Genomic DNA, 44,411 nt, shown 5'->3' on the forward strand with positions numbered 1-44,411 from the left:
CGGTGGAGGCCGCCAGCCGCATGGGTGGCGTCCAGGGCTCGGGCCAGCCGGGCAAGAAGCTCAAGCACCTGTCGCGAAGACGGGCGCTGTGCCTGGGCCCACTCATACAGCGGCAGGCCCTCCAGCCAGTCCATGACGAGCCAGGCGTAGGACACGCCCTCCCGGGGCTGCCAGTGGCCATGGTCCACCAGTCGGGGAACGGCGGGGTGGCGGATGCGCGAGAGCAGCTCGGCCTCACGCGCGAAGCGCGCATCCCCCGGGCTCACGGCCAGCTTGAGGGCCACGGCGTCGGCAGTCTGCTGCTCGTCGCGCACCGCGCGGTAGACGACGCCGTAGGTGCCCCGGCCGCGCTGCTCCAGCAGTCGCCACGGGCCCAGTCGCGTCCCGGGGGGCAGTCTTGCCGGATTGAGGTCGTCAAACTCCATGAGTTACCTCGTGAGGCGGTCCGCACCGCGCACGAGGAGACTACTCGCGAGGTAGGTGAACTCCAACGTCATCCGGCAGGTGGACGACAGCCCTCCACACCGGACTGACGTGGGGAGCCCGGACAGCCACAGGTGAAAGCGCATGCTTCACCGCCGCTGCAGGTAGCGCAGCAGCAGGGGGCTGCGCGGCCTCTCCACCGGCGGGGCGCACCACTCAGGCGGCCTCCGTCAGCGGTCCTCCTCGGCCCCTCGACACCTGCCCACCTCCCTCAACAGTGCCTCTATCCGTCTTATGCTCCAATCGAGGCACCTGAAAATGGAACGGGTGCTCCAGTCACTGAACCGGGCTCTGGGGCAGCGCCGACCCAATGCGTCGTGCACCAGGATTCAGGTGAGTGTCGGTGTCTCGACAAACGTAGCGAACCCGTGTGCTGTACCTCTGCTCGTGGCTTCCGTCTAAACAGGCGGCACGCTGGGTTGAAAGCCAATGCGAGGAGTGAGCTCATTCCTCACGCACCACAAAGCCCGCTGTGTCCTGGCTTCCGCTGAGGAAGAGTTTTCGCCAGAGAGGATGGGGTGCGATTTGGGGACCTGGAAGACCATCACCGCCGTGAAAAGGCTTTGCGTTGCCACCTCACTCGCCGGTCTGGCGACCATCAGCCACGCTGCGGCGATCTTCGGTCTGCAGACCGTACCGGCGTGGAATGAGCGGAGCGATCTCACTGTCGAGGTGACGAACTGGTCGAAGCTCGAATTTCAGGTCGACAGCCTCGCGGTGACACTGTCGGGCGGCGGCGGTCGCCCCTGCCAATGGGCGGTGACTCCTGCCTTCGCGCTCGGTCCCACCGACAAGCGCGCAGTGCTCGTCGCGGACCGCAGTGCAGTGCAGGCCTGCCTGCGTGGCCGAAACCCGGCCGTGGCGCTCGACACAAAGAGCCTCCACTTCGTGGCCGTGGTGCCGGACAAGGAGGGGGGGCCGGACAAGGAGGCGGCGCACCGACCCACGGAGCTCGTGCTGCGAGTCGAAGTGCACGTGAGCCGCAGCGGTCGCACGCTGGAGACCTCGTCGGCCTGGTTGCTCGAACAAGGCCAGCGATAGTGGGGACGCCATGAAGCTGCGCCTATGGGTCGCTGGAGTGACGGTGGCAGTCGCCTGCTTCCCGCTGACCCTCGTCCATTCCGCACCCTCGTCACGCGTTGACTATGCCCAGAAGTGTGCGCTCGAAATGGGGGGCATCCCCAAGTTCAACTGCATGACCGGTGCCGTCATTCCCATCACCAAGAACGGCCAACCCGTCACACAGGCACAGCCTGGCGAGAGCTGCGACAATCCCATCCAGCTCGGGCTCGGGGGCAGTCAGTGCGTGCCCTACTCACGCTTCCTCCGCATCCCCAGCACGATACCGACAGTCGAGACGGTGGTCATCTGCCGGAAGTACCAACAAAACGACAAGGGGCCGTTCGACTCGGCCTTCACGGACATCGCAGTCATCCAGCACAACCGGGCCACCGGCAATACGTGCTTCTTTCAGAGCCACCTGGATGCCAACCTCGACGGCAGCCAGGTCCCCAGCCCACAAGACGCCACCACAGAGGCGGCCCAGTATTGGCTTGATCCTCCCGGTGTGGCCGGCATCCATTGCACCGGTTGCCACGACGCCGATCCCTTCATCTGGTCGAAGTACATCATCCAGGTCGCGAATCCGACCCACTGGAACCCGGTGGGGCTCTGGAACTCCAATTATCAGGACATGTTCGGCTCCACCGTCAGGACCTTCCGCCCACCGAACAACTCCTGCACCAGCTGCCATCGCATCGGCGACAAGACCTGCGAGCAAAATGATACGGGGGAAGGCCGCATGACCGTGCGGGAGGTCGCCGACAAGCTGTGGATGCCTCCCGGGTTTGCCAGCACCCACCAGCAGTGGGACGCCGATTTCAAGGCGGCCGTCCTGGAGCTCTACGCATGTTGTAAAGACTCGACAACGGCGAACTGCAACACCCGGGAAGCCACGGCCGAGCCCGACGGCGACAACGACTTCGTTGCCGACAGCATCGACAACTGTCCCTCCGTGGCCAACAGGAACCAACTCAACACCGATGGCGACCCGCGCGGCGACGCCTGCGACAACTGCCCGTATCATCCAAGCCCAGCTCAGACCGACCTGGATCAGGACGGCTGGGGCGACCTCTGCGACAACTGCCCGAGCGTTCCCAATGCGGATCAGCTCAACACGGATGGTGACAAAGAGGGAGACAGCTGCGACGCGGATGACGACAACGACTTGTGCCTGGATGCAGCCGATGACAAGCCGAAGGAAGACTCAACCCGGATCGGGTGGCGCATCGCCGCGAATTGTCCCGACACTGCGCGGGAGGTGTTCGGATGGGACGGTGCGGACTCGGACGGAGACGGAGTACGCAATTGTGCCGACGCCGACGATGACCAGGATGGAATAGCGGACGGTGAGGATGTTTGCCCCGTCAACCCGGGTAGCGAGTTGGCCTGCCAATTTCCATCCGTCAGCTGCCCGGTGCAGACCTTCTGGAAGGTCTGCCAGTTTGGCGGCTGCAACCGATTCGAGATCCGGATCTCGTCAAGGGTCAATCCTAGCTGGACGGTCGTGAACTTCGTCATCTCCGAAGAAGCGGTCGTGATGTTGCCGAGCGGCGCGGAGACCGTCGAGGCAATCGAAGCCGCGGTCCTCGGCCAGGTTCAGGCCTCCGCGGTCGTGGGCCAGCGAGGCCTGCCAACGGTTGGCGGCGCGCAGCGACACCAGGCCCCGGCAGCCACCTCGCAGCGAGGCACTTCGCGGATGGTCAGATTGGAGATCTGGTCCAAGGGAACGCCACGACGACCGGGCCGGTTCGTGGCGAGGATCGCAGAATACGATCCGCTGGAGGTGCGTCAGGGCAAGAGCACGGGTGGAACCGCGCTCATCGTAAAGGTCGCCGACAATGGGACTGGGATCTCCGTGGAGAAGGCTTCGGCCCCCCGAGCCGAGTCCGTGCGGTAGAAGGCGCGCAGGTTGACCCCAAGGGGCGGCGCGGCCTCTCCACCGGCGGGGTGCACAACTCAGGCGGCCCCCGACAGCGCTCCTCCTCCCCTCGGCACCTGCCCACCTCCCTCAACAGTGCCTCTATCCGTCTCATGCTCGGTGGAGGACTCGGGGGCGCGCCCCACTGGGCCTCCATCCTTCATTGCTCTTGCGGCCTCCGCCAAGCCCGCGTTTTCACTGGGGCCGGGGAGGAATCATCGGTCGACCGATGAATCCGGACCCTTGACGTCGTTCTGGTGTGCATGACAGAGCCCACTCCCTTCCCGCCCCCGATGACCGCCTTCGACGCGCTCGTGCGGCCGCACCGCCGCGCGTTGCATCTCCACTGCTACCGCATGGTCGGCTCGTTCGCTGAGGCCGACGACCTCGTGCAGGAAACGCTGCTGCGCGCGTGGAATGCGCGCGACGCGTTCGACACGAGCGGCGGTGAGGCCGGGATGCGGCGCTGGCTGTACCGCATCGCCACGAACGCCTGCCTCGACCACCTGCGGAGCTCCTCGCGGCAGGCGACCTCCGCGCGCTCGTTCGCCGAGACTCCCTGGCTGCAGCCCTACCCGGACGTCCTGCTCGAGGAGGAGGCCGTCACGCGCGAGTCCATCGCCCTGGGCTATCTGGCCCTCATCCAGCGGCTGCCTCCGCGGCAGCGGGCGGCCTTCATGCTGTGCGAGCTCCTCGACTGGTCGGCGGCCGAGACAGCCTCACTGCTGGAGACCTCGGTCGCGGCGGTCAACAGCAGCCTCCAGCGTGCACGCGCCACGCTCTCGCGCCACGAGGCGCCCCCGCGCGGCGACGCAGTGACGGCCGACGAGCGCGCGCTGCTGGGGGCGTTCATCTCGGCGCACCAGAGCGGCGACTGCAAGGCGTCCATCGCTCTGCTCACGCGCGACGTGCGCGTGACCATGCCGCCGCTGCCCGCGTGCATCGAGGGCGTGGACCAGGTGCTCCCGCTCATGGAGCGTGCGAACGCCATGGGCGAGTGGCGGCTGGTGCCGGCGTGGGCCAACCGCATGCCCGCGGCCGTGAGCTACCTGCGGCGACCGGGCGACCACGAGCTGCGCGCCTTCAAGCTCGACGTTCTGCACGTGCGCGACGGCCGCATCCACGAGATCACCACGTTCCAACCCACGCTGCTGGCCGCCTTCGGCCTGCCAGAGGTGCTCGCGTGAGGGCGCTCCTTGCCGCCCTGTCCCTCCTCGCCGTCTCCTGCACCTCCATTCCCTCCTCCCGAGGCTCCTCTCCCATGACCTCCCCCACCGCCCCGACGAAGACCGGCTACGCCCACGTGAACGGCCTGCACCTCTATTACGAAGTGCGCGGCCCTCTCGCCGACGGAGGCATGCCGCTCGTGCTGCTGCACGGCGGACTCCACAACACCACGCTGGACGCTCCGGTCGCGACGCGCCTCGCGCAGGGTCGCCAGGTCATCTCGGTCGACCTCCAGGGCCACGGCAGGACCGCCGACGTCGACCGACCGCTGCGCTACGAGCAGCTGGCGGACGACCTCGCGGCCCTGCTCGACGAGCTGCGCGTGCCGCAGGCGGACGTGCTGGGCTACTCGCTGGGCGGTGGTGTCGGCCTGCGCCTCGCCATTCAGCATCCGTCGCGCGTGCGCAAGCTCGTCGTGGTGAGCGCGCCGTTCAGCAATACCGGCTGGTACCCGGAGGTAGCCGCGGCGTTCCAGCACCTGACCGGCGCGCTCGCCGACATGATGAAGCCCGCGCCGGTGTACCAGACCTACGCCGCCATCGCGCCCGATTCGGCGGGCTTCGCGCGCCTCATCGACAAGACCGGCGAGCTCCAGCGCCGCCCCTACGACTGGTCCGCGGAGGTGTCGAAGCTCTCCATGCCCGTGCTCCTCGTGTTCGCCGACGCGGACAGCATGCCGCCCTCGTACATCGCGCAGTTCTACGGGCTGCTCGGCGGAGGCCAGCGCGACGGCGGCCTCGACGGCAGCGGCCGCCCCAAGTCGAGCCTCGCCATCCTGCCCGGCCGCACGCACTACGACCTGTTCGAGTCCCCGGCGATGGTCACAGCCGTCGAGCCCTTCCTCGGGCCCTGACCCATTGCGAATCAGTTGCCCGCCACGTGCCCATTCAGCCAGGGCACGATGCGGCCCAGCACATCGGGGCGCGGGTTCTCCAGGGTGATGGGGCCCTCGCTCTTCGTGGGAATGGGGACCGGCACGGGGGACGTGTCGATCCGGCCCTCTACCTTCAGCGTGGAGGGCAGCGTGAGGCAGTACGTCTGCGGCGTGAACGAGCCGAAGGTCTTGTACACGAGGACGTACTGGCGCCCCGCTTCGATTGGGTAGTCGATGATCGCCGTCCCGGTCTCGAGCGCGTCCTCGAGGTAGCTGCCTCCGTAGGCGGTGAAGGTGACGCCGTCCTCGACGGACGCCATGCTGAGCGGATATCCGTAGCCATATCGATAGCCATTGGGGTTGGCCGAAATCACATCGCCCTGGATGACCACCGTTCCGGTCTCTTGGGCGGTGAGGACGAAGGCGTCGTAGCGGAAGTCCAGGATGCCCAGCGCGGAGTCGGTGGTGAGCAACCCACTGAGTGCGCAGCCCTCGGGTACCGGCGTGCGGGTGTCGGGGGCCCGGGCCGAGGACGTGAGGGAAAAGGGAGAGGTCTGGGTCTGCGGAGTGCCCGTAGATGAATCCGGGGTGGTGTCATCCGGCGCAGGCCCGGGAGCGGGAATGGGCTCCGACTCGGGTTGGCAGGCGGTCACCTGGGCCAGGAGCACGAGCAGAACGGGGACACACCGGTACGAACGCTTCATGGAAATCTCTCCCATCAGGCCGGCCCCGTGCGCATGCTCCGGAAAGCCTGCTGCGACGTCAAGGAGGCCTCGCTCGAGGCTCCCCACCAGGGTGCGCGCTGTCGTCTGGATGATGCTCGGCCCTCGCCCGCGTGTGCCGCCTCCGGACACCCGCCGTCCCACAGCCGTACAGCGCCCGAGGCTCCTGGCGACGGCACGTGTCGTCACTTCGCCCACTTGAGTCCCGGGCCGCGTTGGCACGCCTCTGGCTAAAGAAGTCCGGCCATGCCCTCCTTCCTCCAGGACCTGCGCTACGGCGCCCGCTCGCTGCGACGCAGCCCCGGCTTCACGCTGGCGACCGTGCTCGCGCTGGGCCTCGGCATCGGAGCCAACACCATGCTCTTCAGCGTGGTGAGCGCACTGATGCTGCGCCCGCTGCCCCTCCCCCAGCCGGAACAGCTCGTGTCCGTGTGGGGGATGAACCGGGACGAGGGCGACGCCAATTCGGGCCTGGCTCGCCCGGACGTCGAGGACCTGCGCCAGGAGGTGAAGTCCTTCGCCGGGCTGGCTGCGTTCAATACCGCGGGCATCACCCTCACCGGCCCGGGCGTGGAGCCCGAGCGCGTGGAGGGCGCGATGGTGAGCGAGGACTTCTTCCGCGTCGTCGGCGTGGCGCCCCTGCTGGGTCGCTGGCTGTCCGCCGAGGAGCAGTTGCTCAACGGCCCACGCGCGGTGGTGCTGTCCCACGGGCTCTGGGTGCGCCGCTTCGGGGGCGACGCCCAGGTGCTGGGGCGCACGCTGGAGCTGGATGGCCAGTCCTACTCCGTGGTGGGAGTGATGCCCCCGGGCTTCGACTTCCCCCGAGAGGGCGCCAGGGACGCGGTGCTGCTCTGGGCCCCGCTGCACGCCAATGCCTTCCTCCGCGCCAACTGGGACAACCGGGGCGCGCACAGCCTGAACGCGGTGGCGCGGCTGACTCCCGGTGCTCGCCTCACGCAGGCCCAGGCCGAGACCGATGCCATCACCACCGCGCTCGCCCGGGAGCACCCGGAAAGCAACAGCCACCGCTCCGTGAGCCTCCTGGGCCTGCAGGCGCGGCTGTCCGCCGGGACGCGCCGCCCCGCCCTGCTGCTGCTGGGCGCGGTGACGCTGCTGCTGCTCATCGCCTGCGTCAACGTGGCGCAGCTCCTGCTGGCCCGCGCGCTGGCGCGGCAGCAGGAGTTCGCGGTGCGCACCGCCCTGGGCGCGGGGCGGGGCGCGCTGGTGGGACAGCTCCTCTCCGAGGGCTCGCTGCTCGCCTTCGCGGGAGGGGCGCTGGGGCTGCTGCTGGGTGTGTGGGGCGTGGACGCGCTGAACGCGCTGCTGCCCGCGGCGGCGCACCAGGTGCAGTCGGTGCGGGTGGACGGGCTGGCGCTGGCGTACACGGCGGGGCTGTCGGTGGCGGTGGCGCTGCTGTGTGGCCTGGCGCCGCTGCACACCGCCGCGAGCGCCAGCCTGGGCGGGCTGCTCCAGAGCACGCGCGGCACCAGCGCGGGACGCGGGGCGCTGCGCTGGCGCGCGGTGCTGGTGTCCACGCAGGTGGCGCTCGCGCTGGTGCTGCTGGCCGGCGCGGGGCTGTTGGTGCGCAGCGCGCAGCGGCTGGCGGCGGTGGACCCGGGCTACCGGCCGGAGAACATCACCCTGCTTCGGGTCAGCCTGCCCGACGTCCGTTATGCCGACGACGCCATGGCCCCATTCTTCAACCGGCTGCTGGAGCGCACGCGCTCGCTACCCGGGGTGGAGTCGGCGGCCCTGGTGACGCCGGGGATGGTGTCGGGCGGCGCCGTCTCGCTCAGCCTGGACATCCCCAGCCGACCCACCTCGCCGGGCGAGCGTCAGTCCGTGGCCTACCGCGCGATGAGCGACGGCGTCTTCACCACGCTGGGAATTCCCCTGCGGCGCGGGCGCGACTTCACGTCCCGGGACGATGCCAGCGCTCCAGCGGTGGTGGTGGTGAACGAGGCCTTCGCGCGCCGCTTCTTCCCCGGGGAGGAGGTGCTCGGCAGGAGCATCGTCATTGGCTATGGAGACCCGCTGCCGCGCGAGGTGGTGGGCGTGGTGGGCGACGTGCGCGCCCGCTCGCTGGACGTGGCCGCCCAGCCGGAGGTGTATGCGCCGCAGCAACAGACGCCCTGGCCCTTCTCCACGCTGGTGGTGCGCAGCCGCCTTTCTCCGGCCCAGGTGGCGGCCACGGTGAAGGCGGAGCTGCACCAACTGGACTCTCAGTTGCCCCTTCCGCCCCCCACCACGCTGGAGCAGAGCCTGGAGCGCTCCGTGGCGGACCGTCGCTTCCAGCGCGTGCTGTTGCTGGCCTTCGCGCTGACGGCGCTGGCGCTCGCCTCGCTGGGCATCTATGGGCTGATGGCCTACAGCGTCGCGCAGCGGCGGCGGGAGCTGGGCATCCGCCTGGCATTGGGGGCGATGCCGTCCGACGTGGTACGGCTGGTGATGCGTCACGCGCTGCGGATGTGCGCTGTGGGCCTGGGTGTGGGGCTGGTGCTGGCGCTCGCGCTGTCGCGGGTGCTGGAGGGGCTGCTGTACGACGTGAGCGCCACGGACCCGCTGACCTTCGCCGTCGTGCCGCTGCTGCTGCTCGGCGTGGTGGCGCTGGCGAGCTGGCTGCCTGCGCGGCACGCCTCGCGTGTGTCTCCGGGTGAAGCGATGTCGGCCGACTGAGCCGGCTGTCGCCCAGGAGCACGCCGCAGTGTGAGCTGAACAAGGGCATGCGCCAGGACGGGCTGACGACGGACGAGGCGGTTGAACCTGAACCTGATGTGGCGCTGGAGTCCGAAGAGCGCTGGCCTCGCTGCCGGCGCCCTTTGTCTTTTGTGCAACCCAGCTCTGCACTTCCGTCTATGGCTCGATTTGCTAGCTCTGGCGCAATGTCCGGGATTATGCCGGTCATCATCCGCGCAGGTGGGCGAGTCCGATTCGAGAAGTCGGATCCTGGAGACGGGCCAAAGCCTCTGAAGAGGCCACCCTGCGAGTACTGCGGGAGGCCCGAGCACCCCTTTGCGGCAGCGTGGGGCTGGCATGCCGGCAGCTCTTCGGTGCTGCGCGACAACATCCTCAATGGAGCCGAGGCGGACGCTCACCCCTGGTATACCGGGCGCTGGTCCATCGCTGCGCATCACCTCATCTGCTCGGAGGCAATGGCCGATGACGAAACGTGGGCGGTGTACTGCCGGCTGTTCGGCTACGACATCAATCGTCGGGAGAATGGCGTCCTCCTCCCCATGGTGCTGGCCGTAGCGTGTGAACTCCATGTGCCTGTTCACGTTGGGCCCCATGCTGGTGGCTGGGCTTTCGACATGGACGTTTCCTACCCCGAGGCCGTGAAAGCCCTTCTGGAGGCGGTAGCCGAGGCGATTGAAGGAGGCAGATTCTGCCAGGACCCGGCAGCGCTAACCCGCGAACTGGACAGCATGAGCGCGTCCATTCTCCGCAAAGTGGCCAAGGGGCGCTGGACGCTCACCACCGACGGGCAGGACTACCAGCCGGGCGGCGTGGGCTGCGCTGGTGCGTCGAGCCTCCAGGACAAGCCCCGGCACGCATGCCCCCGTGGCCGGCGGCATGGTGCTCGACACGGGCGCACTGGCGAACCTCTGGCGCGGCGGCAACTGCAGGTGGGGGCGTAGTCGTGCAGGACGAGTACTTTGTGCTCATGCGCGGCCGCTCCCTGGAACACCCGCTCCTGGCATGGGACGAGTCCGCGTCCCCATTTCGAAAAGGGCGTCCCGTGCAGCACTCGGAGCCCGTGCGGTTGAAGCTGGGGGAGCCTGTGCCTCCCAAGCCCCGAATGGTGGACCACCACAGCCTTCCCGCGCCTGTGGTCTCCTCGCGCCTCAAAGAGTGCATGGAACCGCTAGCTCTTCAGGGGGTGCAGTGGCTCCCCGCGGACGTCCGCGTCGGAGACTCGGTCCTCCGCTACTGGCTCTTGCACATGTGGCAGCGCTTGGCCTGCGTGGACCGAGAGCGCTCCGTCATCGAGAGTTCCGACAGCGGGCTGATGGTGCTGGGCATCGACAGACTTGTCCTCGATGAGAAGCTGCTGCGCGAGGTACCCCTCCAAGAGCGGCTTGCTTTCCGATTGGAGGAGGCGACGGTGCACCTCTTCCACCGCTCCGTGGTGGACCGGATGATGAGCCTCACGCCTCCACCGGAGGGCCTGCGCTTCATTCCGGTGCCGGACTGGAACGACTCGGCAGGGTTCCGCTGAGTCACGCGCTTTCAGTAGGCATCAACAGAACTCACCCCGATCAATCATCGCGACGAGGTTGGCGAGCACGCGGCGCAGCAGGGCGTGGAGCGTCTCGATTTCGGCGCGGGAGAGCCCGCGCTGCTCGACTCCTCCCTGGCACTCGTTTGACCGTTACGCGCGCGTCAGTCGCGCAGGAGCGGCTGGCCCGCCAGCACGTGCTCGCACAGGGTCAGTGCCGGGAGGTAGATGGCACCACGTTGGCCTGGCCGCAGCCATGCGCCGACCTGCGCCTCGCCGTGGACGACCAGGTGGATCGCGTCCGTGCCGTCCGTGACGAGTTTGCCGGTCAGCTTGAGGTCTCCCTCGCTGCACGCGCTGGCCAGTGCGCTTCTGCTTCGGCGCCGTCACGCGGCGCCCGCGGAACCTGTATCCACGTTGCATATGCATCTCATCGTATTCAGGCCAACCGCTCTTGACGGCCGGCATGTCAGACGCCCCGTGAAAATGCCCTGCAATCCCCACCGGGCTGGAAGGTCCCAGGAAAGAAGACATGCATACAGGCAGTCGCAGAGCCCTTGTCGTTGGACTGTTGTGGATGTTGGCCGTGGGTTGCAGTCCCGCGAATGGGACAGGCGAACCACCGGCACTCGAAACCCAGGCGGCAGGCGCCGTCACGCTACCGGGAACAGCGCTCCAGGATGGCGTTCCCGTCACTGTGTCCGGGGCCGCGGGCTCGGTGACGTACTTCTACGTCAACCTTCCCGCCGGTCTCCAGGAAGTGTCCTTCGCGCTGACGGGAGGAGCCGGCAACGCGAACATGTCCGTCAAGCGCGGCGAGGTTCCCACCACCACCGTCTACGACTGCAACCCACGGGCCTCCAGCAACGAGGAGAAGTGCAACGTGCAGGCACCGCTCGCCGACACCTGGAGCGTGAAGCTCGACGGGGTGGCGGCGTACGCCAACGCGAAGCTGGTCGTCTATTTCAACCAGCCCCTGCCGCTCTTTCCAAACACCAACTACTTCCACTACTCCAACCAGCCGACGATGTTCTTCGTCGACGTCCCGGCGGGAAAAGGCCGGCTCGAAATCGACTCCTCGGGCAGCAGCACGGTGAAGGCGAGGTTGGGTTCCCGCCCCACCGACACCCTCTACGATTGCAGCGGCACCTGCGACATCTTCAAGCCCGGGGCGGGCCGGTACTACATCCTGATGTCGAACAACACGTCGGGGAACCAGATCCTCCCCTGGGTGACCGGGAGCGTGAAGCCCACCGTGGCACTCACGAATGGGCAGACGGTGACGGGCATCAGCGCGGCGCAGGATGACCTGGCCTACTACACCCTCACCGTCCCCACGGGGCAGGCCCGGCTCACGGTGGAGAGCTCGGCTACGATTCGCTCACTCTACGTCCAGCGCGGGGACCCGTTCCCCAGCGGCAGCAGCAGCGCGGTGGACTGCCTCGCCAGTGTTTCGAGCGGTCCCGCTTCGTGCACGTTCGACAATCCGCAAGCGGGGACGTGGTACCTGGTGCTCCGGGCGGACAATGCCTTCTCGAACCTGAGCCTGACGGCTCGCGTGGTCGCCAGCACTGGCACCGGAACGGCGACGCCCCTGCAGAACTCCCAGCAGGTGACCGGGCTGTCCGGCAGCCCGGCAGAGGACCGCTACTACTCCCTCACTGTTCCCGAGGGCATGCCGGTCCTGAACGTCCGGACGACGCAGGGAACGGGCATTGCCGAGATGTTCGTCCAGCATGGAACCCCGCCGACGCGGGGTCAGGGCACGGCCTGCGGAACGGGCTGCAAGTTCCCGAATCCGGCCGCGGGCACCTGGTACATCCTGGTTCGCGGCTTCACGACATTCTCGGGCCTGAGCTTCTCCGCGGGGTATCCCAGCGTGCTGACGCTGGTGCCAGGACAACCGGTGCTCTACGGCAGCAACGCGCCCTACTACACCTTCGATATTCCCGAGGGGCAGACGGAAGCCAACATCACGCTGACGACCGATTACAACAACTGGGTCATGGTGAAGCAGGGCTCCTGGTCGACCGACTTCAGCGACGGCTGCCGGTCTCCGTGTCGGCTCTTCCGGCCCCAGGCCGGGCGCTATTACGTCACGGTGTATTACACGAGCGGCATCGTCTACGGGACCCTGGCCGGGTGGTACGGGGGCGGTCCGGTCGCCTCGCTGACGGACGGCGTTCCCCAGGTCTTCACGGCCGGTGCGCAGCGTGAGTTCCGGTACTGGCGCATCGACGTCCCGGCGGGACAGTCGCAGCTGCGCGTGGACCACGCCTTCCAGCGCGGCCCCCAGACGCGCCTGTATGTCCGGTACGGGGACGTGCCCGCGACGTTCCAGTACACGTGCCAGGCAGCGTCCTGGACGTACAACAACGTCCCTGCGGGGCAGACCTGCGTCATCGACAATCCGCAGGAGGGGGCGTGGTACGTCCTGGTGGCCAGCGAGTCCGCGCTCGATGGAACCGTCCGGGCGACGACCTCCTCCGGCATCCCTCTCATGGCTCCGGGGTACGAGGAGCAGCCATTCTCTGGGGCACCCGGCCAGGAGCGCGTGTGGAAGGTCGAGGTTCCGGCCGGGCTCAGCGACTTCCGGGTGATGCTCAGCGGCGGAGTTGGGAACGCGGACCTGTACGTGAAGTACGGCGAGGCTCCGGGCACGACGTACGACTGCGCGTCCACCCTGCCCAACAACGAGGAGAACTGCGAGTTCGCGCACCCGCAGCCGGGCACCTGGTACGTGGCCGTTCGCGGCACCGAGACCTTCACCCAGGCTCGTCTGCTCACGACCTTCGCGAGCACCCCCGGTGAAGGCGTGAGGGCGCTGGCCAGCGGGGAGAACGTGGTGGCGTTCTCTGGCAGCCAGGGCTCCGTCCAGTACTTCAAGGTGGAGGTGCCGGAGGGGAGGAACCGGCTGGTGGTGGGCATGTCAGGCGGCCGCGGCAACGCGGACCTCGCGGTCAGCCGGGGCGTGCGCCCGACGCTGACGGCGGCGGACTGCCGGAGCCAGGACCTCACCAGCCTGGAGGTCTGTGTCTTCGAGAACCCGGCGCCGGGAACGTGGCTCATTCGCGTCGACGGAAAGACGGACTTCAAGGACGTGGTGCTGACCGCCCGGTACAGCCTCACCAACGAAGCCATTCCGATGACGATTGGCACCCCGGTTCCGAACCTCTACATCGGCCCCAACGAAGCCCTGCTCTTCTCCGTCAGCATCCCCTCGGCCTCCGACTTCGTGCGGGTCGATGTCCAGTCGGGGGTGAATCCGCCCACCGACGTGCGCTTCGCGGACATGGCCTACAACAACGTCTTCACGTGCAACACGTCGGGTCGCTTCACGCAGTGCAGGGACAACTTCCTCTCCAGCTCCCCGGGGCAGCGACGCATTTCGGTCAAGTCCAAGACGCCGGCGACGGCGTCGTGGGGAAACATGGTCACCATCAGCGATGGCATCGATGGCTGGAACGATGACACGACCTTCGCGGCCCTGATGAATGGCGTGGCCGTGACGGAGCTGACCGGCAACGGCCAGTTCAAGATCAAGGTGCCCGCCGGCGCTACGAAGCTGACCATCACCACCCGGGGGCCCACCGGGACGTCGAGCGACCCGGGGCAGCTCTCCCTGTACGTCAAGGGTCTCAAGCCCGCCTCGAACTCGCAGTACAACTGTGCTTCGACGGTGACGGGCATCTCGCAGGGGTGCAGCTGGACCAACCCGACGGCAGGGACCTGGTACCTCGCGACCTACTGGACCAGCGGGAGCTACGACGTGAAGGCCACGTTCGAATAGGCGGCCACCGCGCGTACGCAGCCGGCCGCCCCACGCAGCTCGGGTGGGGCGGCCGGCTTCCTCTTCGAGCACTGTCAGAGCGAGTGGCTCAACATCCACGTGTAGATGTCATGGCCCGCTGAGCCGCTGTAGGTCCGGGACCAGGAGTCATGCCCCACGCCCTGATACAGCGTGAGCTGGGCCGGCGGGTTCGCAGCGGGATTGCAGACGTTGTTGAGCTTGTTGACGGGTTCGATGGACCCCCACTGGGACACGGTTCCATCCGCTGTGCCATGGAAGGCCCACACCGGCACGTTCCACATGTTGCAGATGGCAATCCCGTTGCCATTCCCCGCGATGGGGACGATGGCCGCAAGCTTCTGGGGAAAGGCCACCGCGTAGGACCAGGTGACGACGGCCCCCGCCGAGAGCCCCGTCAGATAGACGCGGTTCGGGTCGACGCGATAGCGGCGCTTGGCGAACTCGATGATGCCGTCGATCTCACTGTTCCCCCACCAGGCATTGAACCGCTGGGGCGAGATGAGGATGAACGGGAAGTGGCGTCCATTCCGGATGAGGAGAGGCGGCGCGGTGACCCCCATGAGCTTCTCGAGACCGGCGGCCGTGGCCGTCCCATCACCCTCCTGCCCCAGGCCTCCCAGGAAGATCACCAGCGGATGGGTCGCCTCGGGATTGTCGTCATAGCCCTGCGGCAGGTACTCCCAGTAACCGTAGTTGATGCCCGGTACGGTGGTCCTGGGACGCGCCAGGATCTGCCCCTGCGCGGCCAACGAGCCCTGCGCGAAGAGCAGGACCCAACCCAACAAGATGCGCTGCGATGTCGACATGGCGACTCCTCTCCAACTACGGGGGGGGAGTAGATACTTTAGTTACCAAGTTGCATTTCCGCCATGGATACGCTCACTGCGCGGCGCGGGCGCGCCAGATGAGCTCGCCGCCCGGGCGGACCGGGCCGCCGTCGAACGACCCCTGGAGCGCCTCCACCGTGAAGCCGGACCGATGCAGCAGGTGCTCGAACTCCGAGCGGAAGATGAAGCGGCTGGTGATTCTCCGATACATCCGCCCCACCACCCGCCCGGAGGGCTCCAGCTCGTCGTACACGAGACAGCGGGTGAAGCACTGGCTCACGGGGTCCCCCGTCACGCTGGCCCACTCGACGAGCGGGTTGCCCGTCACCGGATGCGAGACGACGCCCCCCGTCTGCTTCAGCAGCCCCCGGGACGGGCCGTCATTGCCGAGCAGCTCGGCTACCAGCCGCGACGGCTCGAAGAAGTTGAGCACGAGCCGCCCGCCCGGCAGCAGGTGCCGGCGGATGTTGGTGAGCGCCGCGAGCTGCTCCTCCACGGTCAGCAGGTGGAGGAAGGTGCGGAAGGGCACGGTGATGAGCGCGAAGCGCGCGTCGAGCGAGAACGACACCATGTCGCCCTCGCGCAGGTCGACCCGCTCCCGGAGCGGCGGGGGCAGGGCCTGGACCCGGTCGCGGGCCCGGGCGAGCATCGCCGCCGAGCGGTCCAGGCCCGTGACGCGCGCGCCGGCCTCCACCGCCGGAATGAGGAGCCGCCCGGTGCCGCAGCCCAGCTCCAGGCAAGGACCCCTCGCTCGCCTGGCTTCCTCCACGTAGAAGGCGACGTCTTCCCGGTAGCTCTCGCAGACGACGTCATAGAGGGCTGCATCGTCGGTGTAGTCGAAGCTCACGGGACACCTGGCGCGCTCACGCGCCGAACGCGACGGGAATGAGGTGCGGGCACCGCTGGGTGGCCTGGGGCTTGTGGACGACGTCACCGCTCAGGCGCAGGTGCGGTGCGTGCTCGATGAGGCTGGACAGGGCCAGCCGCACCACCGCCTTGGCCAGCAGACCGCCCACGCAGGCATGAATGCCCCAGCCGAAGGCCAGGTGGGGGTTGGGCTGACGATCCAGGACGAGCATCTCCGGCCGGGAGAACGCCTCCGGGTCCCGGTTGGCGGAGCCGAGCAGCAGCACCAGTCCCTGCCCCCGGGCGATGCGGACCCCGCCGAGCTCCACGTCCTCGGTGCACACGCGGCCGGTGGCCTGCACTGGACCGTCATACCGGAACAGCTCCTCCACCGCCGTCTCCAGGAGCGCCGGGTCGCCCAGCCGGGACAGCTCCACGCCGTGGCGCAGCAGGGAGAGGATGGAGCTCCCCACCGCGCTGTACACGGAGGTGTAGCCGGCATGGAACACGACGCGCATGCTGTTCATCAGCACGCCGTGAGGCATCCCGGCGGCCGACTCGGAGCGCGCCAGGAACCCGAGCATTCCACCTGCCGGAGGAGGCTCGAACCAGCTCGCAATCAGCGCGCTCAGGCCCGCCCTGGCGGCGGCGCCGGGGGCCGCTCGCTCCGGCGCGAGGCCCGCGTCCATGCCGCGGATGATGGCGTCCGACATCTCTCCGAAGGTGGCGGGGTCCGGCGCGGGGACGCCGAGGAAATCACAGACGGCATGGAGTGCGAGCGGCGCCGCGAAGCGGGTCATCAGCTCTCCCCCACCCTCCGCGCGAAGCCCGGCGAGCAGGCGATTCGCGTGCAGGTAGGCCCTGCGCTCCACCGCCGCCAGGTCCTGGGCGCGGTAGGCACTCACGAGCAGCCCGCGCAGCTCGCCGTGCTCTGGCGGGTCCATGGATTGGATGCTCACGCTGTGCTCGGGCACCGCCGCGCCAACCCGGCGCCAGTCGGCGGCGAAGCGGCGCGAATCCTTCAGGACCTGGAGACACTCCGCGTGCCGGGTGAGCAGCCAGGAGTTGAGCCGCTCATGCCACATCACCGGCGCCAACGCCCGCACTCGGGCATAGACGGGGTACGGGTCTCGCAGCGTCTCGGGGTGCAGGGGCTCGAACTCGGCGGCAATGGGCACGGGGGCTCCTCGCGGGGGCGTCCAGGCGGAACGTCAGGCATTGACCGGAGGGACCCAGACCCAGCGACAGCGCCGGGTCCAAGTCTTTGCAATGCTTCAATATCAGTGGAGGTAGTTCATTGTCGTTTCTCCTTTCCTTGCACTCGCTTTCGGAGCGCCATGGAAAGGAAACAAAAGACAAGCAAAGTGTCAACGAGCAATTCAGGCATTTCGCGCAAAGCCATTTATTTGGGCTTGCTGCACGTCAATCTCTGGCGCCGCGCCAAAATTCCACCGCCGTTGATGCAATCTGATTGCACCTGCCGGCGAGTGTCTTGAACCGGGCAGTCGTGGGGAGCAGGCAGCGCGGATGGCGGATTCACATCTTGTCCAAGACACGGTAACCAGGACGCGGCACTATCGCGCGCTCTTCTCATCCGGGGGTTTCATGGGACAACCTGCTTCACTGACGGTCAGGCCTCAGACGTTGATTGCGGTGCGGGACGTGAAGGCCAGCAGCGCCTGGTACCAGACCTTGCTGGGAGTCCGCTCGGGGGGCGATCCGGACCATCCCCATCGTCTCGTCTACAACCGGCTCCTGAGTGGGGACACCCTGGTCCTCCAGCTGCACCGCTGGGATGCCGAGGAGCACCCCAACCTGGTGGGGCCCGACCGGGCACCCCATGGCCATGGCGTCCTTCTCTGGTTCGAAGTCGACGACTTTGATGCGGCCGTGGACCGCGCCAGACGTCTGGGCGCTCGGGTCCTCGAAGAGCCGCACGTCAACCCAGCGCCGCAGCACCGGGAGATGTGGCTCCAGGACCCGGATGGCTATGTCGTCGTCCTCGCCAGTCCAGACGGAGAGGCAGAAAGCGGGTCGCCGAGGTGATGCCCGCCGGCTCCTCGTGACGGCAGGGCCGCGCGTCATCGTTCCACCGTCAGAAGTACTCGGGATGCTCGGTGGCCAGCATCTCCTCCAACGCGCTTACGTCCTTCAGCAGGTGGTGGCCTGGCGCGATGTTCCTCGCCGCGTCCCAGCACAGCCAGGCCGCGCCCATGTCCCAGTCCGAGACGCAGATGTATCCCAGGTCCTTGTAGGCCCCCGTGAAGTATGGATTGGCCTCGATGACCTTGAGCAGCAGCGCTCGCGCCTCCTGGGACTCCCCGAGGGCACGGCGGGCCCCGGCCTCGAGGCTCATGAGGACGTGCGCGTGGCGTCCCGCCACCGCACGGAGCGCGACGAGCGCCGGGGCCATCGCGCTGGCCTCCTCCTTGTTGCTGGGAGGCCGCGACATGACCTCCCGAAAGCGGCGCACGTCCGCGTCCGGGATGTGCTGAATGGCGTCTCCCAGCCCCGGCACCGCCTCACCGGTTTGCAACGTCAGCTCGAAGAACGCGAGCACGCTTTCGAGCATGCGGCCCGCGTCCACGGACTCCTTCGCTTCCGTCTGTCGCCGCTCCCGCACCTGGGTGCTGTCCGGGGCGTCGCCGAACGTCACGCGCTCCAGCGTGGCGTCGTCCGGCAGCCCCGGTCTTCCCCGCACTACGCGGCGGTAACCTTCGAGTGGTATCCCGGTGTCGGGCACGTCGGCGGCGGACAGGAGCCGCAACTTGACGATGTCCCGGGGAAAGCCGCGCATCTCCTTGGCGCCGTATTGGATTTCGCGCGGCACACGGCCCTCCGAGGCAAGCCGCTCGAGGATGAGCGGATGGCCGCCGTAGCGGTAGCGGAGGAACTGAACGAACCGCCTGCCCAGGTCGGGCTCGACGCGGGGGCCGTCATCCGAGTACGCGAGCAGCCGGCGTCCCTCCGCGGTGGCATACACCGTGTACCCCGCTTCGGATTGCACGGAGATGTCGCTCGGCTTCTTCGGCCCGGAGAAGGCGGACCGCAGGAGTCCGCCGAGCCCGGTGCGCCTCGGAGCCGGCGCCTCCGCGAGCGTCCGTACCCGCGCCTTGTCGAGCACGGAGAGTTGGTGCTCCATGACGACGGGCTCGAAGTCCGAGGCGTCGCCCTGGCCGGCCGCGATGACGGCGCGGACATGCTCGCGGTTGGATAGCTCGAAGTGCCGGAAGCAGATGCCCGAGTAGAGCGACCCCTCGACGTACGTCCGAGCGCTCTCGTCGAGATCGATGCGCCGCCGACGAGCGAAGTCCAGGAACACCTCCTGCTTCTCGGGCTCGCGGTCGCCATTCCAGCCACGTCGCAGCCGCACCTGAACCTCAAAGGTCCGCTCAGGAACAGGGGGCGCATCAGGACTGTTCCTTCCGCCGGACTCTGTGACTTGCAAGCTCAGGTCGAGACCCATGCGCTCCCTCGTGAGTGATTCGCGGAGGCGACTCCAAGGATGGCCTCCACGCTCACGCCATCATACTCACGGCCCACCGAAGGCGGTCGGCGTCTCACGCAGATCTTCCGGTCCGCATGGGCCACCATCCAATTCGTCGCAGAAGAGCAATGCCTGGCGTTGCCTTGGAATGGGGACACGGCCTCTACACCGGCCGGGAGCACAAGTCGGGCGCTGGAGCAGCTGGCTATGGATTGTCGTCCCGAGCCCCGGGGCCCGAGGTGGCAGGCCGTTGCGGAGTCATGACGGGTTGATAGCACTCGCTCCTGTATTCAACGCCGCCCCAATCATCACAGTCCTTCAGGTCCACGGGCAGCTTCGTCCAACAAGCGCCGTTGATGGCGACCTGCACCTTGCCGGGACAGCGCCCCTTGCCGTCCGGGCGCCGCTGTCCTGGGAAGGGCTTCGGTGGCACGTCTACCGCGATGGATGCCCACACGAAGGGGGCTCGCTCGGGCTCCACCGGTGCCGTCAGTGCAGTGTCCCCGACGGCCACGGTGCCGGCATCACTTTCCTCTTCCTGCTCCGCGACGTGAGCCGTCTCGGGCTCCTCGGAGCGACTCACGCTCAGCAGCCCCCCGGCGCTCAGCGCCAGTGCGCCTCCGAGGCCGGCGGCCGCCAACCAGGGCCACCTCCGCATGCGAGGAGGGCGCCGCACCGTGACGCGCTGGGGGCTGGGAAAGAGGCCCGCTGGCCTCGGCTCTTCTCCAGTGAAGAGCGGCACATCCGCTCCGCGTCCCGCGCGGCGCGCGGCCTTCTCGAGCGCTTCCGCCACCTGCCGCGCGCTCCCTCGCGCCTCCGGACGGGGCGAGAGCATCCGCGACACCAGTGCACTCAGCTCCGGAATGCATCGGGGGTTGCTGACTCGCGCCGTCCAGGACTCCATCTCCTCGGGGTCCCAGAGCCAGACATCCTCCTCCCACGGGTGCGCCGACGGTGGGTACTTCCCAGTGACGAGTCGATAGGCCGTGACTCCCAGCGCGAAGAGGTCATCCGCGGGCCCCGGCGGATACGGGACAGCCGGGGGCTTGCGGGCCGGGGGCTTGCTGGAGCCCAGGACGAAACTCCACGCCTCGGGCGCGCGGTAGGCCGGAGTGCCGGGAGGAAACAGGTCCCAGGTCAGCGTGGGGGCCCCCAGGTGGTGTCCGGAGCCGAAGTCCATGAGGAAGGCCAGGCCATCTGCCCGCCGGATGCGGATGTTCTCACCCTTCACATCGCGGTGGAGGCCGCCAGCCGCATGGGTGGCGTCCAGGGCTCGGGCCAGCCGGGCAAGAAGCTCAAGCACCTGTCGCGAAGACGGGCGCTGTGCCTGGGCCCACTCATACAGCGGCAGGCCCTCCAGCCAGTCCATGACGAGCCAGGCGTAGGACACGCCCTCCCGGGGCTGCCAGTGGCCATGGTCCACCAGTCGGGGAACGGCGGGGTGGCGGATGCGCGAGAGCAGCTCGGCCTCACGCGCGAAGCGCGCATCCCCCGGGCTCACGGCCAGCTTGAGGGCCACGGCGTCGGCAGTCTGCTGCTCGTCGCGCACCGCGCGGTAGACGACGCCGTAGGTGCCCCGGCCGCGCTGCTCCAGCAGTCGCCACGGGCCCAGTCGCGTCCCGGGGGGCAGTCTTGCCGGATTGAGGTCGTCAAACTCCATGAGTTACCTCGTGAGGCGGTCCGCACCGCGCACGAGCAGACTACTCGCGAGGTAGGTGAACTCCAACGTCATCCGGTAGGTGGACGAACGAGGGCATCAAGCGCGTCATCGCGCGCTTCCTCATTTCGGCTTGAAGCGGCGGTGCCTCGCGGTGGCGACGCCCGCCGGCCGTCCGCGCCCTGCGACGTTTGGCGCCGGATTTCGACCGCTGGCCTCAATCGGCCCGCCGCCCTCGCGCGGGGGTGCCACCTTGTCTCTGCTTCATAGGGGGCCCGACACCACCGAGGGTCGGCCCTGATTCACACCGTGACCCTTTCCCTCATCGACAACGGAGACACGCCCATGCGAACCGCGACCCCCAGCACCGCGTACCGGGCCGCCCTTGGCCTCGCTCTCTTCGCCTCGCTCAGCCTCATCTGGCTGAGCCTCGGCGTCGGCATCATCGGCGCGGACGGCGACCGCACCAACCTGCTCTACGGCGGGGTGCTGCTCGTGGGCCTCGCCGGTGCCTTCATCGTGCGCCTGCGCGCGGCCGGCATGGCACGCACGCTGGTCGCGATGGCCTTCACGCAAGCCGCGATCGCCGTGCTCGCGGTGCTCGCCGGCTGGGGGCTGCCGTGGAGCCCGCCGGTCGAGCTCCTGTCGCTCAACGCTGGTTTCGTCGCACTGTTTCTCGGAGCCGCCTGGCTGTTCCAGCGCGGTGCGCACGGGCGACCCTACCCGAGCCCCGGGAGTCGCCAGGCTGACGGCGTGAGGGGCCCAGGTGGCCAAGGATCTGGACCTGGCCCGCGGTAAGCCGCGCGAACCGTCCGGCTCACTTCGTCGGATCGCCGAGCGTCGCGTTGAGCGCGACGGCTTTGCGCACGAGTCGACGCGCCAGGGCAGCGTCGATCGAGTTGCCATCGCCCAATTCCAGCGTCGCCATCTCGTATTTGCCGCCGGGCTTGAGGCGCGGCTCGATGTCGCGCAATCGCTGCCCGCGCCAGAAACCAAACAACACGCGCCGTTCCTCCGCGCGGATCAACAACACGGGCCCGTTCGACAGATAGACCAGGTGTCCCCATTTCACGACTTCATCGAGTCCGCGCACCGCATGCACGGCGGCCCGCAGATGCTCGACGCAGTCGCGTTGCCAACCAGCGAGTGCGACGACGTAGGCCTCCGGGTTGGCGGCGGGCTTCGACTTCTGCATGGCGGCTCCCTCGACGCGCGGTCGACCGAGCGTACCACTCCCCTACCTCGGCGATCCGGAGTATCAGGGACAGAGCCGCTCGACCGACTTGATCCGCACCGCTCCGTCGACGTTCGGGTCGTTTGTCTGGTCGCCGATGGCGATGGTGCCGTTCATCGTGAAGTTGTTCCGCGTGAGCTTCGCGACGCCGTCGATGCTCACCGTCGCCACCTTCGCCGCATCCACCGCGAGCTCGTAGACATGATACGCGCCGTCGGTCACCGAGAACGCCGCGGACTGCGTGTCGTCCGCCCAGCCAATCGCCGCGCTGTCGAGGTAGATCATCTGCGAACGATCCGTGCTGTTGCCGAACGGCGACGTGAAGCTCCCCATGATGGCCGCGCCGCTGTCGAGCGAGTTGTGGGTGCTCGCCGACTCGACCTGCATCGTCACGTGGATCTTGAACGGCTTCGTTCCGTCGAACGAGTTCGCCCGCGTGATGAGTAGCTGCCCGCTCGTCCGCCCGCCGCTGTTCGTCGACGTCGCGAGGCGAACGTAGTCCGCGCCGTACGTGAGCGTGTTCGGCGTCTGCGCGACCGTCGTCCAGCCTTGCGCCGTGATGTCGTCGCCGCCGACCAGCAGCGGAACGCTCGCGCGCGCCGTCCACTTCGTCGTCGACGTCGCAGGCACGCACGTCTCGCAGGCGTTCGCCGGATTCGGCGCACCTGCGGCGTAGACCGCGCCGTCGATGAAGCACTTCGGGCTACACACGCCGGCCGAGCAGACCTGTCCCGGGTTGCACTGCGTCCCGTCCGCGCGTTGCGTCCACGTGGTCGCTGACGTCGCCGGCGTGCACTGTTCGCAGGAATTCGCCGCGTTCACCGCCCCGGCGGCGACCTGCTTGTCGTCGATCTGACAGAGCGCGACGCAGACGCCGCCCTCACAGGCCTCGCCGGTCGCGCAGGCCATGTCGCAACCACCGCAGTGAGCCGGGTCGCTCTCGGTGCTCACGCAGGAGCCGCCGCACAGCGCGACGCCGACGCTGTTGCACATCACCGGCACAGACGCATCGGGTGTAGGGACGGGGCGGGAGGTGGAATCTTCGCCGCAAGCAGCTACGAAGCCGAGCACGACGATGCAGGAGAGAGCGGCAGAGCGAATGGAGACCATGGAGCCTGCCACCTTACGCGCCCCCACGCCCGCGCGACATGTGATTTCCCGACGGCAGCGCGGCCCACTGCCGAGCTCACCGGTCGGGCAGGTCCTGACCCCGGTCAATCATCGCGACGAGGTTGGCGAGCACGCGGCGCAGCAGGGCGTGGAGCGTCTCGATTTCGGCGCGGGAGAGGCCGGCCGTGGCCTCGCCATTGGAGAGCTTGAGGAGGTCGAGTGCCTCCGGCAGCAGCTTCCTGGCGCGGGCGCTGAGGCTGATGCGGGTCGCCCGCCGGTCGCGCGGGTCGGGGGACCGCTCGAGCAGACCGGCCTTGTCCATCCGCTGCAGCAACGCGGCCGCCGTGGGCTGCTCGACGTGCGTGCGCTGCGCAATCTCCGCCTGGGTCAACGCCCCCTCTTCGCCCAGGCAGACCAGGACCGGTATGTGGGCCACCCCGAGCCCCAACGGACGCAGCTGCGCTTCGGCCACGCGCATGAATGCCCTGGCCGTCCGGGTGACGAAGTAGCCGGTGTCGCGATCGATGTTCATTCACTTGCCATCCTGACACATAGCCTGCTATCCATTTAAATAGCAGGCTATGCATCTGCCTCTACCAAGGGAGAAGCGCTGATGATGCTCATCACCGGAGCCACCGGGCAGCTCGGGTCCGCCGTCGTTCGCCGTGTGCTGGAGCGCACCGCCGGCGCTGACGTCGCCGCGTTGGTCAGAGACCCGAGCAAGGCCGTCGACCTGGCGGCACGTGGCGTCTCTGTCCGGGTCGGCGACTACGACGACACCGCCGCCCTCGACCGCGCCATGGCCGGCGTCGACCGCGTCCTGCTCATCGCGGGCAACGACCCCCAGCGCCGGGTGCAGCAGCACCAGCACGTCATCGACGCGGCCCGGCGCGCTGGCGTGGGGCTGTTCGGATTCGCCAGCCGGTCGCTGAGGGACATCCACACCTCGAAGAACACGCTGATGGGCGACTACTTCGAGACCGAGGAGCGCATCCGGCGCAGCGGGCTCCCCCACCTGTTCTTCCGCAACGCCCTGTACCTCGACACCGTCCCGCTCTACGTCGGTGGCGCGCGTGTCTTGGACACCGGCGTCCGCCTGCCGGCCGGAAGCGGCAAGGTCGCCTACGCCCTGCGCCGCGAGATGGGCGAGGCCCTCGCCAACGCCATGCTGGACCACGGTGGCGCGGACCGTACGTACGTCGTCTCCGGGCCGCGGGCCTACACCTTCGACGACGTGGCGTCCGCCCTCACCGAGGTGTCAGGCAGGAGCGTCCGCTACACGCGGATTTCCGACGACGAGTACGTCGCGAACGCCGTGCGTGCCGGCGTGCCAGAGCACCTCGCCCGCCGGTTCCTCGGCTTCTACTCCGACATCCGCGACGACCAGCTGGACGAGACGAGCTCCGACCTCGCGACACTGCTCGGCCGCGAGCCCGCCACCCTCCCGGAGGGGCTGCGCGAGGTCTTCAAGCTCTAGCAGGCGGTGAAGCCTGGCCCTAGGACTACTTGAGCAGATCCGCGACGGTCCGAGAGGAGGAGCGCGGGAGTGGTGGGCTGGGCGATGGGCGAGGGAATCGACCGGGGCCTCGTCCTGTGCGCACTCGACATGGCATTGCTCGGCCGCCCTGCGCCCGCGCCGCCGACCAGGCCGCGTACCTGGGCGTGGCGGTGGAAGGTCCGTACAAGCCGGAGCACTACCGCTACGGATCGCTACCGCGACGGCAGCAACGAGAACGGGCGCCTCGGCGCCCGTTTCTTTGTCCACTGGATGGCTGTCAAAGCGCCAGGTGCTCCCGCAACTCCCGCGCCTGCCGCCGCGACACTTCCACTTCGCTGCCATCCTTGAGTTTCAGCACGTAGCCATCGCCCACCGACAGTTCCACGCCGCGCACCGCTTCCACCTGCAGGTCCTGGAACGTCTGCGGCGTGGCGGCATGCGCGGAGTGCCAGAGTGCGAACGATAGGGCGAAGCCGGCGGCGAAGAGGCGGAAAGCGAGGCGGAAGGCGGACTGAAAGACCCGTTGCATGGCGGGCTCCTTGCGTTGGGGTGTTGCCAAAGAGTGGCCGCCCATGAGCGCCTGCGCAGGAAATAGATGACGAGTGGCCGCAGTCGATGGCGGACGGCTGCGCACCGGGATGAACGGCCCAGCTCCCGGCCGGTCAATTCTTGTCTCCTATGATTGGACTGCCGTACTTCCCGTCGTGCGGCAGGAGACGTCGTGCAAGCTTCTGGGGGCATTGGCGGGGCTTCCTTCCAGGCCTATGTCTCCGCGCCAGTCCACCTGCATTTCCGGACGGAGGAAGCCTGATGCCACGAGCATCCACGTATCTGTCTCTGGCTCTTGCCCTGGCGCTGTTGGCGGGCTGCTCCGCTACTTCGCCTGACACCGGCTCGGCGCGGTTCGCTGTCGCCGCGCCTCAGGCTCTCGCCTCTGGCATCACCCGCGTCGCCGTGACCTCCCGCGGTCCGGATATCCCTTCCGTGACAGTGGACCTGACCCTCACGAATGGCGTCTGGGGAGGAATCATCGGCAACATCCCCGTGGGCGACGACCGGTCCTTCCAGGCTCAGGCCTTCGATGCCGCGGGCACGCTGCGCTTCGAGGGCTTCTCCCCCAGCGTCACCATCTTCAGGAACCAGACCCTCCTCGTCGCCATCACCCTCCAGCAGCTCAATCCTCCGCCGCCCTTTGACAATGAGGCCCCGGTCATCGACTCCCTGGTGGCCTCGCTCACGACCTTGCCCGCGGGCGGCAACATCCGCCTGGTGGCCACGACGCATGACCCCAACCCGGACGACACCCTCTCCTTCACCTGGACCGCCACCGCGGGCGAATTCTCCGACCCCTCGGAAGCGACTACACGGTGGGATGCACCTCAGTTCACCGGCATTCAAACCCTCACCTTCACCGCGACGGACTCGCGAGGCCTGTCCTCCAGCGTCGCCCTGGAGGTGAATGTCATTCACGGAGTCGGGGAGGGCGAGGCGCAGTTGCTCATCTCCTTCAACAGCTCACCGGCGGTGGCCTCCATCAGTGCCACCCCCACGCAACTGGCCGTCGGGCAGACGGTGGCTGTCTCCGTCTCCGCTTCCGACCTGGATGGTGACAGCCTCCTCTACAACTGGAGCGCCACCTGCGAAGGCTCCTGGATTCAGGACGCCTCCAGCCCTTCTGCCTCGTTCACCCCGTCGAGCCTGCCCGCTGGCGCCTGCAACAACTGCGTCCTGACGGTCTCTGTTTCGGATGCGCGCGGAGGGCAGACCACGGGCACTGTCGCCCTGTGTGTTCGTGACACGCCCACTCCCCCTCCCTTCCCTCCTGTCATCATCCGCTCCTACCGCTCCTCGAACACGGCCACGCCGGGCCAGGTGCTCACCTACGAGGTGGTGGCCAGTGATCCGCGGGGCTTCGCGCTCACCTTCTCCTGGGAGGCCAGCATCGGCACGTTGGGCACACCCGACACCGGCGACTCCCGCAGCCGCATCACCTGGGCCGCCCCCTCCTGTGTCAATGCCGGCACGCTTCCGGTCATCACTGCCACCGTCACCAACGCCTCCAACCTCACGGACACCCATACCTTCACGGTGAGGGGGCTGCCGTCCTGCGTCGGCCCGAGTTGGGTCCTGACGGGCACCCTGGCTGAAGCCCGCAGCCGTCACACGGCGACGCTGCTGATCGACGGCAGGGTGCTCGTCGCCGGGGGCTCTGGCCCTGATGTCCCGTTCCTCGCGACGGCGGAGGTGTATGACCCGGCTTCGGGGACCTGGGGCCCTGCCGGCTCCATGAGCCAGGCACGTGCCGACCACACGGCGACGTTGCTGCCCGACGGCAAGGTCCTCGTCGCCGGGGGCTTTGGCCCTGATGTCCCGTTCCTCGCGACGGCGGAGGTGTATGACCCGGCCACCAATACCTGGAGCCCTGCCGGCTCCATGGCAGAACCTCGCGTCAGGCCCACTGCGACGCTGCTGCCCACCGGCAGGGTGCTCGTCGCGGGGGGATTCGGCTCATTCGACGCCGTCGCGACGGCGGACTTGTATGACCCGGCCTCGGGCACCTGGAGTCCCGCCAGCTCCATGGCAGGCGCCCGCTACGACCACACGGCGACACGGCTCCTCGACGGCAGGGTGCTCGTCACGGGGGGAAGCACCAATCCTCTCGGTGGTATCGGGACGGGTGAGCTGTACGATGCGGCCTCGAACACTTGGAGCCCTGCCGGCCCGGTTGCGGCACCCACCCGTCACACCGCGACGCTGCTGCTCGACGGCAGGGTGCTCCTTGCCGGGGGCGCCGATGACGCCTTCGGGATCGTCTTGAGCGCGGCGAAGCTGTACGACCCGCTCACGAACACCGCGAGTCCTACCGGCTCCCTGGTCGAGGCCCGCCAGAGTCACACGGCAACGCTACTGCTCAACGGGCAGGTGCTGGTCGTGGGGGGGACACTCGTGGGGGGCACAGCGGAGTTGTACGAGCCGGCCTCGGGCACCTGGAGTGTTACTGCGTCCTTGACCGAAGCTCGCTCGTTCTCCACGGCGACGCGGTTGCTCGATGGCAGGGTGCTCGTCGCGGGAGGAATCGCCGCGGGCCAGGTGCTTGGAACGGCGGAGCTGTACCCGTCCGGGCCCTGACGCGCTCCGCGGTGCAAGTGCTCACGGGCCAGCAGTCCTACAAACCCACGGCGCGTGCGTTCTGGTGGCGGGCGACAGACGTGCGGCCGCCACGCCCATCACTCGTGGGCACCACCCCTGGGCTCGGGGGTGAGCGCGCGGCGGATGACCGGGAGCAGGTCGGTCGCACCGAGCGCGTCCAGGGCCAAATCCCATCGCCCCTCGGCGCACAGGCCACTCAGGCCTCCCTCCTCGTACGCTTGCCGGGCCGCGGCCTTCAGCGCGTCGCGCACCGCCTCGGCGACCGCGCGCCCTGCCTCGTCACAGCGTTTGCAGTCGAGCTCGACTCCCAGCCGGCTGCGCCTCCCTTCCTCCGTGAGGACCCAGGGGCGCACCATCCAGGGCGGGTCATGGCGCACGTGCTGCCGGTGGCCACATTCGAGGTCGGCAACCCAGTGGTCTTCCCGGTCGAGATGGAAGCCTGTGATTTTCTGATTCATCGGTTCGTTGCCTGGCTCCGTGGCGTCGGCACGTCCGCGGGCAGGATTCCTCCTGCTTCAATTCCACCCAGAGAGCGGGAGGGATGGGCTCCGCCATCAGCCGGGCATTCTCGCGCACCTTCTGGGCGAGTCCCAGGCAAAGGGCCAACCAGGAAAGCTCATATTCCAAGACTTGCTGTGCTATCTGCCTGGCCATGCGAAGGCTGACTTGCACGCTGCTGCTGGCGTTGATGGTTGGGAGCGCCGGCTGTGGCTCGGCCACGGTGAGCAGCAGCGGAAAGCCCGCCACGGCGAGGTGGGTGGGCCCGGCCATGCCGGGCCCCGGAGGCGGCACCGTCAAGACGGTCATCTACTACGGGCCCTGGCAGTGCAATGCCGAGTACATGAATCGGTGCCAACGGCGCTGCGCTTCCGAAGGGCACACGTTGAAGGGGTGTATCTGGCTGGCCGACGTGAAGGGTGACTGCAGGGACGCTTCGCATTCCTGCCGGCGGAGGCGGGCGGGCGCGTAGCCCTCACCCACTGCTGTTGTGACTACCCCACGATTACTGACGTCCAGGCACAGCGAACCCTCTGGAAGAACGCCCGAGAAGGATTCCGCAACCAGTGGGGCCGCGAGTTCGGAGAATGGCCGAAAAGCGGCGGGGACCACTGGCCGGGTCACCACATCTTCGACCTGTGGCACGGAGGCGACCCGACTGCTCCAGGCAACGTGCTTCCGGTTCCTCTCGAGGTGCACAAGGGCATCAACGACGCCTACCCCGCGTGCTACGCGGGGGGCGCCCAGTGGTCAACCGTCGGATTCGACAGGCCCTACGTGGATTGAGCATGACGATGGAGAGCCTGCTCGCTGAAATCACGCGGTCTCACTTCCCCAATGCGCCCGCGAAGCCCGCGCAGGTCGCGGCATTTGAGGCGCGCGTGGGGTGGCGACTCGACCCCGACCTTCGCGCATTCTACCTGCATTGCGATGGGGCCACCCTGTTCCGCCCGCGGCCGGACGCGGACTACCGCATCCTGTCGCTCGCCGAAATCCAACGCGCCCGCGTTGAGCTGCGAGGACAGGACGACGACTCAAAGGGCTCCGCGTCCTGGTACACGCTGCTGTACCTCCAAGACTCGGACTACGTGCTCGTCGACGTGTCTCGGCAGAAGGACGGGCGGTACCCGCTGCTGGACGCCTACCATGAGACGTACCCGCTCGAAGTCCGGCAGATTGCGGCATCCTTTGGCGAGTTCCTGGAGCGGGCGCTCAGCAGCGGCAACCAGTTCTTCTGGCTGAAGGAGTAGAGCGCCAGCGCGGAGCTGGCGCCCTCCCCTCCACGCATCAAGCCGCGCGGCTCAGTGCGCCGGAGGCGGGGCGGCCGGCTCCAGGCCTCCGGGGCTCTCCCATGGGGGGCCTTCCACTGGCAGCTCGATGATGAAGGTCGCCCCGGCGCCCTGCTGGCTCTCCACGCGGATGTGCCCCCCGTGGCTGAGGACGATGCTCTGCGCGATGTAGAGCCCCAGCCCCAGGCCACCGTAGTGGCGCACCGACACCGCGCGCTCGAACCGGTCGAAGATGCGCGCCTGGTCCTCCTCCGCGATGCCCACCCCATGGTCCCTGACGCTCAACCACGCGGTGCCCTGCCGCTGGCCCACCTCCACTTCGATGGGCCTGCCAGCCCCGTACTTGAGGGCATTGCCCAGCAGGTTGCTCAACACCTGGTCCAACCGCGCCGGGTCCCACCGCCCCACCACCGGCTGCTCCACCTCCAGGGAGATGACGGTGCCGGCGGCCCGGCACTCCTCGGAGAGCCGTTGGACAGCCTCCCGGAGGAGGGCCACGAGGTCCACCTCCTCCAGGTCCAGTTGGAGCTTGCCGCTGGTGATGCGGGAGACATCCAGGAGGTTGTAGATGAGCGTCTCCAACCGCCGGAGCTGCTTGCTGATGAGACCGAGGTCCCGCTGGAGCAGCCCCGTCCCCTGGTCCGACAAGGTGCCTCGCGCGGCGGCCCGCGTGAGCGACTGGACCTCCAGCTTGAGTGGGGTGAGCGGAGTGCGCAGCTCGTGTGAGGCGACGGAGAGGAACTCCTCCCGCACCCGGATGGCCTCCTGTGCCTCCCGCTGCCGGCGCTCCACCTCCACCAGCATGGTGTTGAAGGTGTCGGCCAGAAAGCCAAGCTCGTCGTCGCTCGTCTTCCGGACCCTGACGGAGTAGTCGCCCTTCTCGGCGACCACCCGCGCCACCTCCGCCAGCGCGAGGATGCGCCAGGTGATGAGGCGCTGCAGCAGGAACGCCAGCCCCAGCGAGAGCCCGGCCACCCCCACCGCCACCAGCAGGATTCCCAGGAGATAGGCGTTGATGCGGGCCTGGAGCGCAACGGTCGACGCCTGCAGGCGCAGGCTGCCGTAGCGCACGCCCCCGTGGATGACGGGTTGGACGACGTTGAGGTGGTCGGCGTCCAGCCGCACCCACCGCCCCTCCGCGGGAAGGGCGGGCAGCGGGATGGCTCCAGGGACACCCGGACGTTGGTAGGACGCGAGTGGGCGGCTCCGCGCGTCCTGAAGCTCGGCGAACTCCAGCTCCGGGAGCGAGGCCAGCCGCGCGAGGGTCTGCAGCGCGGCCACCTCGTCCTGGAAGGCGAGCGCCGCGGCGCTGTACTCACCGGCGACGGCCGCGGCCAGCGACGTCGTGGAGATGAGGTCCTCGCGGAAGGCACGGATGTCCCTCGCGGCGACGATTCCGAGCCCTGTTCCCATCGGGACGAGCAGTCCGATGAAGAGCAGCACCGTCAGCTTGCTCCGCAGCGAGAGCGCCTCCCAGGACCTCACGGGGGCACCTCCCCGCCCACCACGTGCCCCAGCTGCAGCAACTGGGAGCTGAAGCGCAGTCCGCTGCGCTTCGCCTGCGCCACGTTGATGTCGAAGGTCAGCCGGGTTCCCTCCCGCTTCATGCTGATGTGCGCTCCGCGCTCGGCCAGGCCCGCGGTGTCTCCGACCGTGAGGATGGCCTTGCCCGCGGTGCGCTCCAGGACCTGCGCCAGCGAGTCGGAGGCCTCGGGAGGAATCCAGACCATCGCGCAGCCCTCCACCTCGCCCGGCCCTTGCAGCATCCGGACCTGGATGGAGCGGTCCTTGATGCGGCGGGTCCGGGCCATCCTCGTCAGGTACGGCTCCAGCGGCGTCTGTCCCAGCAGGCAGAGGGCGAAGGGTGACTCCGGACTCTTGAACCCACCCTCCGGCCAGTCGATGAACCGCGTGAAGCGCTCCAGGAACTCGGCCTTCAGCTCCGCCTCGGCGGGAGCCGAAGCCTGCGCCCATGCCACGCCCTGAAGGAGGCCGAAGGCGGCGAGGGCCGGTATGAAGCGGCGCATGGACTGAGACCTCATCGGCGTCCTCCGGCCCCCCGCGACGGCCCCCGAGCACGTCGTGGTGCGCATCATCGGGAAGGATTCAAAGCCTCACCAGGGACTGACCACCCCGGTTGTCCATGGCCAACGGGAGCGCCCTCCCCTTCCGCTGCGCAATGGCGGCTTTCCACCGCTGCCCGGCCCCGCACGTCGCCACGGTTCCAGGTACAGGGCTCCGCCCTGTACGGCGCGCCAGCTTGACTGCGCGGTGAGCAGTCCCATCTTCCGAGCCGAGCCGGGGCGCATCCCGTGAGACGGATGCATGGAGCGCACCATGAAGGCAGTGGCCAGGACTGTGGTCTGCTCCGGCATGGCCCTCCTTGCCCTCATGGGCAGCCCCTCCGTCGCCCGGGAACAGGAGACTCCCACCTCCGAGCAGGAGGAGACGCCGGGGTCGCTCTCCGAGCTGCCCCTCGAAGAGCTCATGCAGGTGGAGATCGTCACGCCCACCAAGCAGCCGCAGCCGCTCGAACAGGCACCCGCCATCGTCTCGGTCATCACGCGAGAGGAAATCGTGACGTGGGGCTACCGGAGCGTCGCCGAGGCGCTCGAGCACGTCCCCGGCTTCTACATCATTCGTGACTTCGTGACACCCAACCTCGGGGTGCGCGGGCTGAGCGCGGGACACCGCTCCTACAACCGCGTCATCAAGGTCCTGGTCAATGGCCAGTCCACCACCTTCCGGGCGGATGGCACCAACTTCCTCGGGCTCGAGTTCATCCCCATGCGAGTCATCGAGCGGATCGAGGTCGTCCGCGGGCCTGCCTCCGCGCTCTATGGGGCAAACGCCTACCTGGCCGTGGTGAACGTCATCACGCGCCAGCCTTCCGCGGACGGTCTCGGCGAGCTCACGGCCCGGGTGGGCTACGGTCCGCCCACCGGCGCGGGGGCAGAGGTCCTGCTCCAGCACGCCCGGAAGTCATGGGGCGCGCTGGGCGCCTTCAGATACGGCTACGTCGACCGCTCGGGCTACGAGCTGCCGGCGGTGTCGCCGAACTTCGACACGTTCGCCACCCACGAGAGCGAGGGAGACATCTCGCGCCCCATGTCGGCGTTCGGAGCCTTCGACGTCGAGCCCTCGGACAAGGCGGCGCTTCACTTCCAGGCCCTCTACAACCGCCTGGATGCGTTCGCCGAGTTCCTCGACTTCGGAACGCTGAGCCATGACAACCGCATCGTCGTGGACAACTTCGCCGGCCGGGCGAAGCTCGACCTCGCTCCGACCGAGTGGCTGGAGGCCAGCGCCGCCGTGGGACTCTCCGCGGGCGGCCCGTCGAGCCAAGAGCACCTGAACGCCGGCTCGACGGTGACACGGCCGCGCCGCGACTTCGGCTATCGGGCCATCGACCTCGTGCTCGAGTCGAGCGCACGGACGCGCGGGTACTCCCTGCTCGTGGGCCTCGACGTCATCCGCGACCTGGAGAAGCCGCTCACCGTCTTCACCGTGACGAACGCCGACGGCTCGGAGACCGCGCCGCTCGGCATCCAGGAGGAGGTGCTGTTCCAGAACGTCGGGGTGTACGGCCAGGGCACCGCCCACCCCTTCGAGTCGCTCCCGGGCTTCGGCCTGACGGCGAACGTGCGGTACGACCGGCACAACATCTACGGCGGCGACATGAACTACCACGTCGGCCTCGCGCACGCGTTCACCCCGGAGCTGAGCGTGAAGCTGCGAATCGGCACGTCGTTCCTCGCGCCGAACCCGCTGTACCTCTATGCCCAGCCGCTCTACGCGGGGGACGTCGTCGGCAACCCCGCGCTGCTCCCCGAGACGGCCACGACGAGCGAGGCCCAGGTCCTCGTGACGCCGCACCCCAAGCTCCTCCTGTCGGCGAACGCGTACCTGACGGACACGAACGACACCATCGTGCTGCTTCCGCAGGGCGCGCAGACCGTGCTGCCGGTGAATGTCGGCACGTCGAGGACCCTGGGCGTCGAGACAGAGGCCCGCTGGTCCACTGGGGGACACCACGTCGTCGCGATGCTCCAGGCACAGGATACGGAGGAGGAGCGGGAGGACCCGTTCCTGGGAACCCTCTCGGAGCCGGCCGCCGCCTACCCGCGCTTCCTCGCCGAGCTGGCCTGGACCTGGCGCAGCGGAATCGTGGGAACCGTGGGGCTGCGCGGCCGGTATGTGGGCGCGCGCCGGGCGTCGAGGGGAAACGTCCTGCTCGCCAACGAGCCCTACCTCTTCGACCCCTACGCGCTCCTCGGCGCCATGTGGATGTACGAGTGGAAGCACGCGCGCCTGCACCTCCAGGTCAACAACCTGCTGGACTCCCGCTATGCCGAGCCCGGCTACAACGGCGTCGACCTGCCCGGCCTCGGGCGCGAAGCCACACTGAGCTTCACATGGACACCGTGAGCACGCTCGGACGCGCCGCGCTCCTCGCGCTCGTCCTCGTGGGAGGCTGGGGCTGTGAGCCGCTCGACGCGCGGGAGTACACGCCCGCCGAGGACTCCATCACGCTGGGCGTCATCGAGACACGCATTCCCCGCCGCACGGGGTTCGCGGCGCGCCTGGCCGCCCAGGAAATCAACCTCGCGGGGGGCGTGCTCGGCAGGCGCGTCGAGGTCATCGTGGCGCAGGACAGGCTGTGTGACGAGAACCACGCCCCGGAGGTCGTCCGCGGGCTCCTGGAGCGGGGCGTCGTGGCCGTCGTCGCCGCGACCTGCAGCGCGGCGACGCAGACGGACCTCGACGTTGTCGCACCCGAAGCGGCGAACCTGGTCATCGTCTCGCCCACCTCCTCGTCATCCACCCTCACGGGGCGTCCCAACTTCTATCGCACCATCGCCAATGACAACCGCCAGGGGCCGCTCCTGGCCGACGAGGTCCGCCGCCAGGGCCTGGACTCCGCCGCCATCGTCCACGTCGACGACATCTATGGCACCGGCCTCGCGGACGGCTTCGAGCAGCGCTTCACCGCGCTCGGCGGCAGCATCATCGCCAGGGTGGCCCATCCGACGGGCAAGACGACCGGGTTCACGGACGAGGTCCAGCGCCTCTACGCCGCCGGAAAGCCCCAGGCCATCGTCATCATGGGGTTCTCCGTGGGCGCCGCCGGCCTGTCGCGCGACCTCGTGGCGTCCGCCGACATCAGCGGGGTGAGGTTCTTCGCCTCGGAGGCGGTGTTCGGCCCGGGGTTCCTCACGAGCGCGGACGCCACGGTTGCGCAGGGCATGCAGGGCCTGGTGCCCACGGCGGACCTGGACGACCCGAACAGACAGCGGTTCGTGGAGGCCTACGAGGCCGCCACCGGAGAGAGCTTCGACATCGAAGACTCCGGCCGGCTCCAGCGGACCTACGACGCCATCTACCTCCTGGCGCTCGCCATGACGAAGGGAGGTGGCGCGACCACCCAGGTGATTCGCGACAACCTCATCGCCGTCTCGGGCACGAAGGACGCGCTGGGGATTCCCGTCAACGTCGGCGAGTTCGCGCAGGCGCTGGAGTTGTTGAGCGCGGGGCAGGAGGTCAACTACGAGGGCGCCTCCGGGCCGCTGGACCTGGACGAGAACGGTGAGCCCTTCCGCGGCAGCTATCTGCTCTGGCGTATCGACGGCGGTCAGTTCGTGTTCGACAAGGCCCTGCACTTCCCCTGAGGAGCAGCGGCAGCCTGGAGCAGCTGGCGTCGCACCTTGCCTGACACGCCTGCTTGAATATTCTCCGGGGAAGGGGCGTCCCTGTCCTCATCATCCCGGAGGTTGTCTGTGCGCCTTGCCCCCGCGCTGCTCCTGTCGACGCTGATTCCTTGGATCGCGCTCGGCGAAGGCGTCGAGTCAAAGCGCCCGAAGGCCGACACCGCGGACCGGGTGTACGCGGTCACGACAATGATGAACGCGCCCGACGGCGCGCTCATCACGGTCGGCTTCAATGCACTGCGCCGGATGGCGCCCGGGGCGAAAAAGTTCGAGGCGCTCCACGCGATCAAGGGCGACCGTCTGTACCGGATCGCGATGAACGACCGCGGAGAGCTGCTCGCGACGTGGGAGAAAGATCCCTCGATCCACTACTTCACCCGTGACCGGCAGCACGTCCGGATCCCGAAGCCCACCTCGCCGCGCGAGAACATCTACAACCTGCACGTCGAAGAACTCCACTTCCTGCCGAACGGCCGGGACGCGCTGGTGCACCTGCAGGGACGCGAGACGAACCTGACCATCGACTACGACGTGACCTTCCGGGTCGCGCTGGATGGCCGCACGCCGCCGATGCCGGTGGCGCAGATGATCGGCGCGCGGCAGATCGACATGACGGTGGACCGGGCGATCTACGTCCTGCCGAAGAAGCCCGGTCAGATGTGCGAGCACCTCACCTGCAAACCCGTGGAAGCGGTCGTCGCCGACTTCTTCGACGCGGACGGCAACGCGCAGCGCAAGACCCTGCTCGACGGCAAGGCGATGGAGATTGGCAACGCGAACGTCGTGTGGGGCCAGAAGGGTCCGTCGATCCTGCTTCGGGTCGATCTCCCCAAGAACCAGGACGTGTTCGCTCGTTTCCGGCCGGGCGCCGAGAAGCCCGACCTGTGGCCGCTGAAGGGGTTCAGCTCCTACGACGACAGGCTGCTGTACGCGCTCGCCACGGGCGAGGTGCTCCAGGTGAAGACCGACGAGAAGGGCCTCACCCTCACCCGCCACCTCCTCGATGGAAGCCAGCAGGTGAGCACCGTCCCGGCGCTCATCGAGCGTGAGGACTGGGATCGCGAGGTGCACGGGTTCGGCGTGCGTCGCGACGGACGCCTCTGGGTGCACTGGGGTCGTCATTTGCTGCTGTTCGGGAAGGAGCCCGCGGAGGCACCGCGCAGCCATGACCTGGAGCCGCTGCTCGCCCGTTTCACCGCGTGGGCCGACGTCGACATCTATGTCCCCGGCCAGGATGCGCTGTGGGTGGGGCTCGACCGGACGCGCTCGCGCGACTACGCGCGGGTGAACCTCGCCGACATCGAGAAGCGTGCCAGGCCGTGGGCGCCGCGAACCGTCGCGGCGTCGGCTCAGTAGTCTCGCCCCCAGCGTCCGGCGCCAGGCTTCAGCGCGCTTGAATCCCCTCCTCGAGCGCTGCGTCCGTCCTCGCATCTTCCATGAGGTCCTCCGTGCGAAACGTCGCCGTTCTCCTCTCGATGACCCTGGTGGCGTCGGTCGCGCATGCGGAGGGCGTCGAGCCCAGGAACCCGAAGGCGAACACCGCGTCGCGCGTCTACGCCGCGACGACGCTCCTGAATGCGGCGGACGGCGGCCTGATCAGCGTCGGCTTCAGCACGCTCGCGCGGATGGCGCCCGGCGCTCGCAAGTTCGAGACGCTGCACTCGATCAAGGGCGACAGCCTCTATCGCGTTGCCACCAGCGAAAGAGGCGAGGTGCTGGCGACATGGGAGAAGGATCCGTCGATCCACTACTTCACGCGCGACGGTCGGCACGTGGTGCTCCCACAGCCTGGCTCGCCACGCGAAGGGAGCAATCGGTTCGGGGTGGAGTTCCTGGGCTTCTTGCCGAACGGGCGCGAGGCGCTCGTGCACATGGACGGCAACGACAAATCGACGCAGTACGACGTCACGTTCCGGCTCACGCTGGACGGCAGCAAGCCGCCCGAACCCGTCGTGCAGCTGGTGTCGGCGCGGCGGCTCGACATGAGCACGCAGCGTGCGGTGTACGCCCTGCCGAAGAAGGCCCGCCAGGGCTGCGACCATCGCAGCTGCGCTCCCGTCGAGGAGGTCGTGGCCTTCGTCTTCGACGAGAACGGGAACGCACAGCGGAAGACGATTCTCAACGGCGCCGAGCTGTCGGTGACCCACGCTCACATGGTGTGGGGTCAGAAGGACGCGCCGCTCATCCTGCAGGTGGAGCTCCAGCAGAACGAGCGCGTCCTCGCGCGCTGGCGCCCGGGGGATGCGAAGGCGGAGGTCCGCCCGATCACGCGCTCCACCCACGGGGAACCCCGCTTCTACGCGCTGGCCTCGGGGGATGTGGTCGAGACGAACGTCGATTACGACGAGGGCCTCACCATCACGCGCCATGGCATCGACGGCAGCCGGCACGTCACTGCCGTGCCGGTGCTCGCCGATCCGGACAACTACGATCATCACGTCCACGGCATCGGCGTCCGCAAGGACGGGCGGCTCTGGATGCAGTGGGGAGATCACCTGCTGTTCTTCGGCCGCAATGCCGACGCCGCGCCGCGCATCCACAACATCGAGCCCCTGCTCACGCGCCACGCGGAATGGGCCGGGGCCGACGTCTACGTCCCCAGCCAGGACGTCCTCTGGGTGGGGATTGACTCCGCTCGCTCACGCGACTTCGTGAGGTTGGACCTCGCCGACGTCGACAAGCGTGCGAAGCCGTTTGCGCAGCAGAAGGTCGCGAGAGAGTGACGCGGTGAGCCCATCGACGTGGACGACCAGGCTCCAGTGCTACGTGCAGGCGTCGCCGATGCCGTCCAGGTCCGTGTCGAGCTGGTCGGCGTTGGGCACGGTCGGGCAGTTGTCGGTGTCGTCGGGAACGCCGTCCTCGTCCGTGTCGACCATGGCGGGCAGGTCCACGCCGTCACAGTCCTGGTCGATGCCGTCGCCCGGGACCTCGGTCGCTCCGGGATGGATGCTCGAGTCGCCGTCGTTGCAGTCATTCCCACCGTAGGTCACCGCGACGTAGCCATCAGCGTCCGAGTCGCCCGTCTGCGTCGCGCACTGCCGGACGTTGCTGTACGTCACGGCGTCATACCGGTCATAGAGTCCGACCCGGTACTGGTACGTGGTCCCCGGCACGCGTCCCGGGTCGGAGTTGGAGCTCGCACCCCAGTAGGGGAACGTCTTGATGACGCTCCAGACACTGGAACCCGCCGCCGCCCGCTCCAGCTCGATGCGGTCGTAGTCCGTCGGACGCGAGGGCAGCGACCAGGCGGTGTAGAGCATCGTCGTCGGATCCGGATAGTCCGCGTAGCAGTAGGTGAGGTTCGCCGCCGGCGGGGCCAGATTGGCGATGGGCAGGCCATAGCTCGCACCCGGGTTGTAGGACGTCACGCCGAGCGTGGAGACGTACCAGTTCCCCGTGCCCGTGAACTTCAGCCCGGAGATGAGCGTGGTCGTGGTGGACGTGGTGTCCGGGTAGCGGACCTCGATGCGGTAGATGCCCTGGAAGCCGCTCCAGACATAGAGCCCGCTGAGCTGGACCGTGAAGGACTGCCCGGGGCCGACCAGGGTGGTCGGACCATAGACAGTCTTGTCATACGAGTTGAAGTCGGCATCCGCGAAGACATACACCTGATCGCTCGGGCCGAACTTTCCCACGCCCGTGTTCTTGAACAAGATCGTCACGGTGCCCGTGGTCGCTGCCTGCGCCCGGGTCGAAATGACCAACAGGGCAAACACGGTGGCAAAGGACAAAAGAAACCGCAGTCGGCTACGAACCATCTCGGGAACTCCTGAACGGGATTGCGCCGCGGAACTCGGCGGCGCCTGTCTATCATGGAACGGTCCGCGTCATTCCTGACGCTGATTGTCATTCCGCTGCCGTCAGAAATTGGCACCTGCCCAGGCTGTGAGCCGCGCTGCTCCCGGGTGCGCGACGAATTCTCCTGGGACGACGCTGTCGTGGGGGCCTCCCCTGGGTGAAGTCGAAGCCCTCTCCTGGGAGATTTTCATGAAGCCTGGACGCATCGGTCGCACGACTACGAAAGCAACGGAATTTCACGCATGGTCCCGCCGGCTTTTGCTCTGCGGCGTGGTGCTCTCGTCCACGGCGGCGTGGGCGGCGGACTTCTACGTCGACCCCGTGAATGGCAGTCCCGATGGCGACGGCAGCGCCACGAATCCGTGGCGGACGCTGCGGGAAGTCCTCAACGACGGGCTTGTGGAGAGCCGGAGCTGGGAGTGGCTGCCCTATGAGGAAGGGCGGCCGCTGGTGCCTCGGAACCCGGGTGCGCCCGTGAAGGCGGGAGACACCCTCTGGCTTCGTGACGGCTACCACGGAGAGGTGGAGGTCACGAGCTACTACAACACGGGCTTCATCACGGTGGCGGCCGCTCCGGGCCACCAGCCACGGCTGGGCCGTCTGCTGGTGCGCTCCAGCTCGCACTGGGTCTTCCGGGGGCTGCACATCAGCACGGAGTTCCTCCCCGTCTATGACAAGTGGACCCTGGTGGACATCGACTGGCACAGCTACCGAGGGCCGGTCCACGACATCACCCTGGAGGGGAATGTCATCCAGGCCGTGTCGGACGTCTCGGGCTTCACGGAGGAGGACTGGAAGACCAAGGTCGGCCACGGAATCGTGGGTGACGGCTGGAACCTGGTCATCCGAGGCAACCACCTGAAGAACGTCGACTACGGCATCCAGCTCGGTGCACCCGATTCGGTGGTGGAGTGCAACACCGTGGAGAACTTCGCCGGGGACGGGCTGCGCGGGCTGGGTGACAACTCCGTGTTCCAATACAACACAGTCAAGAATTGCTACGAGGTGTATCCGGACCACCGGGACGGCTTCCAGTCGTGGACCGTCGGGCCCGGGGGCGTGGGGCGAGGCGAGCTCCGCAACGTCGTCCTCCGGGGGAACTACATCCTCAACTTCGAGGACCCCGCCCAGCCGTTCCGCTGCGCGCTCCAGGGCATCGGCAACTTCGACGGGACGTTCGTCGACTGGGTCGTCGAGAACAACGTCATCGTCACGGACCACTACCACGGCATCACCTTCATGGGCGCTCGCAACGTGCGGGTGACGAACAACACGCTGCTGGAGCCGAACGGTGCCGTGGGCCAGCCCGGGCCGCCGTGGATTCGCGTGGCGGAGCACAAGAATGGCACCCCGCCCGAGGCCTGCGTGGTGCGCAACAACCTGGCGCCCGCGTATGCCAGCTCCGACGTGGGCGTGACGGAGGACCACAACCTCCAGGTGACGGACCCGGCGGCGTTCTATGTGAATCCCGCCACGTACGACCTGCGCCTCAAGCCCGGCTCACCCGCGATTGACGTGGGGAGCGCCGGCCTGACGCCGCTCATCGACACGGTGGGCACCGCTCGGCCCCAGGGCTCGGGCGTGGACCTGGGGGCGTACGAGTGGGCTCCGTCAGGTCCGCCGGGCGCGGGCTCCGGCGTTCCCCAGTGCGCCGCGTTCCGGGCGTCTACGTTGCGCTGAAGCGAGGCCAGCGCGGCCAGCCAATGGAGCGTCACGGTTCGAGGGGACTTCGGTTGAATACAGATTTCGCTGGCTCGTCACGAGCCTCACCTGAAGGCCCCGAGGTGGTGCCATCAGGACTCAACTGGTTCCAACTCCAGAGGCCCCCCCATGCCATCGCTCCGTTTGCTATTGCCCGCTTGTGTCTTCGTCATCTTGTCCGGCTGTGCGGCATTGACCCAGCAGTGGCGAGAGACCTATTGCAGCCGCGAGGGCGGCTACCGGCTCGGAGTGGAGCATGCGAGCACGGGGTTCCCCCTGCAGTCCCAGGCGGCCTACAACTGCGACGAGTCGGTTCGGTCCGCGATGACCGAGGGTTACCGCGAGGGTTATGCCTCTGTCGCGCAGACCGCGCCACCTCCCACGCAGAGCGCGCAGACCGCGTCAGCTCCCACCCAGAGCGTGCAGGCCGAGCCACCTCCAGCGGAGCCGGCGAGCGTGAGCACTCCTCAGGCCTCGTCTTCCGCCGCACCGGCCGAGGAGATCAGGTGCTGCGTGAACGGCGTCTACTACGGGTGCCCCGATACCGCGACGCTCGACCGCTGCGGAGGGGCTTTCTCGCGGTGCATGATGGGCTGCATGTCCTCCTCCGACATGAAGTGCCCCGACCGCTGCTTCGAGTCGCATCCGCCTGATCCGTCCGCCTGCCGGCGGGACTCGGACCGCGACTCGCTCTGTCGCTGAAGAGCACTCGCTCCGAGTCTGGAGAAGGTCCGGTGCGCATCGGGCGCCCGTGCGCACATGTACACTCACGTCAGGAAGTCTCACCCAGGGCCGCGATGCTGCTCACAGCGGAAGAGGGGTCGTTCACTGAAACGTGACACGAACACGGTAAATCAGGAGTGAAACAGGCGGGGTGAGTCAGACGGTTCTGATGTATTGAGCCGCGTCACATCGCTGTTTCCCCCTCCAGGAGTTCCTGATGCGTCGTGTTGGCTCAGCCCTTCTTGCCGTGAGCATGTTCGCCGGTTGCGGTGGTCTCGAAACCGAACCGTCCACCGAGCCGCTCGCGTCTCCGTCCCTCCAGTCGCAGCAGTCGCCGATCCTCACCACCACGGACGTGGACGTCGCCCCGGAGTGCGAGGGCATCCTCACCTTCGTGAACACGGCGTCCTACCAGACGCTGGACGTGTACCTGCCCAGCAACGTCGTCACCAACCTCGTCAACCGGCGCGCGATGGCGCCCTTCACGTCGCTGGCGGACGTGTCCTCGGTGCCGCTGGTCGGTGAGGCCCGCCTCAAGCAGATCGAGGGCGGCGCCCGCACGCTGGACTACATCGACGCGGACTGCACCGGCATCTTCGACGGGCTGGCCATCTCCCATGACGACGCGGCCGCCATCGTGTCGCTGGTGAACACCATCGACGACTCGGAGCTGCACGACGTCCTGCCGGACGCGTGGAACGGCGCCGCGAACCTCCTCGGCCTGCGCCCGTTCACGTCGGCCCAGGCCATCTCCAACGTGGCGGGCATCGGCGAGGTGAGCTTCCGGAACATCCGGAACTCGGCCACGCTGAGCCGGCCGTTCGAGGCGCTCGCCGCCGCGCTGAACGCGCTCCCCAGCAACGGGTCCTACGGCGCGCAGCTGCAGCGGCACTTCGACTGGTGGAATGAGGTGACGGCCAACCACCCCTACTCCCGGGGCGGTCCGACCTGCTTCGGGCTTGAGCCCAGCAGCGTCCCGTCTGGCGCGAGCATCCGGCCGAATCTGGCCAACGCCGCCGAGGTGCGGGCCGCGGTCGACAACACGCTGAGCTACGTCAACGCGAACACCCGGATCTCGGCCAGCGTGCGCACCGCGGGCCTGGCGAACCTCGACGCGCGTATCGCGGGACGTTCGTTCAAGGGCTGCATCTTCACCTACGCGGATGACCCGTGGAGCAGCCACACCGTCTCCATCTTCGTCGACACCGTGAACGGCTTCAGCGTGCTGACCGAGACCTGGTGGGCGGAGTAGTCCGAAGCTGACGGTCCGGGAGCAAGAAGCCCCAGGTTCCGCAAGGAGCCTGGGGCTTTGTCCTGCCTGGAGAGGCGGCCTCCACGGAGGTGCTGGAGAACCGGAGACGAGCACCTGGTCGGAGCCGCTCACCTCCCACCCGATCCAGATTCGCTTCCCTGTCGCCTACGATTCGCGGCGAAACCAGCTCTTCTCCTTGATGTGGGCCGACGGGCAGGGCTACGGCAACCCGGGGTTCAATTCCTCGCGCATCCCGGTGGGTGGGAACACCCAGTGCGAAGCCACCCTGGCTCCAGGTCCGGCACTCACCCAGCTGCAGAGTCTCGTCCCGGTGTACGCGGCGATGGTCTACGACCCCGGCCACGACCGGTTCCTGTTCTATGACGGGCGCGCGGCCCCCGGAGAAGTCTTTGTGGTGCCCCCCGGGCGCCACGGACGACGCCCCGTACTCGGTGAGCATTCTCGACCTTGGCCCCGCATCGGCCACCCCGCCTGCGACCGTGAGCGCCGGAATCAACAGCCGCTTCCGCTACGTGCCGGCGCTGCGTTGCATCGTGGCCATGCCCGACGCCCGGCAGCCGCTCTGCTTCATCCGGCTCGAGTAGCCCCTCCTCGATGAGCTTGCTTTGTGTGGGGCGTGTCATGGAGCCGCGCTCCACACGAAGTGCCGGAGAACTGCCAGGCCGGAGTAAACCCCGTCACGCGTTCCCCTCCAGCCAAGACAAGCGAAGAGGTATGTGGTGCTCGCGGACGAGACGCTCGTAATCTTCTCGGATGATGTCCGGGGTCACTCCAAGCCGTTTGGCAGACATCGTGACCCTGGCGGAAGCAATCACCACGTGAGGATCGAGGCCGGGATCAAGGCCGTCGAGATCCTGTGAGAGAAGGGTTCGAAGCCGCGGAAGCTTCAGTTCACGCGTCAACCCGATAGTTGCGCTCCGGCGTACGTATTCGCTGTCGTCCGCCCCGGCCCGCGCCCGCAGGAGCTCGAATGTCTCGGGCCGGTCGGCGAAGCGCTCCACCAGCCAAATCACGGCAGTCGCGCGCACGCTCTCGCTGTCGTCCGCCCCGGCCCGCGCCCGCAGGAGCTCGAATGTCTCGGGCCGGTCGGCGAAGCCTTTCGCCAGCCCGCGCACGGCAGTCGCGCGCACGCTCTCGCTGTCGTCCGCTCCGGCCCGCGCCCGCAGGAGCTCGAATGTCTCGGGCCGGTCGGCGAAGCGCTCCGCCAGCACGCGCACGGCAGTCTCGCGCACGCTCTCGCTGTCGTCCGCCCCGGCCCGCGCCCGCAGGAGCTCGAATGTCTCGGGCCGGTCGACG

The 44,411-nt window shown here is 68.1% G+C and carries 38 protein-coding genes; 22 read left to right on the forward strand and 16 right to left on the reverse strand.

All coding sequences use genetic code 11. The features are described 5' to 3' along the window. A partial coding sequence (locus tag G4D86_RS00070) for a protein kinase domain-containing protein (protein ID WP_163989332.1) occupies positions 1-425 on the reverse strand: 425 nt, incomplete at its 3' end. Between the two features lie 583 nt (positions 426-1,008). Between G4D86_RS00070 and G4D86_RS00075 the strand changes: the two genes are divergently transcribed. The 4 genes from G4D86_RS00075 (at position 1,009) to G4D86_RS00090 (ending at position 5,543) form a co-directional block, all read left to right on the forward strand. Beyond that, a complete protein-coding gene (locus tag G4D86_RS00075; protein WP_163988002.1) occupies positions 1,009-1,524 on the forward strand; it encodes a hypothetical protein in 516 nt (171 codons plus the stop codon). Between the two features lie 10 nt (positions 1,525-1,534). Further along, positions 1,535-3,442, forward strand: a complete 1,908-nt coding sequence (locus tag G4D86_RS00080; protein WP_163988004.1) for a thrombospondin type 3 repeat-containing protein — start codon at positions 1,535-1,537, stop codon at positions 3,440-3,442. A gap of 284 nt (positions 3,443-3,726) precedes the next feature. Further along, the gene (locus G4D86_RS00085; RefSeq protein WP_205519410.1) at positions 3,727-4,650 is read left to right on the forward strand and encodes an RNA polymerase subunit sigma-70; all 924 of its coding nucleotides are present in this window, start codon (positions 3,727-3,729) and stop codon (positions 4,648-4,650) included. Between the two features lie 74 nt (positions 4,651-4,724). Then, on the forward strand, positions 4,725-5,543 hold the full coding sequence (locus G4D86_RS00090; protein ID WP_163988006.1) for an alpha/beta fold hydrolase: 819 nt from the start codon (positions 4,725-4,727) through the stop codon (positions 5,541-5,543). Positions 5,544-5,554: 11 nt separating this feature from the next. Here the strand turns inward: G4D86_RS00090 and G4D86_RS00095 are convergent, their stop codons facing one another. Continuing rightward, positions 5,555-6,268: a hypothetical protein gene (locus G4D86_RS00095; protein WP_163988008.1), complete on the reverse strand. Its 714-nt coding sequence runs from the start codon at positions 6,266-6,268 to the stop codon at positions 5,555-5,557. A 264-nt stretch (positions 6,269-6,532) separates the two neighbouring features. Here G4D86_RS00095 and G4D86_RS00100 point away from each other — a divergent pair, with 264 nt between their 5' ends. The 4 genes from G4D86_RS00100 to G4D86_RS00115 all read left to right on the forward strand — a co-directional run bounded on the left by G4D86_RS00100 (position 6,533) and on the right by G4D86_RS00115 (position 14,295). Next, on the forward strand, positions 6,533-8,962 hold the full coding sequence (locus tag G4D86_RS00100) for an ABC transporter permease (RefSeq protein ID WP_163988010.1): 2,430 nt from the start codon (positions 6,533-6,535) through the stop codon (positions 8,960-8,962). Between the two features lie 374 nt (positions 8,963-9,336). Continuing rightward, on the forward strand, positions 9,337-9,924 hold the full coding sequence (locus tag G4D86_RS00105) for an AHH domain-containing protein (protein ID WP_240359959.1): 588 nt from the start codon (positions 9,337-9,339) through the stop codon (positions 9,922-9,924). A gap of 26 nt (positions 9,925-9,950) precedes the next feature. Further along, complete coding sequence (locus G4D86_RS52490) at positions 9,951-10,505, forward strand: imm11 family protein (protein WP_338050577.1); 555 nt, start codon at positions 9,951-9,953, stop codon at positions 10,503-10,505. A gap of 697 nt (positions 10,506-11,202) precedes the next feature. Next, positions 11,203-14,295 carry a PPC domain-containing protein gene (locus tag G4D86_RS00115; protein ID WP_163988016.1) on the forward strand — a complete coding sequence of 1,031 codons (3,093 nt, stop codon included), beginning with the start codon at positions 11,203-11,205 and terminating at the stop codon, positions 14,293-14,295. 74 nt (positions 14,296-14,369) lie between these two features. Here the strand turns inward: G4D86_RS00115 and G4D86_RS00120 are convergent, their stop codons facing one another. The 3 genes from G4D86_RS00120 to G4D86_RS00130 all read right to left on the reverse strand — a co-directional run bounded on the left by G4D86_RS00120 (position 14,370) and on the right by G4D86_RS00130 (position 17,167). Further along, a complete protein-coding gene (locus G4D86_RS00120; protein WP_163988019.1) occupies positions 14,370-15,122 on the reverse strand; it encodes a carboxylesterase family protein in 753 nt (250 codons plus the stop codon). A gap of 73 nt (positions 15,123-15,195) precedes the next feature. Beyond that, positions 15,196-15,990 carry a class I SAM-dependent methyltransferase gene (locus G4D86_RS00125; RefSeq protein ID WP_163988021.1) on the reverse strand — a complete coding sequence of 265 codons (795 nt, stop codon included), beginning with the start codon at positions 15,988-15,990 and terminating at the stop codon, positions 15,196-15,198. A gap of 16 nt (positions 15,991-16,006) precedes the next feature. After that, complete coding sequence (locus tag G4D86_RS00130; RefSeq protein WP_163988023.1) at positions 16,007-17,167, reverse strand: cytochrome P450; 1,161 nt, start codon at positions 17,165-17,167, stop codon at positions 16,007-16,009. Between the two features lie 475 nt (positions 17,168-17,642). On the opposite strand from G4D86_RS00130, the gene G4D86_RS00135 reads away from it, so the two are divergent. Then, positions 17,643-18,035, forward strand: coding sequence for a VOC family protein (locus G4D86_RS00135; protein ID WP_240360012.1), 393 nt, complete (start codon positions 17,643-17,645; stop codon positions 18,033-18,035). Between the two features lie 49 nt (positions 18,036-18,084). Here the strand turns inward: G4D86_RS00135 and G4D86_RS00140 are convergent, their stop codons facing one another. Next, a complete protein-coding gene (locus G4D86_RS00140; RefSeq protein WP_163988026.1) occupies positions 18,085-19,362 on the reverse strand; it encodes a hypothetical protein in 1,278 nt (425 codons plus the stop codon). A gap of 319 nt (positions 19,363-19,681) precedes the next feature. Next, complete coding sequence (locus G4D86_RS00145; RefSeq protein WP_240359961.1) at positions 19,682-21,136, reverse strand: serine/threonine protein kinase; 1,455 nt, start codon at positions 21,134-21,136, stop codon at positions 19,682-19,684. 342 nt (positions 21,137-21,478) lie between these two features. On the opposite strand from G4D86_RS00145, the gene G4D86_RS00150 reads away from it, so the two are divergent. Then, a complete protein-coding gene (locus G4D86_RS00150) occupies positions 21,479-21,931 on the forward strand; it encodes a hypothetical protein (protein WP_163988028.1) in 453 nt (150 codons plus the stop codon). Positions 21,932-21,950: 19 nt separating this feature from the next. Here the strand turns inward: G4D86_RS00150 and G4D86_RS00155 are convergent, their stop codons facing one another. The 3 genes from G4D86_RS00155 to G4D86_RS00165 all read right to left on the reverse strand — a co-directional run bounded on the left by G4D86_RS00155 (position 21,951) and on the right by G4D86_RS00165 (position 24,009). Further along, on the reverse strand, positions 21,951-22,328 hold the full coding sequence (locus tag G4D86_RS00155) for a DUF1801 domain-containing protein (protein ID WP_163988030.1): 378 nt from the start codon (positions 22,326-22,328) through the stop codon (positions 21,951-21,953). Positions 22,329-22,391: 63 nt separating this feature from the next. Then, the gene (locus G4D86_RS00160) at positions 22,392-23,477 is read right to left on the reverse strand and encodes a hypothetical protein (RefSeq protein ID WP_163988032.1); all 1,086 of its coding nucleotides are present in this window, start codon (positions 23,475-23,477) and stop codon (positions 22,392-22,394) included. A 76-nt stretch (positions 23,478-23,553) separates the two neighbouring features. Beyond that, the gene (locus tag G4D86_RS00165; protein WP_163988034.1) at positions 23,554-24,009 is read right to left on the reverse strand and encodes a MarR family winged helix-turn-helix transcriptional regulator; all 456 of its coding nucleotides are present in this window, start codon (positions 24,007-24,009) and stop codon (positions 23,554-23,556) included. An 81-nt stretch (positions 24,010-24,090) separates the two neighbouring features. Between G4D86_RS00165 and G4D86_RS00170 the strand changes: the two genes are divergently transcribed. Further along, positions 24,091-24,954 carry an SDR family oxidoreductase gene (locus G4D86_RS00170; RefSeq protein ID WP_163988036.1) on the forward strand — a complete coding sequence of 288 codons (864 nt, stop codon included), beginning with the start codon at positions 24,091-24,093 and terminating at the stop codon, positions 24,952-24,954. A gap of 298 nt (positions 24,955-25,252) precedes the next feature. Here G4D86_RS00170 and G4D86_RS52035 read toward each other — a convergent pair whose 3' ends face one another. After that, the gene (locus G4D86_RS52035) at positions 25,253-25,504 is read right to left on the reverse strand and encodes a LytTR family DNA-binding domain-containing protein (protein ID WP_205519411.1); all 252 of its coding nucleotides are present in this window, start codon (positions 25,502-25,504) and stop codon (positions 25,253-25,255) included. Between the two features lie 455 nt (positions 25,505-25,959). Here G4D86_RS52035 and G4D86_RS00180 point away from each other — a divergent pair, with 455 nt between their 5' ends. Next, the gene (locus G4D86_RS00180) at positions 25,960-28,104 is read left to right on the forward strand and encodes a Kelch repeat-containing protein (protein ID WP_338050578.1); all 2,145 of its coding nucleotides are present in this window, start codon (positions 25,960-25,962) and stop codon (positions 28,102-28,104) included. A 98-nt stretch (positions 28,105-28,202) separates the two neighbouring features. Here the strand turns inward: G4D86_RS00180 and G4D86_RS00185 are convergent, their stop codons facing one another. After that, positions 28,203-28,583 carry a DUF3565 domain-containing protein gene (locus G4D86_RS00185; RefSeq protein ID WP_240359962.1) on the reverse strand — a complete coding sequence of 127 codons (381 nt, stop codon included), beginning with the start codon at positions 28,581-28,583 and terminating at the stop codon, positions 28,203-28,205. A 194-nt stretch (positions 28,584-28,777) separates the two neighbouring features. On the opposite strand from G4D86_RS00185, the gene G4D86_RS52495 reads away from it, so the two are divergent. Next, complete coding sequence (locus G4D86_RS52495) at positions 28,778-29,095, forward strand: hypothetical protein (protein ID WP_240359963.1); 318 nt, start codon at positions 28,778-28,780, stop codon at positions 29,093-29,095. A gap of 316 nt (positions 29,096-29,411) precedes the next feature. Continuing rightward, on the forward strand, positions 29,412-29,873 hold the full coding sequence (locus G4D86_RS00195) for an SMI1/KNR4 family protein (protein WP_240359964.1): 462 nt from the start codon (positions 29,412-29,414) through the stop codon (positions 29,871-29,873). 51 nt (positions 29,874-29,924) lie between these two features. On the opposite strand, the gene G4D86_RS00200 is transcribed toward G4D86_RS00195, so the two are convergent. Together G4D86_RS00200 and G4D86_RS00205 are read right to left on the reverse strand one after the other, a co-directional pair. Next, positions 29,925-31,397, reverse strand: coding sequence for an ATP-binding protein (locus G4D86_RS00200; protein ID WP_163988040.1), 1,473 nt, complete (start codon positions 31,395-31,397; stop codon positions 29,925-29,927). Then, positions 31,394-31,939: a YfiR family protein gene (locus G4D86_RS00205; RefSeq protein WP_163988041.1), complete on the reverse strand. Its 546-nt coding sequence runs from the start codon at positions 31,937-31,939 to the stop codon at positions 31,394-31,396. The genes G4D86_RS00200 and G4D86_RS00205 overlap by 4 nt, the downstream gene beginning before the upstream one ends. 310 nt (positions 31,940-32,249) lie before the next feature. Here G4D86_RS00205 and G4D86_RS00210 point away from each other — a divergent pair, with 310 nt between their 5' ends. From G4D86_RS00210 to G4D86_RS00225, 4 genes are all read left to right on the forward strand, one after another. Further along, positions 32,250-34,340, forward strand: a complete 2,091-nt coding sequence (locus G4D86_RS00210) for a TonB-dependent receptor plug domain-containing protein (protein ID WP_163988043.1) — start codon at positions 32,250-32,252, stop codon at positions 34,338-34,340. Next, the gene (locus tag G4D86_RS00215) at positions 34,328-35,581 is read left to right on the forward strand and encodes an ABC transporter substrate-binding protein (protein ID WP_163988045.1); all 1,254 of its coding nucleotides are present in this window, start codon (positions 34,328-34,330) and stop codon (positions 35,579-35,581) included. Before G4D86_RS00210 ends, G4D86_RS00215 begins: the two co-directional genes overlap by 13 nt. Before the next feature lie 108 nt (positions 35,582-35,689). Further along, positions 35,690-36,976, forward strand: coding sequence for a hypothetical protein (locus tag G4D86_RS00220; protein ID WP_163988047.1), 1,287 nt, complete (start codon positions 35,690-35,692; stop codon positions 36,974-36,976). A gap of 92 nt (positions 36,977-37,068) precedes the next feature. Continuing rightward, complete coding sequence (locus G4D86_RS00225; protein ID WP_163988049.1) at positions 37,069-38,343, forward strand: hypothetical protein; 1,275 nt, start codon at positions 37,069-37,071, stop codon at positions 38,341-38,343. Positions 38,344-38,382: 39 nt separating this feature from the next. Here G4D86_RS00225 and G4D86_RS00230 read toward each other — a convergent pair whose 3' ends face one another. Further along, positions 38,383-39,282 (reverse strand): MopE-related protein, encoded by a 900-nt coding sequence (locus G4D86_RS00230; protein ID WP_163988051.1) that lies wholly within the window; start codon positions 39,280-39,282, stop codon positions 38,383-38,385. A gap of 406 nt (positions 39,283-39,688) precedes the next feature. On the opposite strand from G4D86_RS00230, the gene G4D86_RS00235 reads away from it, so the two are divergent. From G4D86_RS00235 to G4D86_RS00250, 4 genes are all read left to right on the forward strand, one after another. Further along, positions 39,689-41,098: a right-handed parallel beta-helix repeat-containing protein gene (locus tag G4D86_RS00235; protein ID WP_163988053.1), complete on the forward strand. Its 1,410-nt coding sequence runs from the start codon at positions 39,689-39,691 to the stop codon at positions 41,096-41,098. 150 nt (positions 41,099-41,248) lie between these two features. After that, positions 41,249-41,821, forward strand: coding sequence for a hypothetical protein (locus G4D86_RS00240; RefSeq protein ID WP_163987982.1), 573 nt, complete (start codon positions 41,249-41,251; stop codon positions 41,819-41,821). A gap of 238 nt (positions 41,822-42,059) precedes the next feature. Next, the gene (locus G4D86_RS00245; RefSeq protein WP_205519412.1) at positions 42,060-43,094 is read left to right on the forward strand and encodes a hypothetical protein; all 1,035 of its coding nucleotides are present in this window, start codon (positions 42,060-42,062) and stop codon (positions 43,092-43,094) included. A gap of 452 nt (positions 43,095-43,546) precedes the next feature. Further along, on the forward strand, positions 43,547-43,699 hold the full coding sequence (locus G4D86_RS00250; protein WP_163988054.1) for a hypothetical protein: 153 nt from the start codon (positions 43,547-43,549) through the stop codon (positions 43,697-43,699). Positions 43,700-43,792: 93 nt separating this feature from the next. Here G4D86_RS00250 and G4D86_RS00255 read toward each other — a convergent pair. Then, positions 43,793-44,411 (reverse strand): HEAT repeat domain-containing protein (locus G4D86_RS00255; RefSeq protein WP_205519413.1); only part of this gene is annotated, 619 nt, incomplete at its 5' end.

Source organism: Pyxidicoccus caerfyrddinensis, from assembly GCF_010894405.1.
GTDB lineage: Bacteria > Myxococcota > Myxococcia > Myxococcales > Myxococcaceae > Myxococcus > Myxococcus caerfyrddinensis.

Bases quoted from the DNA above. Each gene is read 5' to 3' on its own strand.
- G4D86_RS00155 (WP_163988030.1), bottom strand. From the start codon at position 22,328: ATGCAGAAGTCGAAGCCCGCCGCCAACCCGGAGGCCTACGTCGTCGCA.
- G4D86_RS00185 (WP_240359962.1), bottom strand. From the start codon at position 28,583: ATGAATCAGAAAATCACAGGCTTCCATCTCGACCGGGAAGACCACTGG.
- G4D86_RS00210 (WP_163988043.1), top strand. From the start codon at position 32,250: ATGAAGGCAGTGGCCAGGACTGTGGTCTGCTCCGGCATGGCCCTCCTT.
- G4D86_RS00170 (WP_163988036.1), top strand. From the start codon at position 24,091: ATGATGCTCATCACCGGAGCCACCGGGCAGCTCGGGTCCGCCGTCGTT.
- G4D86_RS00215 (WP_163988045.1), top strand. From the start codon at position 34,328: ATGGACACCGTGAGCACGCTCGGACGCGCCGCGCTCCTCGCGCTCGTC.
- G4D86_RS52490 (WP_338050577.1), top strand. From the start codon at position 9,951: ATGCGCGGCCGCTCCCTGGAACACCCGCTCCTGGCATGGGACGAGTCC.
- G4D86_RS00240 (WP_163987982.1), top strand. From the start codon at position 41,249: ATGCCATCGCTCCGTTTGCTATTGCCCGCTTGTGTCTTCGTCATCTTG.
- G4D86_RS00165 (WP_163988034.1), bottom strand. From the start codon at position 24,009: ATGAACATCGATCGCGACACCGGCTACTTCGTCACCCGGACGGCCAGG.
- G4D86_RS00145 (WP_240359961.1), bottom strand. From the start codon at position 21,136: ATGGAGTTTGACGACCTCAATCCGGCAAGACTGCCCCCCGGGACGCGA.
- G4D86_RS00150 (WP_163988028.1), top strand. From the start codon at position 21,479: ATGCGAACCGCGACCCCCAGCACCGCGTACCGGGCCGCCCTTGGCCTC.
- G4D86_RS00160 (WP_163988032.1), bottom strand. From the start codon at position 23,477: ATGGTCTCCATTCGCTCTGCCGCTCTCTCCTGCATCGTCGTGCTCGGC.
- G4D86_RS00245 (WP_205519412.1), top strand. From the start codon at position 42,060: ATGCGTCGTGTTGGCTCAGCCCTTCTTGCCGTGAGCATGTTCGCCGGT.
- G4D86_RS52035 (WP_205519411.1), bottom strand. From the start codon at position 25,504: ATGCAACGGGTCTTTCAGTCCGCCTTCCGCCTCGCTTTCCGCCTCTTC.
- G4D86_RS00085 (WP_205519410.1), top strand. From the start codon at position 3,727: ATGACAGAGCCCACTCCCTTCCCGCCCCCGATGACCGCCTTCGACGCG.
- G4D86_RS00090 (WP_163988006.1), top strand. From the start codon at position 4,725: ATGACCTCCCCCACCGCCCCGACGAAGACCGGCTACGCCCACGTGAAC.
- G4D86_RS00195 (WP_240359964.1), top strand. From the start codon at position 29,412: ATGACGATGGAGAGCCTGCTCGCTGAAATCACGCGGTCTCACTTCCCC.
- G4D86_RS00205 (WP_163988041.1), bottom strand. From the start codon at position 31,939: ATGCGCCGCTTCATACCGGCCCTCGCCGCCTTCGGCCTCCTTCAGGGC.
- G4D86_RS00095 (WP_163988008.1), bottom strand. From the start codon at position 6,268: ATGAAGCGTTCGTACCGGTGTGTCCCCGTTCTGCTCGTGCTCCTGGCC.
- G4D86_RS00120 (WP_163988019.1), bottom strand. From the start codon at position 15,122: ATGTCGACATCGCAGCGCATCTTGTTGGGTTGGGTCCTGCTCTTCGCG.
- G4D86_RS00080 (WP_163988004.1), top strand. From the start codon at position 1,535: ATGAAGCTGCGCCTATGGGTCGCTGGAGTGACGGTGGCAGTCGCCTGC.
- G4D86_RS52495 (WP_240359963.1), top strand. From the start codon at position 28,778: ATGCGAAGGCTGACTTGCACGCTGCTGCTGGCGTTGATGGTTGGGAGC.
- G4D86_RS00100 (WP_163988010.1), top strand. From the start codon at position 6,533: ATGCCCTCCTTCCTCCAGGACCTGCGCTACGGCGCCCGCTCGCTGCGA.